The following is a 56,187-nucleotide window of genomic DNA, read 5'->3' on the forward strand; positions in this document are numbered from 1 at the left end:
ATCCTCGGAGACCGGCTCTCTCTGCGCCGGCCTTGTCACAGACTGGCGCCCTCCGGGGCAACGGCCCGATCAGGCCTTCGGGGCCACCTTGCTCAGGCCGTTGATGATGCGGTCCATCGCGTCGCCGCCCGTCGGGTCGGTCAGGTTGGCGAGCATCTTCAGGGTGAACTTCATCAGGACGGGGTGCGTCAGACCGCGCTGGGCGGCGATCTTCATCACCCTCGGGTTGCCGATGAGCTTCACGAAGGCCCGGCCCAGTGTGTAGTAGCCGCCGTAGGTGTCCTTGAGGACGCGGGGGTAGCGCTGGAGGGCGAGTTCGCGTCCGGCGGGGGTCGAGCGGGCGTGCGCCTGGACGATGACGTCGGCGGCGATCTGGCCGGATTCCATTGCGTAGGCGATGCCCTCGCCGTTGAAGGGGTTCACGAGGCCGCCGGCGTCGCCGACGAGCAGCAGGCCCCGGGTGTAGTGCGGCTGGCGGTTGAAGGCCATCGGCAGGGCGGCGCCGCGGATCGGGCCGGTCATGTTCTCCGGGGTGTAGCCCCAGTCCTCGGGCATGGAGGCACACCAGGCCTTGAGGACCTCGCGCCAGTCCAGCTCCTTGAAGGAGTTGGAGGTGTTGAGCACGCCGAGGCCGACGTTCGAGGTGCCGTCGCCCATGCCGAAGACCCAGCCGTAGCCGGGCAGCAGCCGGTCCTCGCCGGGCCCGCGGCGGTCCCAGAGCTCCAGCCAGGACTCCAGGTAGTCGTCGTCGTGGCGCGGGGAGGTGAAGTACGTACGGACCGCGACGCCCATCGGGCGGTCCTCGCGGCGGTGCAGGCCCATCGCGAGGGAGAGGCGGGTGGAGTTGCCGTCGGCGGCCACGACCAGCGGCGCGTGGAAGGTGACCTCGCGCTTCTCACCGGTGTCACCGAGCTTCGCGTGCACACCGGTGATGCGTCCGGTGCGCTCGTCCACGATGGGCGCGCCGACGTTGCAGCGCTCGTACAGGCGCGCGCCCGCCTTCTGCGCCTGCCGGGCGAGCTGCTCGTCGAAGTCGTCGCGCTTGCGGACCAGTCCGTAGTCGGGGAAGGAAGCGAGATCCGGCCAGTCCAGCTGCAGCCGCACACCCCCGCCGATGATCCGGAGCCCCTTGTTGCGCAGCCAGCCGGCCTCCTCGGAGATGTCGACGCCCATCGCCACGAGCTGCTTGACGGCGCGCGGGGTGAGCCCGTCGCCGCACACCTTCTCGCGCGGGAACTCGGTCTTCTCCAGGAGCAGTACGTCCAGACCGGCCTTGGCGAGGTGGTACGCCGTCGCCGACCCGGCCGGGCCCGCGCCCACGACGATCACATCGGCGGTGTTGTCCGTCAGAGACTCGGCCACGGCGGGATCTCCCCAAGTTCGAAATCTGTGTGCCGACCGGCACTGGACATGGGCAGTCTATTCAGCAGAATTGATCAACCGGCCGAAGGGATACCCAGTGAACCGAGCTCTCCCCGTGGTACGGCTGCGCGTCCCCACCGACGAGGACGCCGTGGCCTGGCACCGGGTGTTCGACGACCCGGATGTCATGGAGTTCCACGGCGGCAGGTCCGCCGAGCTGTCCGTCTACGAGGAGCTCACCGCCCGCCAGCGCAAGCACGACGCCGAACTGGGCTTCTGCCTGTGGACCATGCTCGATGCCGACGACCGGGTCATCGGCTTCACCGGCGCCCAGCCGTGGCCACGGGAGTGGGGCCCGAAGGGCGAGATCGAGATCGGCTGGCGGCTCGGCCGGGAGCACTGGGGCAAGGGATACGTCACCGCGGCCGCGCGGATGACCCTGGAGCGGGTGCGCGCGGTGGGCGTCGGCAACGTGGTGGCCATGGTCAGCGCGGGCAACACCCGGTCGATCGCGGTCACCGAGCGACTCGGTATGCAGCTCGCCGAGACCTTCAGCAGTCCCGAGACGGACAAGTTGGGACACTGCTTCCGACTGAAGCTGTGACGTAGAGTAATAGTCGGCTACAGAAAGCCACTTGACGCTTCCGGACAGCACCCCGGGCGGTTACGCTGCCAGTACCTCTGGGGGTGACATCTGTGCGCATAACACCCAAGACACCCGAAGTGCGCGTGCCGAGGTTCGTCGGCCTGATGGCCATGGACGCCCGTGAGGCGGCCAAGGCACAGGGAATACTGCTCGCCACGCCCGACCGGCCCGACTTCCATCTCACCGTCGTGGACTACGTCGTACGGCAGTACCCGCCGCCCGGCGTCGAGGTGCCGCACGGCGCGGTGGTCAGCGTGTGGTTCGACCTCGGAGAAGGCGAGGGCGGCGGAGGCGCGGGCGTACGCGAGCCGCGGCTGCCGAGGCCACCGCGAGGCGGGATGGAACGCGAGCTGGGCCAGCCCGGGGACACGTTCGAGGCGATCAGGTGAGCCCGCCTCTCACCCAGGCGGAGACAGGCCACCCGTAAGAGCCCACAGGACGGGCCCGCGGGGACGCGCCCACGGCTCAGGCCTTGAAGCCCCGGTGCAGAGCGACCACGCCACCCGTCAGGTTCCGCCACGCCACCTTCGACCACCCGGCCTTGCCCAGGCGCTCGGCCAGGGCCGGCTGGTCGGGCCAGGCGCGGATGGACTCGGCGAGATAGACGTACGCGTCCGGATTGGACGACACCGCCCGGGCCACCGGCGGCAGCGCCCGCATCAGGTACTCGGTGTAGACCGTGCGGAACGGCTGCCAGGTCGGGTGCGAGAACTCGCAGATCACCACGCGTCCGCCCGGCCGGGTCACCCGGTACATCTCGCGCAGCGCGGCATCCGTGTCCTGCACGTTGCGCAGCCCGAAGGAGATGGTGACGGCGTCGAACACGTCGTCCTTGAAGGGCAGCCGTGTCGCGTCGCCGGCGGTCAGCGGCAGCCAGGGGTGGCGCTGCTTGCCGACCTGGAGCATGCCGAGGGAGAAGTCGCAGGGCACGACGTAGGCACCGGCACGGGTGAAGGGCAGCGAGGAGGTGGCCGTACCGGCGGCCAGGTCCAGCACCTTCTGAGCGGGGCGCGCGTCGACCGCCTTCGCGACCTCCCGGCGCCACACCCGGTCCTGGCCGAGCGACAGCACGTCGTTCGTCAGGTCGTACCGTTCCGCCACGTCGTCGAACATCGAGGCGACTTCGTGCGGCTGCTTGTTCAGGGAAGCGCGGGTCACGAAGACCATTCTTGCAGCACCCCCGCAGGGAGCAGGGCGCGGCATCGCATGGGCGACGACGCCGCCCCGCCCTGCTTCCGCCGGAACACGAGCCGCCCCGCCCTATTTCCGCCGGAACACGATCCGTCCCGCCACCACGGTCGCCACACAGCTTCCGCCCCCGCGCTCGGCCAGTTCTGCCTCGTCCCGCACGTCGAACACGGCGAACCGCGCCGCCGAACCGCTCTCGCGCGCGGGCGGGAAGTCCACCGGCGGCCCGGAGCCGAACGGGTCGAGGGAGGGCACTCCGTCCGGCACCCCGAGCCGCCCCATCACGCCGATCCCGGACCGCCGAACGGCCGCGACGACGGCCCGGTTGCCGAACGTCCCCGCCACCACGACGGTCCCGCGCGCCAGCATCCGCTGCACTCCGCGCCGCGCGCTCGCACCCCACCGCGCCTCGTCCATGCCGAGTGCGGCCAGGGCGTCCCCGGTCACCGGCTCGGTGCCGAGTTCGTCGGCCTCGCGCGGGTCCGGGTGGTAGGCCTGCTCCAGCAGTTCGGGCCCGTGCATGTTGACCAGCCCCGAGGTGAGTATGCCGGGCCACCGCCGCACGCGCGCGAGCGGATGGGCGCGGGTGAGCTCCTCCAGGGGACCGGCCGCGAGTACCCACTCGCCGCGCACGGCGAGGGCCCGCCCCCTGGAGTCCGCGTGAAGGGTCAGCAAGTCAGTTGGAGGCGAGAAGCTTCAGCTCGGGGTGAGCCGTGCCGCCCTCGATCGCGGTGGACGAGATGTGGGACATGACGCGCTCGTCGACGGGGTCGTTCGCCGGGTCGTCGTGCACGACGAGGTGCTCGTACGTCGTGTTCCGCTGCGCGGGCACACGGTCCGCGGTGCGGATCATCTCGATCATCTCCAGCAGGTTGGAGCGGTGCTTGGCACCGGCCGCCGAGACGACGTTCTCCTCCAGCATCACCGAGCCGAGGTCGTCCGCCCCGTAGTGCAGGGTCATCTGCCCGGCGTCCTTGCCGGTGGTGAGCCAGGAGCCCTGGATGTGGGCGATGTTGTCGAGGAAGAGACGGGCGATCGCGATCATCCGCAGGTACTCGAAGATGGTGGCCTGGGTGCGGCCCTTCAGGTGGTTGTTCTGCGGCTGGTACAGGTACGGGATGAAGGCGCGGAAGCCGCCCGTGCGGTCCTGTACGTCACGGATCATCCGGATGTGCTCGATCCGCTCGGCGTTGGTCTCACCGGTCCCCATGAGCATGGTGGACGTGGACTCGACGCCCATCCCGTGCGCCGTCTCCATGATCTCCAGCCACCGCTCACCGCTCTCCTTGAGCGGGGCGATGGCCTTGCGCGGCCGCGCGGGCAGCAGCTCGGCGCCGGCGCCGGCGAAGGAGTCCAGCCCGGCGGCGTGGATCCGCTGGATGGCCTCCTCGACCGTCACCTTGGAGATCCGGGCCATGTGCTCGACCTCGCTCGCCCCCAGGCTGTGGATGACGAGCTGCGGGTACTCCTTCTTGATCGCCGCGAAGTGCTTCTCGTAGTACTCGACGCCGTAGTCGGGGTGGTGACCGCCCTGGAACATGATCTGCGTCCCGCCCAGTTCGACCGTCTCCGCGCACCGTCGCAGGATGTCGTCGAGGTCGCGCGTCCAGCCCTTCGCCTTGTCCTTCGGCGGCGCGTAGAAGGCGCAGAACTTGCACGCCGTGACGCACACGTTCGTGTAGTTGATGTTCCGCTCGATGATGTACGTCGCGATGTGCTCGGTGCCCGCGTACCGACGGCGGCGTACGGCGTCGGCGGCGGCGCCCAGCGCGTGCAGCGGTGCGTCGCGGTAGAGGTCGAGCGCCTCGTCGGGGGTGATCCGCCCGCCCTCGGCGGCACGTTCGAGGACGGACTGGAGGTCGGCCTTCTCGGTCACCGGGTGTCCCTTTCGTCAAGGGTTGTGGACGGACCCAACCACCCTACGCCAGCGGTTTTCCCACCCCGCGCCCAGCCCGCCGCCCCGCCCACAGACCACCGCTCCCTCAGCCCGCCGCCCCGCCCACAGACCACCGCTCCCTCAGCCCGCCGCGCCCAGCAGCAACCCGGCGCAGGCGCCCGCGAGCAGGAACGGCCCGAAGGGGATCGCGGTCTTGCGCCCCGCCTTCCGCACGACGACCAGGGCGCCGCCGTACACCGCCCCGCACACGAAGGCGGCGAAGGTCCCCAGCAGCACGGCCCCCCACCCGTACCAGCCGAGCGCCGCCCCCGCCCCGAGCGCCAGCTTCACATCGCCGAAGCCCATGCCGGCGGGGTTGATCAGGAAGAGCAGGAGGTAGAAGCCGCCGAGAGCCAGGGCGCCCAGCAGGGCGGTGCCCCAGTCACCGGCGTGTCCGGGCACCAGCGCGGCCACCCCGAGCAGGGCGAGGGTCCCGGCCGCGAGCGGCAGCGTCACCGGGTCGGGCAGCCGCCGCACCCGCACGTCGACGACCGCGAGCAGCACACCGGCGGGCGTGACCAGCAGCCAGACGCCGAGTTCGGGCCGGGGGCCGGTGACGGCGGCGAGGGAGGCGCACAGAAGGGCGGTGACCGTGGCCGGCCACGCCGAGCGGGGACCGTAGGACGAGACGTCGGCCGCGCACAGAGCGCACCGGGCGGGCCCGGCCCACCCCCGGATCGGGTGCCCGCCCGGACACCGCTCGCGCCAGCCCTCGCCGGACGGCACAGCGAGGCGGTGGACAGCCCGTGGCAGCAGCGCACCCACTGCGACACCCCAGGCCGCGGCGAGCGCGATCAGCATGACTTTGCTCATCCCCCTGTCGCCACGCCCTCGCGCCAGGTCGGCACAAGCTCGTCCAGCAGGGCCTCGGTGCGCGGCGGAAGCCCTCGAGCTCCGCTGCGGCCGAGCAGGTCCTCGGCGAGCGCGTGGAGCCGGGCGGTGTCACCGGTGCCGTGGGTCGCGCGCAGCAGCTCGTGCCAGAGCCGCTCGTCGGCGGGTGCGGTGCGCAGGGACGCGCCCAGCGCCTCGATGGCCTTCTCCGCGCGGTCCTTCTCCAGGTGGAACGCGGACAGAGCGAGCCCGATGTCCGCGACGAGCAGCGGAAGCTGGGCGTCGACGATCTCGTAGGTGAGCCAGCGGTAGCGGCCCTCGGGCCGGTCGGACAGCAGAGGGCCGCGCACCAGACCCAGCGCCTGCGTCAGCAGCCGCCCGCGCACGGCACGGTTGTCGGCGCCATCGCCCTGTGTGGCCTCGTGGTACAGCGAGCGCAACACGTCCAGGTCGGAGACGACGGATGCGGCGAGCGTGAGCCGTCCGGTCGCGTCGGTGCCCAGCCGTGGGCTGCCGTCCGGGTCGACGCCGAGCCAGGCTCGCAGCCGCTCCATGAGCGCCTCCTGCACGTCGTCGGTGACGCCGCGCGGCCACAGGGCGGAGGCCAGGACCCGTGGGTTCACACCCTCCCGGTGCAGGAGCAGCAGTGCGAGCGCCTCGTGCAGCAGTGCGCTGCGCTCGCCGTCCGGGGTCTCCAGCCCAGTGATCTCGTACGACCCCACCAGTCGCGCGTACACCGCCGGCCGCCCCTGCTCGCTCAGGTCGACGAGGAACTGGGGGGAGGTGTCCGGCCCGTCGGGACCGCGCTCGGGGTCGGCGTCGGCGAACAGCTCGACAACGGCGCGCTGCTGCTCGGCGGGCAGCAGTTGCGCGTCGAGCGAGAGACCGAGGAGCGGGGCGGTCAGCCTGCCGGCTTCGTCGATCTCCATCTCCCACGCGGCGCCGGGAAGTTCACCACTTCCGGTACCGACGAGGTAGCCGATGCCGAGACGGCTCGCGTCGGCGGCGAGTTCGGCGAGCTTGACCGCGTCCTCGGCCGACGGCTCTGCGGCGAGCAGGACGAGGTGCGGGGCCCATCGTGTGTGCTGGGCCGGTCCGGTGCGGCCGGTGAGAACGCTGTCGTGTCCGGCGGCGCCGAGCGCGCCACGCCGCTGCCTGGTCTCGGCCTGCATGGACTCGATCAGGTCGTCGATGCCGTCGAGGTGGCGGATCCGGTTGGGGGCGAGTGGTGTCAGGTCCTGGCCGAAGCCGACGAGGGTGATCGTCATGCGGTCCGACCAGCCGTTGGTGGCAAGTTCGGCCGCGACCGACGCGAAGACGGCGGCCCGGTCTGCCTCGCGGCCGCTCAGCGAGACGATGCCGGGCACGGCCTCCAGGTTGAGCAGCAGACGGGAGCCGTCCATGGTGCCGAGGCTGACGAGGCCGGGGTACGGGGCTGCCGTGTCCACGTCCTCGTACCGCTCAGCGTTGCTCCTGGCCAGCTGCCAGAATGTCTGGTCCTGCCCGAGCTGCCAGGGAGCGGGCGGCTTGCCGGCCGGCTGAGCGAGCTGGAGGTGCAGGTCGCCGTTGCTGAACCACACGGCGTAGACGGCCGGCAGCGGCCTCGACTCGGCGGCCAGCGACGCGGCGAGTCCGCGCAGCGACCGGTCCAGCAGCCGTACGCCCTCGGGGTCGGCGCCCACCAGCAGCGCGTCCTGCACGTCCAGGGCGTCGCCGGTCGGCGTGGGCGGTTCCATGCCGCGCCGACCGCCGACCGTACCCAGCGCGGACTGCCACAGGGCCTGCCGGCGCCGGTGGCCGAGGGCACCGAGGAGGCCGGCGGCAAGGAGGGGTGCGCCGAGGAGCGCTTCGGGGAGGCCGAAGGAGCGGCCGGACTCGGCAGCGGGGGCGGCGTGCTGCTCGCGCTGGTCCTGGTGCGGGGCGGACTGCTCGGGGGCGGGCCGCTGCTCGGGCAGGGCCACGCGGGAGGAGTCGGCGCCTGGCTGACCGTCGGCCCCCTGCTGACCGCCGCCGCCCTGGGCCTGGTTCCCGGACTTGGCGTACTCGTTGATCTGCTGCTGCACGTCCGGGGAGACGTCCGGCGCCTCGTCGGGCATCTCGACCAGTTCGCCGCCGACCGCGTCCCCGGGCATCTCCATGATCCAGCCGGGCCGGATCAGACTGGCCTCGGACAACCTGGAACCGTCGGGCTGTACGCGGTCCTTGTTGAGCGCGAAGATCTCCTTGTACCGGCGCCCGTCGCCCAGGTGCCGCTCGGCGACCTCCCATAGGGAGTCGTGATGACGCCCCTCGGGCGGCTGGATCCGGTAGTACTTGGTGTCGCCCTGCTGGGCCGCCCTGTCGTCATCGGCCTGCGCGGCGACGTCGGACGCCTGCTCCGCGAGGGCGGCGGCGGTGTAAGCCGCCTGCTCCTGCTGCTGGGCGAACAGCCCCGGCGTCTGATGGGCCGCGGCGACGGTCCCCTTGTGGTTCCCTTCCATGCTCTGCCCGAGCTGTGACAGTCCCGGCGTGAAGCCGGCCGCCGTGGCGCCGACGAGCAGCAGCGCGGCGACGAGTTGCCTGGCCAGCAGTTGGCTCGGGCCGGCCCCGGGCACCCGGCCCGGCACGCCGACGCCGGACAGGGCGGCCTTCACCTCGACGAGCACGCAGGCGGTGAACTGGGCCCAGGCGAGCCAGACGACGAACGTGAGGATGTCGAGGAACGTCCCGACCGTGATCTCCTGCTGCAGCCACTCCAGGCTCGGCGCCTCCGTGGGCAACGGCCAGCCGGCCTGCGTCGCGAGCACGAACGGCACGCCGACGAGGAGTCCGACAAGGGCCAGGAAGGCGAACAACGCCTTCACGAAGTCTCCGACGGTTCGCTGCCGCACACGTACCGGCTGCGGGGTCCGGTTCCTCGGGCCCGGCGGGTTCGCCGAAGAGCTTCCCGTCGAGCTTGAAGTACGGCGTCGCGGCATGGCGGGTGTCCTGGGGTCGTGTGCGGGGGAAGGGAACCGGGTACGGGGGTCTGCCGACCCTACTGAGAGCCGATGAACCTGATGAGACACGAGTTCCGATGAGATGCAGTGAGATCTTATTGACTCCCATTGACACCACAGAAGGCCGAAAGCTTCAGAGCCGTATGCGCCCTGGCGGAGTTGCCGTCAGCCGACCTGGTTCTCCGCCACCGCCTGTCCGTGCACGACGACGTCACCGCTGTAGAACATCCCTGTGAACACCGGCGAGTAGGTCAACTGGATCTCGACCTCCACCTGCTCGGCGTCGGCCGCCACGCAGTGGCTCGCCGCGATGTCGGCGCCGGTCATGTCCATCTCGCGGGCGAAGTCCTTCACCCGGGCGTCGCAGTTGGCGTAGTTGATCGGCGCCGGGCCGCCCTCGTCGTCGTAGAGGGCTTCGAGGTCGATGTCCTGCGCCGCGTACCGGGCGGCCTGTTCCGCGATGTCCGCCGCCCGCTCCCGCTTGGAGATGGACAGGCCGCCGTCGATGACGAAGGCGGACAACGACAGAAAGACCAGGGCGAAGATGATGACCGCGCCGGCACCGGAACCGCGGTCGTCCAGCGCGACCCGGCGAACGCTCCACCACGCGCGTACGACGTCCGTCACGCCGACCTCCTGAAGGGGTCCAGCGGCGAGCTGAAGCTGGCCGACAGTGTGGTGGGGATGTCCAGGCCCAGCATCGCCAGGCCTCGCACCTCGCAGCTCACCTCGACCGTGAAGATGGTGTTGGGCTCGAAGCCGGCGCTGGTCTGCCGTACCGAGACGGGACCCGAGCAGACGTCGGCCAGATCGGCCTCCGCCGCCTTGCGTGCCTCCGCCATCGCCGTCGCGTGGTTTTTCTGGATGGAGCCCGCACGGGCCGCGTCCCGAGCCGCCCCGTCGAGCGCGCCACGGCCGTCGACCAACTGGCCGAAGGCGACCAGGACGAGGATGAAGAGGATCATCACCGGGGCGAGGATCACGACTTCGACCGTCGAGAGCCCCCGGTCGTCGCGATCGCGCGCGAAAGCAGGAGCCATGCTCAGTTCTCCCCCTCCGCGACGAACCTTTCCACCGGCCCCACCGACTGCGCGTGCACCGTCAGGTCCAGTCCGGGAAAGACCGTCGGCACCCGGGCCGTGATCTCCACGCCCACCGTGTCCGCCTCCGGCTGGAGCATCACCACGTCGGGCGACAGGACAAGCTGAGGACCGAGTTGGTCGATGTAGCTGTCCACGACGTCCCGCGCCTCGCCCCGCCAGCCGCCCGGGTGTTCGTCCGCCGTGGCCCGCGCCTCGCGGGCACCGGCCTGCGCCGCCGCCTGGGCGACGTGATCGGCGAAGAAGTACAGCGCGAACTGGACCGTAGCGAAGATCATGAAGAACAGGATCGGGGTGAGCAGCACGAACTCGATCGCGGTCATGCCGGAGTCGCCACGAGCGGCGGACGCCTCACGTGCGGCCCCGATCCTTCGGCGCACCCATCTGCCCACACCCACGAGAACCCCGCCAACCCCCTTTGTACGTCCGGCTCAGCAGGTCTTGCCCGCGTCCGCGCCCTTGATGCAGTCGCCGACCTTGTTGGCACCCTCACTCAGCGCGGCGTTGATGATCGCGGCCACCACGCCGACGATCGCCACCACGACCGCGGAGATGATGACCCACTCGACCGCGGACGCGCCCCGGTCCAGCTCGCCGGAGCGGGCGCGCTCCACACGGGCCCGCAGGAAGGTGACCAGGAAGTCCATCGCCGGGATCCCGGTCGAGAAGTTCCGTCCGTTCATGGTGAGTTGTCCTCTCGCAATACGAAGTACTGGCTTGTGTCCGGGCTTCGGACCACCGACGTCAGACCTGGAACACGCGCATCGCCGCCGGGAAGATCAGGAACACCAGGAAGCCGGCGCACAGCAACAGCTGGGCCACGAGCATCGACTGCGACTTCTCCCCCGCGCTGCCTTCGATGTCGGCCAGTTCCCGGTGGCGCATCGTCTCCGCCCGGGAGGCGAGCGATTCACGGACCTTGGCGCCGTCGTCGGCCACCAGAGCCAAGGAGGCCGACAGGTCCTTGAGCTCTTCGACCCCGATCTCCTCGCCGAGCTGGCCGAGTGCCTGCCACTGGCTGATGCCGGTGATCCGGGCGTCGGCGAGCGCGTTGCGGATCCGCTGGGTCGCCCAGCCGTCGGACACCTCCGCCGCCGCCATCAGAGCCTCGGGGAGACCGCGGCCGCCCGCCAGGCTCATCGACACCAGGTCGAGGTAGGCACCGATCACCCGCCGCAGGTCCCGGCGCTTCTCCGCCGCGTCCCGCCGTACCTCCAGGTCGGGGAGGAAGAAGAAGATGATCGCGCAGAGCAGCGCCAGCCACACCGGGACGATCGGGCTGCTGCCGAAGCCCAGCGTCCAGACCACCGCGAACAGGAACGGGCCGAAGAACAGCCCGGCAGCGGCCAGCAGTGCCTTGGTCGCCAGGAACTTCTCCCAGCTGCGGTCGAGCACCGCCAGGTCCGCGCGCAGCGAGCGCTGTTCCCAGCCCTGCTGCTGGTAGAACTCGGCGACCCGGGCCCCGACCTCGGCCCGCAGCGAGCCGAGGCGACCGCCCGATTCCTGCGCCGTCCGGGCCGACTCGTACGCCGTCCCGCGCGCACGCAGCGCGTCGATCCGCGCCACCTGCGCGACCGCGCTCCGCTTGTTCGGCATCAGCGCGCGGACGAGGACGTAGACGCCCAGTCCGATGACCGCGCCGGCCACGATCGGCATCGTGAGGTTCACCGTCGCACCGCCTCGTCCGAGGGGAGGGTCTGGGCCTGGGCACCGGACCGCGCCGGCGTCCGGGGGCCTACGAACCGCACCGACGTCTCCTCCCGCACGAGGAAGCGCTCGGGTGTCTCGATCGTCGACAGCTTGCGCAGCCACCAGAAGCCCAGTGCGAACAGCCCGCAGACACAGGCGAGCACAAGCTGCCCGACCGGGGTGCCGTACGGCTCGACGAACTCGCGATTGAAGATGGACAGGCCGAGCACGAAGGCGCTGGAGACGCCGACGACGATCTGCACCGAGCGGCGGGTGGAGGCCCGCTGGGCCATCACGCGCTGCCGCATGTCCACCTCTTCGCGAGCGGACTTGGCGAGGGCGCCGAGAACCTGGCGCAGACCGGGGCCGCGCAGCCGGGCGTTCAGGATCAGAGCGGCGACGATGATGTCCGCCGAGGCGTCGTCGATCTCGTCGGCCAGCATCTGGAGCGCGTCCGGCAGCGGGGTACGAGCGCGCAGCCGGTCCACCAGAGCGTCCAGATGGGGGCGCAGGACCGGGGCGGCGGCCCGCGCGGAGGCCGGAATCGCCTGTTCCAGGCCGACGGCGCCCGCGATCGTGTCGCGCAGCGACTCCGTCCAGGAGGCGAGGGCCTCGACCCGCCGCATGGCGGCCCGCTCCTCCGCGGCACCACCGAAGAGGCGGTCCCAGAAGAAGACCAGGACACCGGCGGCGATCCCCGCGACCGCCCAGCGGGTCAGCAGCAGTACGGCAAGGGCGACCAGGGCGGCGAGGGAGCCGCGCCGCCCGGCGAACCGGATCAACTCGTTCGCACGCTCGCTCGCCCGCTGCTTCTCGTGCTCGGGCTTCGCGGGCAGTCCGCGTACGGCGACGACGAACAGCACAAGGCCACCGCCGACGGTGACCCCGCTCGCGATCGAGTAGAGGATGGTCGTGGAGAACAAGCCGCCCATGGAGCCGAGTTGGCCGAGCGCGGCAAGATAGCTCGTGGTCATCGCCTCACCCCCACGTTCCCGTGGGCCGGTAGCCCTGCGCGATCAGGTCCTCCACGCAGGCGATGGGCGCGTGTGGCACGACCCGCCCGTCGGGCGTCTCCTTGAACACCTCGCTGGACAGCACCCGGCCGTCGACGCCGTTGACCTCGCGGATGGAAGTGACCATGCGCTGGAGGCGCCCCCCGGTCTGGAAGTCGTTGCGACGCTGGATGAACACGACGAAGTTCACCGCACCCGCTATCAGCATCTGACTGGCTTCGATGGGCAGCCGCTCGGAAGCCTGCAACGCGTACGTGGAAATACGGTTGAAGACCTCGCTGGAGCTGTTGGCATGGATCGTGGACAGCGAACCGTCGTTGCCCTGCGACATCGCGTTGAGCATCGTGACGATCTCGTCGCCGAGCACCTCACCGACGATGACCCGGGAAGGGTTCATACGCAGGGAACGACGGACGAGTTCAGCCATCGAGATGGCTCCCTGCCCCTCCGAGTTGGGCAGCCGCTCCTCGAACGCCACGACGTTGGGGTGGAGTTCGGGAAAGGTGTCGAGACCCAGCTCCAGGGCTCGCTCCACCGTGATCAGCCGCTCGTGCGGTGGGATCTCGTTCGCCAGAGCACGCAGCAGGGTCGTCTTACCGGCGTTCGTCGCACCCGCGATCATGATGTTCTTACGGGCGCGGACCGCGCAGGCGACGAAGTGCCCGACCTCGGCTGTCAGGGTGCCGTTGCCGACCAGGTCGGAGATGAACACCTTGCCCATACGGGCGCGACGGATGGACAGCGCGGGGCGCCGTGCCACGTCCATGACTGCCGACAGGCGCGAACCGTCCGGCAGCCTGAGGTCGAGCTGCGGATTGGCGGAGTCGAAGGGCCGGGAGGACAGACCGCTGTACGCGCCGAGGACCTGGATCAGCTCGATGAGCTCTTCGTCCGTCTCGGCGACCGGATCACCCCTGACCTCGCGGCCGTCGGCGTACCCGACGAAGACCTGGTCGCAACCGTTGATGTCGATGTTCTCGACCTGCTGGTCGTCGAGGAGCGGCTGCAGCCGCCCGACGCCGAACAGGGCGGCGTGCACGGCGGCCGCGTACTGTTCCTCCGTCTCGGCGTCCAGGGGTGTCCGACCCGCGTGGATCTCGCTGCGGGCGTACTCCTCGAGGATCTGGGCTATGACCGCGCGGGCGTAGTGCCGCTCGTCCTCGCCGGACATCGGCGAGACACCGCCCACCTGGTCGAGTCGGCGCTGCTCGGCGATACGGTCACCGGCGTCCTGCCGGAACCGCTTGACCAACTGGTGGTCGACAGCGGTCATCGGCCGGCTCCCTGCGGGGCCCCGCCCGGCACCGACCAGGCGGCGCCGTACTGCTGGTACAGATCCGCGGTGACCTTCCGGGCCGAGCGGATGAGCAGCGACTTGTCGAGGCGTCCGCGCTTGCGCCCGGCCAACTGGCCGGCACCGGCCGGGTCGTCGGCGATGGTGCCGACGACGCGGGCTCCGGTCTGCGCGTGCACGAGCATGTCGTTGACCTGGCCGGCCAGCTTGCCGGCATTGTTCGGGTCGGCGATCAGCACGACTCCGATCAGTGGTGTGGCGAGGGTCGCCACCCCGCGCGGACCGCCGTGCAGTCTGGCGGACAGGGCTGCGGCGCGGTCCCGGACGCGGGCGATCGCCTCCGGTTCGGTACGGGAGACGAGCAGCACGAGTGCCGCGTGCGGGAAGAGCTCGACAGCCGGGGTGTCCCCGCTGATCCGGCCGCAGTCGGCGATGACGTCGGCGGGGGCGTGCGGGGAGTCGGCGAGGGCGGCGAAGGCCCGACCGAGGGTGGGCCACAGTCCGGCGAGCCCGGCGGCATGCTCTGCGATGCCGAGCCCTACGAGGACTTCGAGTCCGCCGTTCAGCGGCTGGACGTGGTCCCAGAGCTGGTCCGGGACGAGGCCCCTTCGGGCCGTCGCGGCGATGGACAGCATGCCGGCGTTGGGGTTCAGCGGGCCGCCGTGCGCTGCGGCAGAACGGTAGACCAGGTCGCCGCCCGCCGGGTCGGTCTCGGCGAGCAGCACACGGCGGGGCCAGACCGCCGCGAGGGCGACGGCCGTGGTGGTGACGCCGGGGGAACCCTTGTCGGCGGCGAGAACGATGAGCGCCATGGGTGTGCGTTCGCCTTCTAGTTGCCGGAGACGTGCACGATGGCGACGGCGCCGGCTGCTGCGGCCCGGGCCACAGCGGCGGCGTCGGCCTGGTCCACGAGCAGCGTCAAGGAGAGGTTTCCGGTGCTCACGGTGGCGTCGCTGCTCTCGGCCTTGGTGTTGACCTTGGCGTTGTCGACGAGAAGCCCGCCGGACGACGTGGAGGCGGAAGACGAGTCGCTCTCGGCGGAGTCCGTGTTGCTCTCCACGTTGTACACGGCCACGGTGTCACCGGGCTTGATGTCGGACGGGTAGGTGCCCTCCTTGAGGGCCAGGCCCACCGAGGCCTTGCCGGCAGGCAGGCTCTCGCCCTCGGCGAACATCTGCCCCATCACGACGGTGTCCTGGTAGATCGTGGACTTCGCCTTGAGCTTCTTGAGACCGTCCAGCTGTTCCCACCGGACGTAGTTGATGCTGTCGTCGGCGGCGACCATCACCGAGGTGACGTCGTTGCCGGTGATGGACTCACCGGCCTGGATCTCCTTCGTCACCTGGACGACCTCGATCCGGTCCCCGGCCTGGAGCACCAGCATCGTCACGCCGAGCGCGCCGACAAGAATGAGCAGCACCGCGAGTGCGGCCAGCGCGGGTTTGCGCTCGCGAGGAGGTGTGGGAAGCCGGTCACCGACCGACGGTTGAGCGGGAACGGCGGAACGCCCCGCGCCCGCCCCCGTACGCTCCTGGATCTTCACGCAACCGCTCCCCGTACAGCCAAGAAAGAAAGTCCGTCAAATCCCATGCAACTAAGGACACTTCGCCGCTGACTACCGCCGCAGCGGACGCGCCGGGACGAACTGGCCAGCGCGAGGGAGAGTGTCAAGCCATCGCACCGTATCAGCCGCACATAAGCCCCTCAAGGCACGCCCCGCCTCTCCCGACCGTCACGAACACACCTTGATATCACGCCGACTTGAGATGAATCGTCCCTGTTGCCGCAGCCTCCGAGCCGCCTCAGGTCGGGAGCGGACAGCGCGCGTCGCCACCAGACGGCCACCAGCCCTGCACGACTCGCTCACGCGGGGGCATGGGCTGCGTGCCATGATCTTCGGTCGCTGCAGGAAGTCGAGGGGGAACTGATCGTGACCGAATCCGGAAAGCTCGTGCACCTCCTGGCCGTCGACGGCACCGCGCACCCGGAGTCGGCCGGCTGCCGCGAGGTGCTCGGCGGGGGCCGGCACCGTGGCCTACCACGGACGCAGGCACCGGCGCGGCCGTTCGCGGACCGAGGGGTGACGCGATGTGCACGGCGGCGTCGCACGAACGCGGCGGCTACGGCCCTCGATCCTCGCCCTCATCGCGCTCGACCGACAGACCACTGAGGAAGCACCCATGCGACGCACCGCACTGACCACCGCCGCGCTCTCCGCAGCCGTACTGCTGACCGCGTGCTCAGCCGACGAGGGTCCCGGCACGTCCGCCGCCCCCAAGGCGTCGGCCACCCGGGCGAAGCCAATCTCCCCCACCGAGCGCCTGGCGCAGCTGGTGATCACCAAAGGGGACATCTCCGGCAAGGCAGTTGCCGACGTCGGCGACGACTTCGTCTTCGCCGAGTCGCCGGACGATGTCACCGTCGACAAGCCGGCCTGCGCCCCCTTGGCGTACGCGATGAACCAACTCCCTCTCGGCGACCCGACGGCCGACCTCACGCGCTACGTCTCTGACGGCATCAAGGGCGCGGCCACGTACATCACGCTGACGACCTATGCCGACGGCGCGGCGGAGCGGACGATGGCCGAGCTGTCGAAGGCGATCGACGCCTGCGGCGACGGCTTCACGGCCAAGGCCGAGGACAGCGCCAGCGCGTACGACTCGGTGACTTCGGAGGAGCCCGTCGCGCCCGCCGGCGACGAGACGATCGCCTTCAGGTCCACGATGACCTTCAGCGGGGCATCGCACACCCTCCACACCCAGGCCGTGCGTCGCGCTGACGTCATCGCCGTCTACTTCTCGGTCAACGGCCTCGCCATCGCCAACGCCCAGCCGAGTGACGGAAAGCTGTCTACGGAGGTGGTGAAGGCGCAGAACCGCCAGTTGGGGTGAGTCGCCTTCACCCTGCCACGTGAACAACCGGCCTGCGTCCCATGGCTGGACCGCGTGCCCGCCCGAAGTTCGCTCTGGCGAAACCGGGAACCCCCCGGATACCGTCAGTGCTCTTGACTGAACATCTGTCTCACGGGGAGCCCACTGTGAAGCGCCGCACATCGCCCGTTGCCGCCGCGCTGGCGACTGCCGCAGCCCTGCTGCTGACGGCCTGTGGCAGCGAGGACGACAAGTCCAGCGACAACGACAAGATCGCCGGAGCCGACCAGGGAGCGGAAACGCCGAAGGAGTCGACGGAACCGCCGGCGGCACCGGCGGAGGACAAGCCGGACGGCGTGGATGTGTCCCTGCCCAAGGACATGAACCTGGTCTTCGACTGGACCAAGCCGGCCGACAAGAACGAAGCGGCCGCGATGGACGACGCCGCGAATTTCTTCCGCGCCATCTACCGAGGCGTTGACAAGCGCACGACCAAGGACGCGGCCGTGACCTCCTACGCCACAGGAGACGGCCTGCGCTACGCGGAGACGCAGATCGATGCCTGGATCGACGGCGGTTGGACCGCCACCGGCACACTGCGCCACTACGACGCCACCACACGGTCCGCCACGAACGGCACGTCTGTGGAGGTGGCGTTCTGCGCGGACTCGGGCGAGTTCTTCGGCAAGGAAATCAAGACCAAGAAGATCCTTAAGACCAATCCCAGTATCGAGGACTTCGACTACTACAAGATCGTCATGGTCAAGTTCCCCACCGGCACGGACCTGTGGCAGGCGTCTAAGGTGTTCGTCGAGACGAAGGCGGCGAAGTGCAAGTGAAGGGATCACGTTACCTTCTCCTCGGCACCACCGCGCTGACGTTGACCCTCAGCGCTCTCGTACTCACGGAATCCGCCTACGCGGCAAAGCCAGTGGGCTCCGACCAGGGGGCCAACACAGAGGAGACCGGCGGCGGCGACGAAACCGGCATCTACGCCGCCGCACGCATCCAGTACTCCGGATCCGTCACCAAGGACGGCAGCCGCGGGAACGTCAGTTCCTCCGACGTCAACTGGACCCCGCCTCCCTGCTGGTACGCCCCTTATCTCGGCGCCAAGGACTTCAAGGAGAAGATGTCCAAGGACATCGAGGGCCAGATGAACGCCCCCGGGATGGGCGGTCACGCGGGCGCGGCGCTCGGCGAATTGCAGCGCCACTACGAGGACGAGTACGGCTGGACCAACACTCCCGGCTACAAGGACTACAACGTCGACAAGGACGGCGACGGGATGTTCTGGGCCGCTGTCGAAAATCCCAACGAGCCCGACATTCTGAAGCGGAGCTCGTGCAACGACCTGCCCTTCTGGGTCGACAACGGCGCGGCCCCGCCGCCTCAGTACGAAGAGGCCATCACCCCCGAGATACTCGCGGCCCTCGCCTACCAGCACATGCAGCTTCCCGACACCGAGGTCACCCTCGCCCCGGAAACCACCACCAAGGTGAACCTCCCGACCTGGGCGTGGCTCGACAAGGCCGTCTTCGACGAGGTCCAGGCCACGGCGGCCATCAACGCCCCCGGCTTCAACATTCAGGCCACGACCACTGCCAGGCCTGTTGCTCTCAAGCTGCAGCCAGGCACAGAGGACGCTGCGACCTACCCGGCCTCCGGCGAGTGCGCCATCAACGCCGACGGCTCCATCGGCGAGCCCTACGCCAAGGGGAAGGCCGACGAGACACCGCCGTGCGGCCTCAAATACCTGCGCTCTTCCGGCGACGGCACCTTCAAGCTCCGAGCCACCGTCACCTGGGAGATCGCCTGGACCGGCACCGGCGGCGCCGGCGGTGACCTCCCGGACGGCACGTTCGGCAACGACCAAGCCGTCACCGTCCAAGAAATCCAGGCCATCAACCACTGACGCGCTGGACCTCCGAGGGGGCCGGGACGACCGAGCTACCGCGCCACCCGCGGCTCCTAGCCCTCCCCTGTAGCCGCAAGCACCCTGCCCTCAAAAGGCTTCGGTCTGCCCAAACTTAGAACCACCTGCATACCGTCGGATCAACTGACTGAACTTCTGTCTCACGGGAAGCCCACTGTGAAGGGCACCCTGCCCACCGCCACACTCGCCGCAGTTACAGCCGCTGCAGTGCTACTGACGGCCTGTGGCAGCGAGGACGACAAGTCCAGCGACAACCCCGCAGGAGTCGACACAAGCACCCGCAGCACCGGGCGGAGGACAAACCGGACGGTGTGGACGTGTCCCTCCCCGAGGACATGATCTCGGTCTCCAACTGGAACAAGCCGCCGACAAGAACGAGCCAGCGGCGATGGACGACGCCGCGAACTACCTCCGCGCCATCTACCGAGGCGTCGACCAGCGCACGACCAACGCCGCCGCCGTGACTACCTACGCCACGGGCGGAGGGCTGCGCTACGCAGAGGTGCAGGTCAATGAATGGATCAGACGGTAGCTCCGTGGAAGTGGCGTTCTGCTCAGACTCGGGCAAGTTCTTCGGCAACCGGACAGCAACTCACCTCTGCTCTCGTCGACCTCTTCGTTGCTGTGATGACGACCTTCCGCTGGAGCTACTCCTGATCTTCTTCCAAACCGAGCTCGACCCCACCGAGTGGTTTCCCAGCCCTCGCGGTGCAGCCCGGGGCGGGGATCGCGAAGCTGGCCTGCGTACAGTCCTTCAAGCCAATGAGGCAAACCCCCTCCGACCGTCGGAGGTCGTGGAGTTCGCGTCGAGCCGACTCGGGCGAGGACTGCGCTGTCTTCGGTACTTCGGAACTGAAGGGGAAATCGGCGTATCGTCAATACGGCTGGTGGTCTGATGAGCACCAGATCTATGCGTCACTACGCACCGTATCTGCGGAACTCGGATGACTGGTTACAAACTCTGACATCTTCGACGGATCCGCGCGCAGCATTTGGCCCAATTTTGCGCCTGCGTGATGTGCTTGAACCGTCGACTCGCCAACCCGCTGCCCTACCCTGCTTGTGCCGCGTCGTACGCATGCGCGCACACTCTCGGCCATTTCAGTCACCTCCGAGCGCAGTCGCGCAAGTCGCCCCGAACACCAAGACCGAGGTCGCCGAGACCACGATCGAGCGCTTCTAGGCAGTGGCTCGGCCGCCACACTACGGAGCGCGTCGCGGCCGGGCAGGCGGTCTAGCACGGACTCGCAGGCTGCGACAGCTTGGGTGAGACCAACTGCGGAGCAGGCCGCGAGAGATTCGTGCGGCCTGCCCTCCGGAGGAACTGCCGGCTCACACCCAGCGCACTGAGTGAGCCATGGCCTCGCACAGCTCGCCCATGGGGCCGTGCGTACCGCTCAGGGGGGCGGAAAAGGCCAGGTGCAGGTAGCCCGCACCACCGGGCATGTGGACGTGAAAGTCCATGTTCGCGGCAGCGCGGACGCGAACGGTCCTTCCGGCAGGCAGGTCCATGACGTCCACCTCCGTTTCCGAGCCGGCACGGCGGGCGAGAGCTTCGGCGAACTCCTCGACTGCCGGCGCAAGGCCGTGCGCCACAGGAGGCCAGGAGATCAGAAGAGAGGCCGGCAGGACCGACCCCTCAGTGGGCTCCGTGCGGAGATAGAACTCAAGGGCGCCTCGCCTGAGTCCGTTCTCAGCGGTGTTGCGGAGCCTGACCCAGACACTGCGAGCGACTTGCGCGGGGGTGCCACTGCCTGCGATTTCCTTGTCCACGAACGTTTTCAGCTGACCACGCCAGCGCTCGTGCATCAGGTCGATGCGGAACCAGTCGCGAGGGACGAGCAGCCGGTAGTCCGAGGGCGACGTACCGATGTCGGTCACGCTCTGGCCTCCGTGGTCACCAGTGGCGTGCCGTCCGCGCGGAACAGCCGGATGCTGCTGACGATGTTGCCGAACATGGTGGAAAAGACGTCCCAGCCGTCCATCGTCGGTGTCCCCATCTCCATGATCACCGTCGTGCCGTTAGGGAGCGGGACGTAGACACGTATGAAGGAGGTGGGGAATTGAAGGGCCTCGCCCGTCTCCGTGAGGTCACCGGTGAGATTGGAGTCCCGGGTGCCGATGCACGACACGGCCGGCCCACACGGCAGATCGATCCGGGAGATCTCGCCGGCCTTGACCCGGCGCAGGCCCGCCGCGATCGCCTTGACAGCTGTCGGGACTGCTTCGGACTCGGTGTCCGGACTGTCCACCAGGCTGACGAAGACCGTGGCGGTACAGGGAGCACCGTCGATCGCGGTCAGGCAGATTCCGGCGAACTCGGCCCCGGCGGACAACAGATCGTCGATGCCCAGCGCGCACATGACCGCGAACTTCGTCTTCTCGTCCTCCGGCGCACCAGGAAGGACCCTGTCCGCGAGTTCCCCCAGCAGCTGTACCGCCCTGTCGTCGTTGTCCTCGTGAATGGGGATGTCGTGGAAGATCTCCGGCATCACCCAGCGGACGTGGATGTCGTCGGCGCGAAGGGCGCTGGGTGCGAGGTGGGTAGGGATGAACTCCGACAGTGCGAACTCGGTCGTCACGGAGTCTGGTCCTCCGGTATGGGGCGGTCGGGTGCCTCGAGGAAGAATTTCCGGGACGTGGCGTACATACCGTAATAGGGGTAGAGGCGCGGAATTTCAGCGCCGCCGTCGCGGGCGATGCCGACGATCTTTCGGTAGAGGCGGGCCCGGCAGCGCGTGTTCCGCAGGGTCTTGTCGCGCAAGTCGCGGAGTCTCCACAGCAGGATCAGCCCGGCAAGGACGAGGAGCAGCAGTGCGTCCAGGACAATAAAGCCGATCTGGAACTCCCGGGACTTCTGGGAAGCGACGAGATCCCAGAAGGGCCAGGCGCCGAAGCCGAGGATGAAGACGGGAAGTACCAGGAGGCAGCCCTGAGCGCCGGCCTTCGAGGTCTCCTCACGCCGCTGGAACAGCAGCCAGTGCACTGCCCGGTCGTCGAGGAAGTCGAAGCGGACCTCGCGCCCGTATCGTTCCGCCGCCTCCTTGGCGGCGGGGACGGCGGCGATCGTAGAGGACGGGACCATGGTGTGGACGGTCCCCTGATCATCAACGAACTTCCCGAAATCCAGGGCGTGGTAGTCACCCATCAGCTGGCTCTCTTTCTGTCTTGCCGTCTCATCCTGCGGGCGCCAACGCGCCCTGGAACGACGCCGACGACGGGCTCGGCCCGGGCGTCGGCGAAGGGGTGCGAGTTCCGTCCGAAGGGGTGGGTGTCGGGGCCGGGGTGGGCCGTGGCCTGGCATCACCCGGCGGTGGGCTCACCTGGTTCGGCTCGCCGTCCGGATGGATGTAGTTCTTCAGCCTGATCAAGCTGTGCACGTAAGCGTTGCCCAGGGCGGCTCCCTTGATGTACCGGGTGACGAGTTCGGGGTCGAATCCGCCCGCGGGAAGCTTCACCTTGGTGATGCCTTTGCTGGTCAGGTACTTCGAGGCGAGGGCGACACCTTTGTTGAAGTTCTTCACGGCGAAGCCGTTGGTGAAGCCGGCCCACACCGCCTGCCTGGCGACCAGCAGACGGGAACCCTTGGCCGCCGCGGACAACCCCTTCAACGCGCCCAACCCGGGGATGATACCGAGGACGTCGAACGTGATCTTCAGCCAGTCGAACTTGCCGCCCCGGGCGAAGACGTCGTACAGACGGCCGGTTAGTGCGGTGGCGCTCAACGCGGACGCCAAGCCCACGAGCAGCACCGCTGCCAGACCGCCTGTCAGGACAACGGCGGCCACCAGCGCAAGCACCGCTACGACCGTGGCGGCCGTTGAAATCCAGTCCGCGTTGTCCGCGATCCAGTTCATGATTCCGCCGGGATCTCGGACGCCGTCGTGATGAATCACGGTCTTGATCTTCTTGGCCGCGCGGTCCGCCGCATCGTCTCGGATCTCCTTGGCCCGCTCGATCTTGGTGCGCGCCTTCGCCATGAGGAGTGCGGCGTCGTCCCTCTTCCTGCCCTGCTTCGTACGCTCGGTGTGGTCGTCCTTGGACGGGACCGTCCCCTCGAACGGCTCCAGTGCCTTTAGCGCGGCCTTGTGGTCGACCTCGGCGGCGCGAAACTCCTCCAGGCCCTTGTCCGCCAGTTTCTGCGCACGTTGCAGTTCGCTGGCGTATTCCGCGGACTCACCGTCGCCCTCAACGACCCTGGTGCCGAGAGCGATCGCCGCCTCGTCATACCGGTCGTATGCCTTCTTCAGGCGTCCCGCAGTGTCGTCGGCAATTTCGTGGAAGGCGCGGCCCGCGTCGCTGTCCCAGCCATCGACCGATGCCAGCGCGCGGATGTTGCGCGCCTGCCTGTCGATCTCGTCGGCCATGCCGCGCAGCTTCTTGCCGAGTCGTGCCACCTCGTACGGGTCACCGGGCACCGGGTCGGAGTCGTACAACGGTGACCAGTCCTTGGGACGGGCTGTCACTTACTTCTCCTTCTTCCCGTTCTTCTTGGCGTCCCGGAGCGCGGTCGCGAGCTCGTGGTCGATGTCCTCGTACGCCTTGGCTGCGTTGGCGGTGTACTTGGCGAGGTTCTCAATGTCCTCCATGAGCTTCTTGCGGTTCTTCTTCCACGTCTGGGAGAAGTCGTCGAAGATGTCACGGAGTTTCCCGCTGCCGAGGGCATCGCCGTACTCGTCAGCGGGGTTGCCGTTGTCCTTGAACTCCCGGTGCATCCGATAGAGCGAGTCCGAACAGTCCTTGATCAGGTCGAGGTCGTACCGAGTTTTGTCTGCCACCCGTTCAGACTTCCTTCTTCAGGGTCGTCGGCAAGCGGGCGGTGGGATGCCCAAGGCACCCCACCGCTCACCGCGTCAGCTGCTCTTCGCGCTGTTCGCCAGCTGCACGTCCAGCTGCTCGTACGCCTCCCGGGCCTTCTTCAGGAACTCGGACATGCCCTCGAGCCCCTCCATGGCCTTCTTGGCGCCCTTGGTGAAGTCCTTGAAGGACTCCTCGAAGGCGGCGGAGCCCTTCTGGGTGGTGTAGCCGTTCTCGACGAGCGCGCGGATGCGGTCGTCGATGGTGTCGAGTTCGCCGTGGAGCCGGTGCATGTCCTTCAGAAGCTTTCCGGCTTCCTTGTCCATCTCGGAATATGTGATGTCTGCGTCTTTGCCCTTGGCCATGACGGCTCCCTCCCGTTGTGGGGTGCCGCGGAGGCCTGCCCCCCGTGGCACCGGTCCCGCGGCGCTTCGGCCGTCCGCCGTCGCATCCGCGTGAGCAAAGATCTTACGGGTGAGGCCTTTTGGATCCCAGGGGAGTTGTGGGAGCGGATCGTGAACTCGTGCACATCCCCATACGCGGGCGAAAGGCGAGACGGCTAAGGTCACTCCGTTGCTTGAAGCGTTCCGGGGGGCGGCCTCAGCCCAGCGAGGAGGACGAACGTGCGCCTGAGCCTGACCGTCGTCGATCCGATCGGCGGGACTTCCGCCAATGTCGTGCTCGATGCCGATCCGGAGTCGAGCGTCGGCGACATCACACGGGAGCTGGCGCGTCAGATCGGCCTGGGGGACGGCGCACAGGTCATCCCGATTGGCGGGCAGCGCGGCCCAGGGGGCGGCACGCCGCAGGCTTACGTCGACGGGTACGCCCTCGACCCGGCCGCCACTGTCGCCGGATCGCCGTTGCGCGAGGGTGCCGTTGTCAGCCTGCACGATCCGGCCGGATGCCTGATGGGCGAGCCGACCGGAGTCGTGGAGTTCCGTGTCGTCGGCGGGCCGGGGGCCGGTGCGGTGCACCGGCTGGGGGTCGGACGGTACGACATCGGCAGCGGGCCCACCTCTCAGATCCGCGTCGACGATCCCGAACTCATGCACCGTGCCGCGACGTTGTCCATCGCCATCGACGGCACCTGCCGCATCACCGTCCACGACCAGCACGACGGCAAGTCCGGGAAGCACGACGGCAAAAGCAAGAAGGACGGGTCGGAGGACGACTACGTCCGTCTGGACGGTGAGCCCTTCGACGGCGACTCCTGGCCCCTCGGCGCCCAACTCTCCGTAGGCAACAGTCTGCTGGAGATCGTCGCCTACGCGCCGCCCAACGCCGCCCTCAAGTGGTCCGAGGACGGCACCGGCCTCGACTACAACCGCCCCCCGCGCCTCCGCCCCGCCGAGCGCCAGACCCGATTCCGGCTGCCCTCGCCACCCGGCGATTTCGAAGCCCGCCCCCTGCCCTGGCTGATGGCGTTGTTTCCCCTGGTCGCCGCCGTCGTATCGGTGCTGATCTTCCAGCGCTGGTACTACCTGATCATGGCTGTGCTGAGCCCGATCATGCTCTTCGGCAACTACTTCATGGACAAGAAGCACGGCCGGAAGTCGCATGCCAAGCAGGTGAAGGAGTACAAGGAGACCAAGGAGCGGATCGAGAAGGACGCCCAGGACGCCTTGGTCGTCGAACGGTCCGACCGCCGGCACGCGATTCCCGACCCCGCCGCCGTCCTCACCTTCGGCACAGGCCCCCGCACCCGGCTGTGGGAGCGCCGCCGCACCGACGCCGACCACCTGCTGCTGCGGGTCGGCACGGGCCGCATCCCGTCCGAGGTGGTGCTCGACGACCCGGAGCAGGACGACCACAAGCGCGAGGTCACCTGGCACATCGAGGACGCCCCGGTCGCGCTGCCCTTGAAGGACCTCGGAGTCATCGGTCTGGCCGGTCCGGGCGACTCGGCGCGGGCACTGGGGCGGTGGTCTGTGGCACAGACGGCCGTGCTGCACAGCCCGATGGACGTGCAGTTCTACGTGCTGACCGAGAACGAGGCCCACCCCTGCTGGGACTGGGTCCGCTGGCTTCCGCACTCCCGGCCCTCCGGCGGCCAGGACGTCAACGTGCTGATCGGTACGGACTCCGAGACGGTCGGCGCCCGCGTCGGCGAACTGACCCAGCTGCTGGACGCCCGGCAGAAGGCCCTGAAGGAGGGTGGCGGTCGCGCCGACGGCGGCCCGGCGTTCTCCGACCCGGACATCGTCGTCGTCTGGGACGGCTCACGGCGGCTGCGGTCCATGCCGGGTGTCGTACGGCTGCTGCGCGAGGGCCCGGCCGTTGCCATCTACGCGCTCTGCCTGGACGAGGAGGAGCGCTTCCTGCCGGGCGAGTGCCAGGCCGTCGTCGTGGCCGAACCACGGCGGCGTGCCGAAGACGATGGCACGACGGCCCTGCAGGCCGCCGCCGCACCCGGCGGCTTCCCCTCATTCCACGCCTGGCACCTGACCGCCCAGCAGCCGGACGAAGACCAGGATCAGACGCCCGAGCTGCGACTGCGCGTCGAGCAGAGCGGTGCCCGGCGCATCAAGGACGTACGGCCGGACCTCGTCTCATCCGCCTGGTGCGTACGACTGTCGCGGTCGCTGTCCCCGGTGCGCGACATCAGCGGCGAGACGGAGGACTCGGCGCTGCCGGCCGCCAGCCGCCTGCTGGACGTCCTTCAGCTGGAGCCGCCGACGCCGGACGGGATCGGCGCACGGTGGCGGATGGGCGGCCAGTCGACGATGGCCGTGATCGGCGAGTCGTACGACGGCCCGTTCGGCATCGATCTGCGCAGGGACGGCCCGCACGGCCTGATCGCCGGTACCACCGGCTCCGGTAAGTCGGAGCTGCTCCAGACGATCGTGGCCGCACTGGCGGTGGCGAACACACCCGAGAACATGACCTTCGTGCTTGTCGACTACAAGGGCGGTTCGGCGTTCAAGGACTGCGTCAAGCTGCCGCACACCGTCGGTATGGTCACCGACCTCGACGCGCACCTCGTCGAGCGCGCCCTCGAATCACTGGGCGCGGAGTTGAAGCGGCGCGAGCACATCCTGGCCGCTGCCGACGCCAAGGACATCGAGGACTACCAGGACCTGGTGCGCCGGGAACCCTCGCACGCGTCTGTACCCCGGCTGCTCATCGTCATCGACGAGTTCGCGTCGATGGTCCGCGACCTGCCGGACTTCGTCACGGGCTTGGTGAACATCGCCCAGCGAGGCCGTTCCCTGGGTATCCACCTGCTGCTGGCCACCCAGCGCCCCAGCGGTGTCGTCTCGCCCGAGATCCGGGCGAACACCAACCTGCGGATCGCGTTGCGCGTGACCGACGCGGGCGAGTCGAGCGACGTGATCGACGCGCCGGACGCCGGACACATCTCCAAGAGCACACCGGGCCGGGCCTACGTACGGCTCGGACACGCATCGCTGGTCCCGTTCCAGTCCGGACGGGTCGGTGGACGCCGGCCGGGCGCGGCTGATCCGGCGGCGCTCGCGCCGTGGGCGGGTGAGCTGGCCTGGCAGGACCTCGGGCGGGCCGCGCTGCGCAAGCCCAAGACGGAGGCCCGTGAGGAGGAGGAGATCACGGACCTCAAGGTGCTGGTCGACGCGGTACGCGAGGCAAACACGAGGCTCGGGATCCCGGCGCAGCACTCCCCGTGGCTGCCCGCACTCGAGGAGAGCCTGCTCCTGGACGACATCCCCGACGTCCGTTCCCAGGGCGCACTGCCCGCGGCCGCGTACGGCGTCGAGGACCTGCCCGCCGACCAGGCCCGTCGACCGGTTGCCGTGGACTTCGCCACCTTCGGGCACCTGCTCGTGGGCGGCGCCCCGCGCACCGGACGTTCGCAGCTGCTGCGCACCATCGCCGGCTCCCTGGCTCGTACGAATTCCTGCGCCGACGTCCACCTGTATGGCATCGACTGCGGCAACGGGGCCCTCAACGCGCTGTCCCGGCTGCCGCACTGCGGCGCGGTCGTCGGGCGCAACCAGACCGAGCGGGTCGTCCGTCTGTTCACCCGGCTGTCCGGTGAAGTCACGCGCCGTCAGGACCTGTTGGCCGAGAGGAGCTTCGCCGACATCGGCGAGCAGCGCGCGGCGGCAGCCTCCGAGGACGAGCGTCTGCCGCACATCGTGCTGCTGCTGGATCGCTGGGAGGGCTGGCTGCCCACGCTCGGCGAGTACGACCACGGCACTCTCACCGACCAGCTGATGACGATGATGCGCGAGGGCGCGAGCATCGGAATCCACGTGATCATCACTGGTGACCGGCAGGTGCTCGCGGGCCGGATCTCCTCGCTCACGGAGGACAAGTACGGCCTGCGGCTCGCCGACCGGGGTGACTTCTCGATGCTGGACATCAACTCCCGCAAGGTACCGGAGGAGATCCCACCGGGCCGTGCCTTCCGGAACGAGACGGCGACGGAGACGCACTTCGCACTGCTCTCCGAGGACACGTCCGGTCAGGGACAGGCCGCGGCGCTGGTCGCGATCGGTGACGCGGCCACCGCCCGGGACGCGGACGTGCCGCGCTCCCGCCGCCCCTTCCGGGTCGACGTTCTGCCCAACCGCATCTCCTTCGCCGACGCCTACGAGATGCGCGACCGGGAGACGAGCGCTTCCCCGCTGTGGGCGCTGGTGGGTGTCGGCGGTGACGAACTCACCGCGTTCGGTCCGGACCTGGCGCAGGGCGTGCCGGCGTTCGTGATCGGCGGTCCGGCAAAGTCGGGTCGCAGTACGGTGCTGCTCAACTTCGCCCGCTCCTACCTCGCCCAGGGCGTACGTCTGGTGATCGCGGCTCCCCGCCCCTCGCCGCTGCGGGAACTGGAGGGGCAGGAGGGTGTGTTGCAGGTCTTCACCGGCCGGGACATCGACGAGGACGAGCTGGACGAGGTCATCAAGCCGGCGACGCCGGAACAACCGATCGTCGTGCTCGTCGACGACGCCGAGGTCCTGGACGACTGCGACGCGGAGGACGTCTTCAAGCGCATCCTCCAGAGCGGCACCGAGGACGGCCTCGCGTTCGTCATCGCCGGTGACGAGGAGGAGATCTGCGACGGGTTCTCAGGCTGGCAGGTCGACGCGAAGAAGGCCCGCCGGGGCGTGCTGCTGTCGCCGCAGGAGACGTCTTCCGGGGAGCTGATCGGCATCCGCACCACGCGCAGCATGGTCGGCGGCCCCATCGCCCCGGGCAAGGGCATGCTGCACCTGGGAGGCGGGGAGCACAGCACGGTCACGACGCCGATGTGAGGGCGCGGCGCCCGCCACGGCGCGCGCGAGGACCAGCCCGGGGGTGAAGGCGTCCGCTCCCACTGCGCCTCATCTGCCCGGGAGTCGGCCAGGCCCGCCACTCCCGGCGCTCGTCCCGAACACGCGGGCGGACCGCCGTCCCCGACCGCCGCGGCGAGCGACGGCCCAGCGGCGTACGCGGTGGCCACCCACGGCACCGGCGCCTGCGGATCGGCGTCCACCACCGGCGCGGTCCACGCGCCGCCAACCCGCCGCGCGGCTCCACCTCACGCCGGAAGCCGGCACCGCACCCGGTCCACCCTCCACCCTTCGCCCTCAGGGCCCCAGCAGCTCCACCCTCACATCCGCCGGAAACCCGGTCGTCGGTCCGATCCGGCGGGCGAACTCCGCCACGGCCGCCAGCTGGGAGTCGCCGAGTCTGAAGTCGAGGGTGGTGAAGTACTGCTCCAGGACCCGCTCGTCGAAGGCCTCCCAGCGGGCCGCCTGCTCGGCGACCTTGGTGACCTCCTCCAGGGAGAGGTTGCGGGAGGCCAGGAAGGCCTCGTGCACCTGGCGGGTGATGAGGGGCTCGCGCTCCAGGTAGTCACGGCGGGCCGCCCAGACGGCGAAGACGAACGGCAGCCCTGTCCACTCCTTCCACAGCGCGCCGAGGTCGTGCACGGTGAGGCCGTACTTCGGCCCGTCGAGCAGGTTCGCCCGCAGGGCCGCGTCGCCGATGAGGACGGCCGCCTCGGCCTCCTGCATCATCAGGCTGAGGTCGGGCGGGCAGGTGTAGTAGTCGGGCTGCACGCCGAAACGGTCCGCCAGCAGCAGCTGGGCGAGGCGTACGGAGGTGCGCGAGGTGGAGCCCAGGGCCACCCGGCGGCCGTCCAGCTGGTCCAGCGGGACCTGGGAGACGATCACACAGGACATCACCGGTCCGTCGCAGCCGACGGCGATGTCCGGGAAGGCGACGAGATCGTCGGCGTTCTTGAGGAACTCCACGAGGGTGATCGGCCCGATGTCGAGATCGCCCCGCACCAACTGCTCGCTGAGCTTCTCCGGGGTGTCCTTCGTCAGCTCGAAGTCCAGCAGTGTTCCCGTTCTGGCGAGCCCCCAGTAGAGGGGCAGGCAGTTCAGGAACTGGATGTGACCGACGCGCGGCCGCGTGCGAGAAATGTCCACATCGAGAGGCTAGACCCAGTGGGGTAGGGTGCAGCCTTCTGGGGTCCCCCTCTTGACGTCAACGTCGACAAGACGTTCAAACATCCGGGTGACGTGATCTTGGCCCCTATTGCTTTCGGCTGCCCGCGTGCTAGGCTCGCCGCAAGTTGCAGTTTGGTTTCCCTTGCAGTACAGAGCCTGCGGAGCATGTGACCGCGGGCTCTCGACGTTCTCGGACATATGCAGTTGTGCAGAACTCAATCTTCACACTTGCTGGTTCTGGAGCAGGGCAACCCTTTGGGCCCAAGGAGGGCTTATGGCTACCGGAACCGTGAAGTGGTTCAACGCCGAAAAGGGCTTTGGTTTCATCGCCCAGGAAGGCGGCGGCCCCGACGTCTTCGTCCACTACTCCGCGATCAACGCGACCGGCTTCCGGTCCCTTGAGGAGAACCAGCACGTGACCTTCGACGTGACCCAGGGCCCGAAGGGCCCGCAGGCGGAGAACGTCACCCCGGTCTGATCCTCTGATCCAGGATCGAGTGCAATACCCAAGGAGCCCCGCGCCATCCGGCGACGGGGCTCCTGCCTTTCCCCCCACATCTCGCTCTTTACGCAAAGATGAATTCTCCGGGAATTCCGAGAGGAACTCCGCAGAAAAGCCCGAGCGGGAACGCCTGAGGAGAAACGCCCGAGGAGAAACGCCTGAGCAGGCCCTCGTGGCGCCGGATCACAGCGGGCGTGACGTCAGGCGGTACAGCTGTGTCCACTCCTCCGCGGTGAGGTGCTTGGGCAGGGCGTTCGCGGGGAGGCGCTGATGGCGTAGCCAGCGCTGGGCCTCGGGGCGGGACGCGCGGGGCAGCGACGCGGCGACGATCGCCGGAAGACCTCGGCCAGGGGCCGTGAAGACACGCTGCACGAACGCCTGGTAGGGCTTCAGGTCCGCGGACGCGAGCAGCGGCCGCTCCCTGCGCGACATGGTCAGCACTCCCCCGTCGACACCCGGCCGGGGCCGGAACGCCGTCGCCGGGACCCGGCCGGCCAGGCCGAACGCGAACCACGGCCACCACTGGGCCGTCATCATCGTCGCGCCGCCCACGCCCGCCCGCCGGCGTGCCACCTCCCACTGCACCAACAGGACCGCCTCGGTCCAGCCGGGGGCGTGCAGGATGCGGCGGAGCATGCCGGTGGTCTGGTGGAAGGGCAGGTTGCCGACCAGGACGTACGGCGCGGTGGGCAGCCTGAACCGCAGGAAGTCCGCGTGGACGATCGACGTGGGGGGCTGCACCCGGCGGGCCAGCCGGGCGGCCCGCCGGGCGTCGATCTCGACGCCGGTCAGGGAGCGGCCCAGGCGTTGCAGGGGCAGGGTGAGGGCGCCGTCGCCCGTGCCGATCTCGATGATCGGGCCTTCGGTGCCGGCGACCAGCCGGACCAGGGTGTCGATGGTGGTGGGGTCGATCAGAAAGTTCTGGCCCAGCTCATGGCGGCCGGGATGTGGGGTGCGCAACAGGATCTCCGCGGCTTCGGGGTGAGGCCGGGCAGCACGAAGTGACACCGCCCGGCGCTGACTCGCTGAGGCGGCGGTTTCTTCCGAGGGGTGATCACGGAGGTGCGCGAGGCGCGGCCTCCGGCCGAAAGTCCGCCGGCTAGTCGCGCCCGCGGTCGATCACTGCGATGCCGATCCCGATGCCGATGCCACACATGCGGGTCACGCTACAAGCCCCCACCCGCCCGGCGGCAAATGGATTTCGTGCTCGCCTTCACGGTCACCGCCACCGGCATCACGCGGCTCGAGGTCATCGCGGACCGCGACCGCCTGGACGGGACGGAGATCGCGGTCCTGTACGCCTGACTCAGGCGGTCGCCGCCGGTACCAGCGACCCGATCGCCGGGGCGGCGTACAGCAGCGGGAACGGCGCGTGCGAGAACCACCGCGCCCGGGCGACGGTGACGACGGCCCCGGTGAAGTGGAGGACGAGCCCGGTCCCGGCCAGCAGGCCGATCACCGGGACCACGAGACCGGCGAGCAGGCCGGCCGTCCCGGCCGCCTTGGCGGCGCCCGGCCAGGGCCACCAGCCGCGCGGCACGCCGTAGTCGGCCGGCGGCTTCACGACCCACTCGGCCCGCAGGAACACGGACGCGGCGGCGAACCCCGTCATCACGGCACCCAGCACGGTGACGACGACATACGCAGTGGACATCTCGGCACTCCCGTCGGCTCACGAACCCGTCGTCGCGCTGACACGCGGCGCGCCGCGCAGGTGACCGGAAGGCGGAAGGGACCTGGGTCACTCGCCGTAGAGGGCCTCCACCTCGCCTGCGAAGTCCCTCAGGATCGCCTCCCGGCGGAGCTTCATCGAGGGGGTCAGATGGCCGGCCCACTCCGTGAAGTCGGTCGGCAGGACGGTGAAGCGGCGGATGGACTCGGGGCGCGAGACGAGCCTGTTGGCCTCGTCGACCGCGCGTTGCAGGACCGTCCGCAGGTCCTCGTCGTCGACGAGGAGTTCGGGCGGCACCGGGTGCTTGCCGTTCATCTGCCGCCAGTGGGTGATGCCGTCGATGTCGAGGGTGATCAGCGCGGTGATGTAGGGGCGGCGGTCGCCGAGGACGAGGCAGTGGGAGATGAGGGGGTGCGAGCGGAGCCAGTTCTCCAGCGGCGCCGGGGCCATGTTCTTGCCGCCCGCGGTGATCAGGATCTCCTTCTTGCGGCCGGTGATGACGAGGTAGCCGTCGTCGTCCAGCCGGCCGATGTCGCCCGTCGGGAACCAGCCGTCCGGCGACGCCGGGACCACTCCGCCCGCGTGCGCGTCCCAGTAGCCGCGGAAGACCTGGCCGCCGGCGAGCAGGATCTCGCCGTCCGCCGCGATCCGCACCCGGGTGCCGGGCAGCGGCCAGCCGACCGTGCCGAGCCGGGGTTTGAGCGGCGGTGTCACGGTCGCCGCACCGGTCGTCTCGGACAACCCGTAGCCCTCGTACACGTCGATGCCCGCGCCCGCGTAGAACGCGGTCAGGTCGCGGCCCAGCGGGGAGCCACCGCAGACGACGTAACGGATTCTGCCGCCGAGGGCGTTGCGGATCCGGCGGTAGACCAGCGGGTCGTAGAAGGCGCGGGACGCCTTCAGGGAGGCGCCGGGGCCGGAGCCGGAGCCGCTCGCCCGGGCCACCGCGGCCTCGCCGTAGCGGCGCGCGATCTTCGCCGCGCGGTCGAACGCCGCTGCCCTGCCGCCGCGTTCGGCGGTGGCGCGGGCGCTGTTGTAGACCTTCTCCAGCATGTACGGGATGGCCAGCAGGAAGGTCGGCCGGAAGGCCGCCAGGTCGGCCAGCAGGTCCTCCGCCTTCAGGCTGGGGGCGTGCCCCAGCCGCACCCTGGCGCGCACGCAGGCCACGGCCACCATCCGGCCGAACACATGGGAGAGCGGCAGGAAGAGGAGCGTGGACGCCTCCTCGTTCGTGCGCGCCTTGAAGACCGGGTAGAGGAGCTCGATCGCGTTGTCGACCTCCGCCAGGAAGTTGCTGTGGGTCAGGGCGCAGCCCTTGGGGCGGCCGGTGGTGCCCGAGGTGTAGGCGAGGGTCGCCAGGGTGTCCGGGCCCAGCATCCCGCGGCGTACGTCGACTTCCGTGTCCGGCACCGGCTGCCCCAGCTCCGCGAGCCGGTCCACGTGGCCCTTCTCGATGACCCACAGGTGCCGCAGGTCGGGCAGGTGCGGGAGTTCGGGCCCGAGCGCGGCCGCCTGGCCGGCCGTCTCGGTCGCCAGCGCGACCGCGCCGGAGTCCTGGAGGATCCAGCGGGTCTGGAAGACGGACGAGGTCGGGTAGACGGGGACGCTCACCAGCCCGGCCGCCCAGGCCGCGAAGTCGAGGAGCGTCCATTCGTACGACGTCTGCGCCATGATCGCGATACGGTCGCCCGGCACCAGGCCCTCGGCGATCATGCCCTTCGCCACGGCGAGTACCTGCGCGGCGAACTCCGCCGCCGTCACGTCCGTCCAACTCCCGTCGTCGCCGCGGCGGCTGAGGACGGGGCGGTCCGGCGCCACGGCCGCGTTCTCGAACGGCAGGTCGGCCAGCGAGCCGTGGGACACCGGCGGCACCAGGGACGGTACGGCCACCTCCCGCACCTCGCCGTCCAGCCGCCGTATCTCGGGCTCGACGAGGACCGGCCCGCCGTCCGGGTCGTATTCGAGCGACGACCCCGACGTCTGATGCGGTACGGGCGAGGAAGAGTACGAGATGGGCATGGCAGCTCCTGGGGCCTGCAGCGCGGTACGGCTCCGCTGCATGAGGTACGCGCGGCGCGTACGGAGGCGTTCACCGGCGGGGCGTGCTGGCGGCGTTCCCGGCGGTCAGGTGGCAGATGGTACGGCTCCCACGTGGGGAGGTTGTGCGGGTTCGAAGATGTTCCGGCGCCGGGGATGTGGAGTACCGGAGGCCTTGCGGCGCTTGAACTTACCTCCGGTAACCTTACTGAGGAGTAAAGCAGGGTGGAGGGGGCGAGGAAACCGGTATGACCATGTCTGACCACCTCCCTCTGGTGACCGGCGCCCTCCGCTCCCCCTTCAAACGCCCGCGCCCCGACGCCGACTTCCCCCGCACCCGGCTGGTCCGGCCCGGTGTCCGCGTCGACCTGGACCGGCTCGCCGCGTACGAGCGGGTCTGCGGCTTCCCCACCGGCGAGGACGCGCTCCCCCTCACCTATCCGCACGTCCTGGCCTTCCCACTGGCCATGCGGCTGATGGGCGGCCGGGGCTTTCCGCTGCCGCTGCTCGGCCTGGTACACACCTCGATCGACGTCACCCGCCACACGTCCCTCCCGGTCGACGGCACGTACGAACTCGCCGTGCACATCGCGGGCCTGGCCCCGCACCGCCGCGGAACGCAGGCGACGGTGGTCATCGAGGCCCGCGCCGCCGGAAAGCTGGTCTGGGATTCCCGAAGCACGTATCTGGCACGGCATCGCACGGTCGGCACCGGGGCACGCGAAGACCGGACGGCGTCCGCGCCCCAGGGCGGCCGGCCGTTGCCCGGAGGGGCGGAATGGCGGTTCGGCGCCGACGTCGGGCGGCGCTATGCCGCCGTCTCCGGCGACCGCAACCCCATCCACCTGCACCCGCTCACCGCCCGCCTGTTCGGCTTCCCGCGCCCGATCGCGCACGGCATGTGGACGGTGGCCCGGTGCCTCGCCGCGCACGGCGCACCGGAAGCGGTGCAGGTGCGGGCGGAGTTCCGGGCACCGGTGCCGCTGCCGGGGACGGTGGAGTACGTCGCGGAGGGCGGGCGCTTCGAACTGCGCCGGGGTGACCGGCTGCACCTCACCGGGGCCGTCCAGCCCTTCGTCCCGGCCGACGGACACTGACGTACGACCGCCTCAGTCCCCCGGCGGAGCCCAGCGCCGCCCCGCCAGGAGTTCGCCGAGTCCCGACCAGGCGAAGTTCATCAGGGTGGTGGTCGCCTGTCGGGCCGTCATGTGCGGGGTGGTGTTGGCCCAGTCGGCGAGTGACTCGGCGGCGCCGACCAGGGCCTGGGCGAGCCCGGCGAACTCGGACTCGGGCAGCCGGGGGTCCTGGTGGGCGTCGCGGGCGGCCTCGGCGATCAGCTGGGTGACGAAGGCGACGATGTCCGCGCGCATCGCCGTCACCTCGGCGGCGAACGCTTCCCCGTGTGTGCGGGCCTGGAGGTGCAGCACGGACCAGCCGTCGGGATGCCGGGCGGTGTGGGTGAAGAACGCCAGCAGCCCGTCCCAGAGCCGGCGGTCGGCCGGCACCTCGCGCCGTACGCCGGCCCGGACGGCGTCGAAGAGCGCCTGCGCCTCACGGCGGATGCAGGCCGTGAAGAGGTCGTCCTTGGAGTTGAGGTAGAGGTACACCAACGGCTTGGACACGCCCGCCAGTTCGGCGATGTCGTCCATCGACGCCGCGATGTACCCCCGTTGCCCGAAGATCTGCACGGCGGCGTCCAGCATCTGCTGCTCACGGACCGCACGCGGCATCCGCTTGGTCTTCACGGCACCCATGCGGCTTAGCGTACGGTCCGCGCGGCAGGCGTCGGGCCGGTACCGGTCACGCGCCGGTTCAGGCGGCGACGGCCACCCGCTCCCGCTCCTCCACCGGCGAGCTGCCCGCGTTGTCGTACGCCTCCCGGTCGAGGAGACCCTCGCGGGCCGCGACGACGACCGGCACCAGCGCTTGCCCGGCCACGTTCGTGGCCGTGCGCATCATGTCCAGGATCGGGTCGATGGCGAGCAGCAGGCCGACGCCCTCCATGGGCAGGCCGAGCGTGGACAGGGTGAGGGTCAGCATGACCGTGGCGCCGGTCAGACCGGCCGTGGCGGCGGAGCCGACCACCGACACGAACGCGATCAGCAGGTAGTCGCCGATGCCGAGCTGGATGTCGAAGATCTGCGCGACGAAGATCGCGGCGATGGACGGGTAGATCGCGGCGCAGCCGTCCATCTTGGTGGTCGCACCGAACGGCACGGCGAAGGACGCGTACTCCTTCGGGACGCCGAGGCGCTCGGTGACCTTCTGGGTGAGCGGCATGGTGCCCACGGACGACCGGGACACGAAGGCCAGCTGGATGGCGGGCCAGGCGCCCTTGAAGAACTGGAGCGGGTTGACCTTGGCGACGGTGGCGAGCAGTGCCGGGTAGACCAGGAACAGCACGATCGCGCAGCCGACGTAGATGTCGGCGGTGAAGGTGGCGTACTTGCCGAGCAGGTCCCAGCCGTAGGTCGCGATGGCCGTACCGATGAGGCCGACGGTGCCCAGGGGGGCGAGCCGGATGACCCACCACAGGGCCTTCTGGAGGAGTTCGAGGACGGACTCGCTCAGGGTGAGGATCGGCTGGGCCTTCTCGCCGAGCTGCAGGGCGGCGATGCCGGCGACGGCGGCCATGAAGACGATCTGGAGCACGTTCAGTTCGGTGAACGGCGTGATCACGTCGGTCGGCACGATGCCGGTGAGGAAGTCGATCCAGGAACCGGTCTTCTCGGGCAGCTCCCCGTCCTCGGGGGAGAGGCCGGTACCGGCGCCGGGGTTGGTGACCAGGCCGATGGCGAGACCGATGGCCACCGCGATCAGCGAGGTGATCATGAACCAGAGGAGGGTGCGGGACGCCAGGCGGGCCGCGTTGTTGACCTTCCGCAGGTTGGTTATCGAGACCAGGATCGCGAAGAACACGAGCGGGGCGACGGCGAGCTTGAGCAGGCCTATGAAGGTGTCGCCGACCTTTTCCAGGGTGGTGACGAGCCAGGACACGTCCTGGCTCCTGGCTGTCCAGCCGAGCAGGACGCCGAGGAGGAGGCCGAGGAGTATCTGGGCCCAGAAGGGCACCTTGAAGGGCAGCTTGAAGGACTGCGTGTGCGTGGACACGGACATGCTCCGGTAAGGGGTGCGCGGGGGCTGACGTGGGGACGGAGGTCGCGGAACGTCAGGGGCGACAGATCGCGGACGCGCACCAGCAGAGGTCCACGTGCAGACGCGCCACCAGCAGCGGGCACACGGGCATGCGCTCAGGCATGACGGGCGCGGCTGATGACTTCATGCGCAGACCTTAACACCGGAGCTTTGAGATCCCCAAAGGCTTACTTTGGCAGGCGCACAGCGGACATTGCCTTACAAACCCCGACAAAGGCCGCTCAGGAGGCCTGACCCTGCGCCCGCGCCGCGTCGTCCGCGACGTCCTCCTGGCTGCGGTTGGCCTCGAAGCCGGCCTTGACGCGGTCCACCTTCTGCACGATCCGCACGGACGCCCGGTCCCGCTCCTTGCGCAGCACGACGAAGCTGATCGGCGCCGAGACGACGAGGGCGAGCAGCACCACCCAGATGCCGTTGGAGGCGCCGAGCCCGCGCGGGGCCACACCGGAGTAGACGAGGCCCCAGACGACCACGAGGCAGCCCACGAAGATCCCGAGGCGCATCAGCGTGTAGCGGAGCATCTCAATCCACTCTTCCGTGTCGAAGGGCCAGAACTACCCAAAGGGCACCGTCAAGTGAAGCACGCCCGGCAGCCGATCTTGCAAGGGGGTGCGCGCAGCGGGCACTTGCGGGGCCGGCGCTCAGTGCAGCGGCAGCAGCATGATCACGTCGTCACGGTCGTCGCCGGGGGCGACGCGGATCGCGTCGGGGATGCGGCCGACCTCCTTGTAGCCGCAGGAGCCGTAGAACCGTTCGAGCCCCATGCCGCTCCGGCAGGTGAGCCGTATCGCCTCGATCCCCTCGAACCCACGGGCGGCGTCCGCCGCGGCGGCCAGCAGGTCCCGGCCGTACCCCTTGCCCTGGTGACGCGGGTGCACCATCACCGTGTACAGCCACAACCAGTGCCCCATCAGCCGGTGGGTGTTGAAGGTGAGGAACGCGGTCGCGGAGACCCGGCCGTCCTGGTCGAATCCGGCGAGCAGGCGGCTACGGCCCTCGGCCATCGCCGTGAACTGCTTCACGAGCTCGGGGCGCACCGCCTCCCGCGTCACGGGCGGGACGAATCCGACGGCTCCGCCGGCGTTGGTGACGTCCGTCCAGAGGTCGAGCAGGCCGTCGCGCAGGGAGCGGTCCACGGCGGGGTCGAGCGTGAACGTAAGGGGCATGGCGAGATAGTACCTATTACACATGTGGCATGGCGAGGGCCCCTCGCACGAGTGAGGGCGGCAACCGCGTCCCAGGCCTCAGGACAGTATCCGCGCCGCCACCTTCAGATCCGAGACCAGGCCCTGGTACGCCGCCTCCCGGTCGTCCGCGCGCAGTACCGACGACGGGTGCACTGTCGGCACCAGCCGCTCGCGGCGCCCGTGGACCTCCTCCTCCAGTACGGTCCCCCGGGCCTGTGTCACCCGGAACGACGAGCCCAGCAGCGCCTTGCCCGCGGTCGCCCCCAGCACGACGATCAGCTCGGGTTCGACGAGAGCCAGCTCGGCGGCGAGCCACGGACCGCAGGCGGTCATCTCCCGCAGACTGGGCGCCTTGTGGATGCGCCGCTTACGGGGCTCCGCCTGCGTGAACTTGAAGTGCTTGACGGCGTTGGTGACATACGCCTCACCGGGGTCGATCCCGGCCTCCGCGAGCGCCCGGTCGAGAAGCTTCCCGGCCGGGCCCACAAAGGGCTTGCCCTGCCGGTCCTCCTGGTCGCCGGGCTGTTCGCCGACGAGCATCACGCGCCCGTGCGCGTTGCCCGCGCCGAAGACGGTCCGGGTGGCGTCGCGGTGCAGCGGGCAGCCCCGGCAGCCGGTGGCGGCCTCGCGCAGGACGTCGAGGCTCCTGGCCTTCGCCGGGAGGAAGGGCTCGGCGGTGTACCGGTCCTCGGGGGCCGTCGTACGGGGAGTCACGGTCGCCGGGTACCCCTGAACGGGTGCGGGCGAACGGGCGCCCCCGCGGGTGAGCGGAACCTGGCCGAGCGGTCCCCCGCGTCCCTTCGGCCGGCCCACCCACCCGCGTCGCGGTCAGATCCGCATCGGCTGCGGCGCCTCGCGGCGTGCCGGGTCCGGGCCCTCGAACTCGCGGATGATCTCGTACCGCGTGTTGCGCTCCACCGGGCGGAAGCCGGCGTCGCGGATGAGGTCCAGCAGGTCGTCGCGGGTGAGCTTGTTGGGCGTGCCGTAGTTGTCGGCGTCGTGGGTGATCTTGTACTCGACGACCGAGCCGTCCATGTCGTCCGCGCCGTGCTGGAGGGCGAGCTGGGCGGTCTGGACGCCGTGCATCACCCAGAAGACCTTGACGTGCTGGACGTTGTCGAAGAGCAGCCGGGAGACGGCGAAGGTCTTCAGGGCCTCCAGCGGGGTCGCCATGGCCGTACGGGCCTGGAGGCGGTTGCGGACCTTGCCGTCCTTCATGTCGACGAAGTCGTGCTGGTAGCGCAGCGGGATGAAGACCTGGAAACCGCCGGTCTCGTCCTGGAGTTCACGCAGCCTCAGGACGTGGTCGACGCGGTGGCGGGGCTCCTCGATATGACCGTAGAGCATGGTGGAGGGGGTCTTGAGCCCCTTCTCGTGCGCCAGCCGGTGGATCCGCGACCAGTCCTCCCAGTGGGTGCGGTGGTCCACGATGTGCTGGCGGACCTCCCAGTCGAAGATCTCGGCGCCACCGCCGGTGAGCGACTCCAGACCGGCGTCGATCAGCTCGTCGAGGATCTCCGACGCGGACAGGCCGGAGATGGTCTCGAAGTGGTGGATCTCGGTGGCCGTGAAGGCCTTCATCGAGACGTTCGGGAGGGCGGCCTTCAGCTCGCGCAGGGAGCGGGGGTAGTAGCGCCACGGCAGGTTGGGGTGCAGGCCGTTGACGATGTGCAGCTCGGTGAGGTTGTCCGCCTCCATCCCCTTGGCGAGCCGCACGGCCTCCTCGATGCGCATCGTGTACGCGTCCTTCTCCCCCGGCTTGCGCTGGAAGGAGCAGTACGCGCAGGAGGCCGTACAGACGTTGGTCATGTTGAGGTGGCGGTTGACGTTGAAGTGCACGACGTCGCCGTTCTTGCGCGTGCGCACCTCGTGGGCGAGGCCGCCGAGCCAGGCCAGGTCGTCCGACTCGTACAGCGCGATGCCGTCCTCACGAGTCAGCCGCTCACCGGAGCGGACCTTCTGCTCCAGCTCGCGCTTGAGCCCGACATCCATGCGCACACCTCTCTCCGACAGACTTCTTAAACCGTACGCCCCGCCCTTCGGGCGGGAGGCGCCCCGTCCGGCGCTCCGCGCCTACACCTCTTCGGGCAGCTCACCCACCCGGTTCTCCCACTTGGTGGACAGCACGATGGTGGTACGGGTGCGGGACACGCCCTTGGTGCCGGAGAGCCGGCGGATGATCTTCTCCAGGCCGTCCACGTCGGTCGCCCGCACCTTGAGCATGAACGAGTCGTCACCGGCGATGAACCAGCAGTCCTCGATCTCGGGCAGGTCCCGCAGCCGCTGCGCCACGTCCTCGTGGTCGGCGGCGTCGGAGAGCGAGATGCCGATCAGGGCGATGACGCCGAGGCCGAGCGAGGCGGCGTTCACGGTGGCGCGGTAGCCGGTGATGACGCCGGCCGCCTCCAGCCGGTTGATGCGGTCGGTGACGCTGGGCCCCGACAGTCCGACGAGGCGCCCCAGCTCCGCGTAGGAGGCCCGGCCGTTCTCCCTCAGGGCCTGGATGAGCTGCCTGTCCACGGCGTCCATGCGATCGAAGCCTTCCGCTGAAGAGGTCTGACGAGATGAGGTCTGAGGAGTGAAGAGGTCTGACGGGTCGAGGTGGTGAAGGAGGCTCAGGTGGTGCGTGAACCGCCCCCGAGTTCGCCCGCCCAGCGGCGGTAGAGCGTGTGGGGGACGCCGGCCGCGTCGAGGACCCGTCCGGCGACGAAGTCGACGAGGTCCTGGATGTGGGTGGCGCCCGCGTAGAAGGCGGGCGAGGCGGGCACGACGACCGCGCCAGCGTCGTCCAGGGAGACGAGGTGGCGCAGCGTCTGTCCGCCGAGCGGTGCCTCCCGTACGGCGACGACCAGCGGGCGTCCCTCCTTCAGGGTGACGCTCGCGGCCCGTTGCAGAAGGTCCTTGGAGAGCCCGAGGGCGACACCGGCCACGCAGGCGGTGGACGCCGGCACGATGAGCATCCCCTTCGCCGGGTACGACCCCGAGGACGGCCCGGCGGCCAGGTCACCCGCGCTCCAGTGCCGTACGCCGTCGAGGTTGACGGCGAAGGTGTCCGGCTTCCCGTCAGCCCCTCTGGCCAGCCATTCCCGCAGGTCGCTCCGCCAGTGCGCGTCCCGGAAGGAGAGCCCCGTCTCGTCCAGCAGGGTGAGCCGCGAGGCCCGGCTGACTACGAGGTCGACGCTCTCACCGGCCTCCAGCAGCGCACGCAGCACAGCAGCCGCATACGGCGTACCGGAAGCTCCGGACACCCCCACGATCCAAGGCGCGCGCTGCGATTCCCCTGCGTTCACATCTTGAGCGTACCGGTGGGACGGCGGGTGTTCAGGGCCGGGCGGACGCCGGGGCCGTACCGGGGGCAGCTCGGCCCCCCGGTACGGGCGCGCCCCCGGCCACCCGGACGGGCTACACCGTCAGTCCACGCACCATCAGGTCGAGGAGCGCGCAGACGAACAGGCTGATCCCGATGAAGCCGTTGGTCGAGAAGAACGCCCTGTTCAGCCGGGACAGATCGTGCGGTCGGACGATGGAGTGCTCGTACCCGAACGCGCCCGCGACGATCAGCAGACCGAGCCAGAAGAAGGCGCCCGCGCCGGTGGCCAGGGCGTACCAGACGAAGAGGGCGGTCGTGACGGCATGGCAGGCGCGGGCCGCCCAGATCGCCGCCGGGACGCCGAAGCGGGCCGGCACCGACATGACGCCGGTCTCGCGGTCGGTCTCGACGTCCTGGCAGGCGTAGATCAGGTCGAAACCGCCGATCCAGATGCCGACGGCGAGGCCGAGGATCACGGCGTCCCAGGACCAGGCGCCGCTGATCGCGAGCCAGCCGCCGACCGGGCCCATGGCCTGGGCGAGGCCGAGAATGGCCTGGGGGAAGTTCGTGAACCGTTTGCCGTAGGGGTAGACGACCATCGGGACGACGGCGACCGGGGCCAGCGCCAGGCAGAGCGGGTTCAGCAGGGCCGCCGCGCCGAGGAAGACGGCCAGGGCGATCAGGGCGCCGGTCCAGGCGTGCCGTACCGACATCGCGCCGGTGACCAGTTCGCGGTGGGCGGTGCGCGGGTTCCGGGCGTCGATCTCGCGGTCGATGATCCGGTTGACGGCCATGGCGAAGGTGCGCAGGCCGACCATGCAGACCGTGACCAGGAGCAGACGGCCCCAGTGGATGTTGCGGTCCAGGTCGAACATCGCGGTGAGGGCGGCGATGTAGGCGAAGGGCAGCGCGAAGACCGAGTGCTCGATCATCACCAGGCGCAGGAACGCCTTGGTGCGGCCCGGCTGCGGAAGCGCGGCGGATGCGGAGCTCACAGGCCGTACTCCTTCCAGCGGCGGTCCACCGTGGCCGCCGTCTGCGGATCGGACTCCACCATGTCGGGCCAGCCCCCGTCGCGCGTGTAGCCCTCCTCGGGCCACTTCCTCGTCGCGTCGATGCCCGCCTTGCCGCCCCAGAACTGCTGGTAGGACGCGTGGTCGAGATGGTCGACCGGGCCTTCGACGACCGAGAGGTCACGGGCGTAGTCGGTGTTTCCGAGGGCCCGCCAGGCGACCTCGTGCAGATCGTGCACGTCGCAGTCCGAGTCGACCACCACGATCAGCTTGGTCAGGGACATCATGTGCGCGCCCCAGACCGCGTGCATCACCTTCTGCGCGTGCTTGGGGTACTTCTTGTCGATCGAGACGATCGCGCAGTTGTGGAAGCCGCCGGCCTCGGGCAGGTGGTAGTCCACGATGTCCGGCACGATGATCTTCAGCAGGGGGAGGAAGAAACGCTCCGTCGCACGGCCGAGGGGTCCGTCCTCCGTCGGGGGCCGGCCCACGACGATCGACTGGAGCAGCGGCCGCTTGCGCATCGTCACGCAGTCGATCTTCAGGGCCGGGAAGGGCTCCTGCGGCGTGTAGAAGCCGGTGTGGTCGCCGAACGGGCCCTCGGGGAGCATCTCGCCGGGCTCCAGCCAGCCCTCGATGACGACCTCCGCCTGCGCCGGCACCTGGAGCGGCACGGTCTTGCAGTCGACCATCTCGATCCGCCTGCCCGCGAGGAAACCGGCGAACAGGTACTCGTCGATGTCGCCGGGGAGCGGCGCGGTGGAGGCGTACGTCACGGCGGGCGGGCAGCCGAAGGCGATCGCGACCGGCAGCCGCTCGCCCCGGCGGGCGGCCACCTGGTAGTGGTTGCGGCTGTCCTTGTGGATCTGCCAGTGCATGCCGATGGTGCGGCGGTCGTGGCGCTGGAGGCGGTACAGGCCGAGGTTGCGGACGCCCGACTCCGGGTCCTTGGTGTGGGTCAGGCCCAGGTTGAAGAAGGAGCCGCCGTCCTTGGGCCAGGTGAACAGGGCCGGGAGCTGCTCCAGGTCGACGTCGTCGCCGTGCAGGACGACCTCCTGCACCGGGGCGTCCTTCACCTTCTTCGGCGGGACGTGCGCCATGGCGCCGAGCTTGCCGAAGGCCTCGCGCACACCGACGAAACCGTGCGGCAGTTCGGGCCTCAGCAGCCCGCCGATCTTCTCGGAGATCTCGCCGTACGACTTCAGCCCCAGCGCCTTCAGCAGCCGCCGGTCGGTTCCGAACACGTTCATGGCGAGGGGCATGGACGAGCCCTTCACCTTCTCGAAGAGCAGTGCGGGGCCGCCCGCCTTCTGCACCCGGTCGACGATCTCCCCGACCTCCAGATACGGGTCGACCTCCACCTTGATGCGCTTCAGGTCCCCCTCGCGCTCCAGTGCCCTGAGCAGGGAGCGAAGATCGTCGTAAGCCATGGGGACAAGTATCCCCGAGGGGCTACCCTGGCCCCGTCACGGGGGCCGTGCGAGCGGCCCCCGACCGCCGTTCCACGAGGTGACTGCCGATGCTCCGGATCCTGATGTTCGTCGTGCCGCTGGCGTTGAGCGTGTACGCGTTCATCGACTGCATCAGCACCGACGAGAAGGACATCCGGCACATCCCGAAGCCGCTGTGGGCGATCCTGGTGCTCCTGTTCCCGCTCGTCGGCTCGATCTCCTGGCTGATCGCGGGCAAGCACCGCCTCCCTGAGGGCCGGCCCGGCCGCCGCTCCCAGTGGATCGCCCCCGACGACAACCCCGAGTTCCTGAAGTCGCTCTCGGAGGACGAGGACGAGAAGGACCGCAAGCGGGACGGCGACGACGCCTGACGCGTCAGTCGGCGGAGGCCTCCTCGACCTCCACGACCCTGATGTGCTCCCCGCCGAACTCCCCCACGACCACTTCCCGCGCGGCCCGCGGGTCGTCGACGCCGACGTGCACCCACCCCCGCTCGTCCACGCCGACCTCACGGAGCTCGAAGGTGCCGTCCCAGCGGTGCATGTCGGCGGAGACACGGCCGGCCAGGGCTTCCAACTCACCCCGGTTGACGTCGGTGTCGTACAGACGCAGGGTCACACCCTTTCCGGCGGCCCCGCAGACGCCCGCGTCGAAGTCGGCGGAGGGCACGCGGTAGACGTCCGCGGCCCGGTCGTCCTCGTCGACGGACAGCCCGGTGAAGACGTCCGGATGCTCCCGAGCCAGCCTGCTGACGGACGCCAGACTCTGTTCCAGGCTCCGCCCGGCCACTTGTCCGGCGCACTCGGAGGCCGGCGTGGGGTCGCTCGGCCCCTCGTGCAGCACGTGAGGATCCTCGACGGTGCACCCCTGGAGCACCCCGAGTCCCAGCACGATGGCGGCAACGGCCCACCTGTCCCTCTTCATGTCCACTCCGTCCGTCACACGTCCTCACTGTGACGCCGGAGAGGCCGCCGACGTTCGGGTGCCGCCGACTCCACCGCCGCCGACTCCACCGCCGACAAGTCCGGCCCGGCGCGCCCACCCGCGCCGGGGGACCGACTCCCTGATCAGCGCGGCGGTGCCTGCCGCGCGTTCGGCGGCGGGCCCTCGGCCAGGAGTGCCCCGCCCGCCGCGCCGCCCGCCGGGCCGAGTTCGACCAGCCAGTCCGAGGCCGCGATGACGTCCTCGTTATGTTCGATGGTCACCACGGAGTGGCCCGCGTCGACCAGGCGTTGCAGTACGTCCACCAGGCGGGAGGTGTCCGCCGCGTGCAGGCCGGTCGTCGGCTCGTCCAGGAGGTAGAGGCACGAGCCGCCCGCCCGTCGGCCCAACTCCTTCGCCAGTTTCAGGCGTTGCGCCTCGCCGCCCGAGAGCGTCGGTGCCGGCTGCCCGAGCGGCAGATAGCCGAGCCCCACGTCCGCCATCCGCCGCAGCCGTCCGGCGACCTGCGGCACCTCCGCGAACACTCCCAGCGCCTCGTCGACCGTCGCCGCCAGCACCTCGGCGATGTCGTACCCGCCGTAGCGCACCGTCAGCACCTCGCGCCCGAACCGCCGCCCCTTGCACCCCGGGCAGCGCACCTCGACCGCGGGCAGGAAGTGCATCCGCACGGACAGCACGCCGGCGCCCTCGCAGCGCTCGCACCGCCCGCCCGGCACGTTGAACGAGAAGTGCCCCGGGGTCAGCGCACCGCCGGACCGTCCCGCGAAGACCTCCCGTATCGGGCCGAAGGCGTCCGAGTAGGTGGCCGCGTTGGAGCGGGGCATCCGGCTGATCGGCTCCTGGTCGATGACGACGACCTTGCCCAGCGCCTCCCACCCGTCGATCCCGTCGTGCTCGGCCGGCGCCTCCCCGGCCCCGTGCAGCCGCCGCCGCGCGGCCCGTCCCAGGATGTCCAGCACCAGCGACGACTTGCCGGACCCGGACGGCCCGGCCACCGTCACCAACCGGCCGAGCGGGATCCGTACGTCGATCCCCTTCAGGTTGTGCGCCCGGGCGCCCCGGATCGTCAGTGCCCGGTCGGCGTCATCGCGCCCCCGCGAGATGGGGGCGCGCAAACGCCCCGCCAGATACGCCCCGCTCACCGACCCCTCAACCGCCGCGACCTGCGCGGGCGTCCCCTCGGCGACGACCCGTCCGCCGTCGCGCCCCGCGCCGGGCCCGATGTCGACGACGTGGTCCGCCGCCCGCAGCACGTCGAGGTCGTGCTCGATGACCAGCACGGTGTTCCCCAGGTCCCGCAGCCTGCGCAGGACGCCGACCAGGCGCGCGGTGTCGGAGGAGTGCAGCCCGATGGTCGGTTCGTCGAGGACGTAGAGCACACCCGTGAGCCCGGAGCCCAGCAGCGCGGCGAGCCGCAGCCGTTGCGCCTCGCCCGCGGAGAGGCTGGGCGTCGCCTGGTCCAGGGTCAGATAGCCGACCCCGACGTCGACGAGCCGCCGTACCCGCTCCTGAAGGTCGGCGACGACCGGCTCGGCGAACAGCCACTCGTCCCCGGCGGCCCGCTCCCGTACGCCACCGAGCCACCCGGCGAGTTCGTCCAGCGGCAGCCGGGCGGCGTCGGTGATCGACAGCCCGTGCACGGAGACGGCCCGGCTCTCCGGCCGCAGCCGGGTCCCGGCGCACGCGCCGCACTCCTCCTTCACCATCAGCCGCTCGGCCTTCTCCCGGTACTCGGCGTCCTCGATCCGCTCGGCGTACCGCCGCATCAGCGCCGTGACCACGCCCTCGAAGCGCCCCGCCGTGACCGTCGCGGGCGGCTCGACGCCGGGGAAGTGGCGCCGGAACTCGGGGCTTTCGACCCCGTACAGCAGCAAGTCACGCTGAGCCGTGTCGAGTTCGTCGACGGGTACGGAGGCGTCGAAGTCCAGCCCGTAGTGCGTGGCGGCCGCGCCGAGCAGCTGCACGTTCCGCTCGGTGGCCTTCGGATGCCAGCCGAGCACGGCCCCGGCGGCCACCCCGAGGCCGCCGTCGACCAGCCGCGGCACCTCGGCCCGGAACACCTCGCCGAGCCCCGTGCAGCCGGGGCAGGCGCCGGCGGGCTTGTTGAAGGAGAAGGACCCCATCACGAGTCCGGGCACGCCGGTCCCGCAGTGCGGGCACGGCACGACCTCGCGAGGCTCGTCGCCCTCGTCCTCGTACGCCGCCGCGGCGGACTCGTGCGAGGGCGGTACGCCCTTGCCGCATCCGGGACACGGGCGGACCCCGATGCGCGACCACAGCAGCCGCAGATAGGTGAAGACCTCGGTGACCGTGCCGACGGTGGAACGAGGGCTGCGGTTGGTGAGGTGCTGGTCGACGCTGATCGACGGCGACAGCCCGGTGATGGAGTCGACCGAGGGCCGGCTCACGAAGCCGGTCACCATGCCGAGCGACTCCATGTACTGCCGTTGCCCCTCCCGGTGGAGGGTGTCGAGTGCGAGCGTGGACTTGCCGGAGCCGGACAGGCCGGTCAGGACGACCAGCTTGTTCTTGGGGAGGGAGAGGGTGACGTTCTTGAGGTTGTGGAGTCGGGCGCCCTTGATCTGAATGCGGTCGGCCATGCCTTCAAGTCTGTCATTGAAGTCTCGGTTGGGACTTTTGGCGAATAAACACCCGCTATGAAGGCTTTCTTGTTCCCGTAACCTTCAAATCCATGACGAACGACGACCGGTTGCGCCCGGTGGACCTCGCCCGCCTGGCCGGCGTCTCCGCACAGCAGATCCGCAACTACGAGGACGCGGGCGTCCTGCCGCCCGCCGCCCGCACGGCGTCCGGCTACCGCACCTTCACCGGCACGCACCGCCGCGCCCTGCTCGCCTTCCGCGCCATGGTCCCGGGCTACGGCCCCATGGCGGCGGCCCGGATCATGCGCGCGGTGCACGACGGTGACGTACCGGGCGCCCTGGCACTGGTGGACGCCACGCATGCCGCCCTGCACGAGGAGCGGCAGCGGCTGCGGGCGACGAGCGAGGCCCTGCGGACCCTCGCCGGGCGGCCCGCCGAGCCGCTGCCGTCCGCCGGGCTGCGCGTCGGCGAGGCGGCCGTGCTGATCGGCGTACGGCCCTCGGCGCTGCGCGTGTGGGAGGCGGCGGGCCTGCTGTCGCCACGCCGGGAGCGCGGGACGGCGTACCGCGTGTACAGCCCCGAGGACGTCCGGGACGCCCGCCTCGTCCACACCCTGCGCGGCAGCAACTACCTCCTCGACCAGATCCGGCCGGTGCTGGAGGACGTACGCCGCGAGGGCGGCACGGAGGCGATGCGGACGGCGATCGGCGACCGGGACGAGGCCCTGAACGCCCGTACGCGCGCGATGCTGGCGGGCGCGGGCGCCCTGCACGGCTACCTCGGCCACCTCGGCGGCACCATCCGCGACCCGGACAACAGGTGACCCCGCGGCCGCACGGTTGACGCACCGCCGGGCGGAGACAGGGAGGGCACCGACCGATGACGAATCCACGCACCCCACCGGCCCCCAGCCGCCGTCGCCCCTCCCGGCCGGCGGGCACGGTTCGCCGCCCTTGTTGCCCGGGTGTCGTCGCGCCGGGAGAGTGGACGTATGGATCTGGCACCGGATCAGGCACGGGCGCGCGGATGGCTCGCCACCGCCGTCGCAGAGGCTCGCGCCGGGCTCGCGCGGGGCGGTGTCCCGATCGGCGCCGCGCTGTACGGCCCCGACGGCACCCTCCTCGGCCGGGGCCACAACCGGCGCGTGCAGGACGGCGACCCGTCGGCGCACGCCGAGACGGCGGCCTTCCGGAACGCGGGGCGGCAGCGGTCGTATCGCGGTACGACGATGGTGACGACCCTCTCGCCGTGCTGGTACTGCTCCGGGCTGGTCCGGCAGTTCGGCATCTCCCGGGTGGTGATCGGCGAGGCGGTCACCTTCGACGGCGGGCACGACTGGCTGGCGGAGCACGGCGTCGAGATCGTGCTCGTGAACGACCCCCGGTGCGTGGCGATGATGCGCGCCTTCATCGCGGACAACCCGGCTCTGTGGAACGAGGACATCGGTGAGTGACTCCCCCAAGCCCCCCAGCCCCCACGCCCCCCACAACCCCCGCATCCCCACGATCGATCTGCGGCCCTGGCTGTCCGGCGACGCCGACGCCGACGCCCGCGCCCGCATCGCCCGTACGGTCGACGCGGCCCTGAAGACCGCCGGTTTCCTCCTGGTCACCGGGCACGGCGTGGACCCGGGCCTGCGTGCCCGTATCCGCGGGACCGCCCGCGCCTTCTTCGCCCTCCCCGAGAACGTGAAGCAGCGGTACGCAGCGAAGGTCGGCGGGCGCGGCTGGCTCGGGCCGGGCGCGGAGGCCAACGGCTACGCGGAGGGCACGAAGACCCCGCCGGACCTGAAGGAGTCGCTGACCTTCGCGACGCACGAACCGTTCGACGACCCGGTGGTCGACGCGCAGTGGTACGCGCCGAACGTCTTCCCGGCGGAGGTGCCCGGGCTGAAGCCGCTCTGCGAGGAGTACCTGGCGCGGATGGCCGTACTGGAGAACGGGCTTCTCTCGCTGCTCGGCCAGGCCCTCGGTCTCGAACCCGACTTCTTCACCCGGCACATGGGCCATCCGACGTACGGCTTCAACATCAACTGGTACCCGGGCAGGGACGTCGTCGGCGCGCCCGAGCCGGGCCAGTTCCGGATCGGTCCGCACACCGACTTCGGCACGGTCACCATCCTCGACCGGCAGGCGGGCAAGGGCGGACTCCAGGTGTACACGGACGAGGGCGGCTGGGAGGACGCCCCCTACGATCCGGCGGCCTTCACCGTCAACATCGGCGATCTGATGGCCCGTTGGACCGGCGACCGCTGGCGCTCCGGCCGCCACCGTGTCCTGCCCCCGTCCGCGGACGCCCCGACGGAGGAGCTGATGTCCCTGGTCTACTTCGGCGAGTGCACACCGGGGACGCGCGTGGAGTCGGTGCCGGCGCCGGTGGGGCGGGTGGCGTACGAGCCGGTGGACTCGCATACGTATCTGCGGGAGAAGCTGGACTCGATCACGGTGGAGTGAGCCGTACCCCCGGGACGCCCGCTAGGGGAGCCCCACCGCCAGCACTTCGATCAGACGTTCGAAGCGCGCCCGCCAGCCCCGCTCCGACTGCTGCTCCCCCTCGAACTCATGGGTGAACCGCAGCGCGCTGCCCTCCCCGTCCCGCTCCAGATGGAACCGGATGCGGCCACCGCCCTCCACCGTGTACTCGGCGACCCGGTCGACGTCCCAGGCGGTGACCTCTCCGGACCCGAGGTCACGCAGGGTGACCGCACCTCCGAGGTGGGGTTCGAGCACGTCGGCTGGGGTGAACCAGGCCGCGAGCCCGTCGGCCGTGGCCAGCGCGGGCCAGACCTGCTCCATGGAGCGCGGGAGCCGCACCAGGAAGTGCAGGATGTGCGTGTTCCCGTGGGTCTGGCTGATGCCCTGCTCGATGGAACCGGTCATGACACCAGCCTGACCCGTCACGCCGGGGTGCGCACGTGTTACGGCCGCTCCCCGGCCCTGTCGACGACCGTGCGTTCGAGGACCGCGCTGGTGCCGTCCACCAGGCCGTCGGCGCCGACCACACGCTCGCCGAGGAAGGTGAGCGTCTCCTCGTCGAAGATCATCTCTTCGCGTTCGCCGTCGCCGGTACGGGTGATGGCGACGCCCTCGCGGCCCACGGAGTCCTTCACGCCGTGGACCACCTCGACGCCGGGGATCGTCGCGGCGGCCCGGTACAGGGCGGCGCCGACCTCCGGCGGCATGAGCGACTCCCGGATCAGGTCGCCGAAGAGCACGAAGGCGGCGTGGTCCCGGTCCGGGCGCTCCTCGTCGACCTGGGCGGCGGCGGTCCGGTACAGCCAGTCGCGCATCTCGTCCGCGTCGGCCGGCAGCGCGGACAGCGCGCGGTAGTGGGTGGCCCGCTCGTTGTCCGGGGAGTCGGGCTCCAGCGGCACGTGCTCGTTGCCCGGGCGGTCCTCCTCCAGGAGCCCTTCGCGCGTGCCGTCGACCGACAGCCAGATCTCCCGGTCGTGGACGGGTTCCAGCGGCACGCGGCGTCCGTCGACGTGACCGGCGTAGGCGTCCCGGCTCTTGATGTAGACGAACTGGTCGTCCCGGATGCCGCCCGGCGCCTCGGACTTCTCGGCCGCCAGCGCGATGTCCTCCAGCAGTGCCACCGCTTCCTTCGAGGCGGCGGGCGTCCCGGAGGATCCGGACGGCACGGCGACGGTGAGCGCTGTCACGGCGACGGCCGCGGCCGCTCCGGCCACCAGTGCCGGGCGCAGCCAGGGCCTGCGGGCGGGCTTCGGGTCGGAGGACTGCCGGATCTCGGTCATCAGATGCTCCTTGAGGAGTCGGTGCCGGCCCGGCGGAAGGTCTCTCTCGGAGAACTCGTTCACAGGTTTCCCTCCCCTACGGGCTTGACCGCGGTGCTGCGGTCCCCTCTCATCTGTCCGCGCGCGCCCGGTGGTTCCATATGTTTCGCGAGTTTCGTCCTCGCCCGCGACAGCCGCGACCGTACGGTCCCCACCGGCACTCCGAGCGCCTCGGCGGCGGCCTGGTAGTCCAGCCCCGACCACACGCACAGCGCCAGCACCTCCCGCTCGGCCCGCCGCAACCGGGCCAGGGCGGTGCGTACGAGGGCCAGCTGGGCGGCGTCGTCGATCCGCCCGGCCACCTCCTCGGCGAAGTCCCGCTCCGGCTCGTCGCGGGGCAGCCGGGCGACCGCGGCCGCGTGTCTCCGGGCGGCGCGGCGGGTGTTGCGGGCGACGTTGGTGGCGATGCCGAGCAGCCAAGGACGCAGGGAGCCGCCCTCGTCGTCGACCTTCTCACGCAGCCGCCAGGCGTCCAGGAAGGTCAGCGAGACGATGTCCTCGGCGCTCGCCCAGTCGCCGGTGAGCCGGTAGGCGTGGTTGTAGACGGAGCGCGCGTAGGCGTCGAAGAGCTCGCCGAAGGCCTGGTGGTCCCCCGCGCGTACGCGTTGCCGCAGTTGTGCTTCCACATCCAGTTGCCTGTCCGCACGACGAAGGCCGGTTCCCGTGACTCGGGTCACGGGAACCGGCCTTCTCATGTGCCGCGGGGCTCAGAACCCGACGGACCGAAGGGCGCTCAGCCCCACGTCGGCGTACGAGTGCTTGCCGGAGACGAAGATGTTGACGCCGTAGTAGTTGAACAGCCAGCACCCGAACGCGATCAGCGCCAGGTACGCGGCCTTGCGGCCCTTCCAGCCGGCCGTGGCACGGGCGTGCAGATAGCCGGCGTAGGCGACCCAGGTGATGAACGACCAGGTCTCCTTGGGGTCCCAGCCCCAGTAGCGGCCCCACGCGTCGCCCGCCCAGATCGCGCCCGCGATGATCGTGAACGTCCACAGCGGGAAGACGGCGGCGTTGACCCGGTAGGAGAACTTGTCGAGGGAGGCCGCCGCGGGCAGCCGCTCCAGGACCGAGCCGGCGAACCGGCCCGGCGTGCCGCCGCCCGCGATCTTGTTCTCGTAGGAGTCGCGGAAGAGGTAGAGCACCGTGGAGACCGCGCCGACGTAGAAGACGGCGCCGCACAGGATCGCGGTCGAGACGTGGATGTACAGCCAGTACGAGTGGAGGGCGGGGACCAACTGGTCGCTGGCGGTGTACAGGACGGTGACGGCCACGCCGAGATCGAGGAGGACCGAGGTGATCAGGGGGAGGCCGAGCCAGCGGATGTCCTTCTTCAGCGCGAGCAGCGTGAGGTACACACCGACGGCGACGGTGGAGAAGGTGATGTTGAACTCGTACATGTTGCCCCACGGCGCCCGCTGCACCGACAGGGCCCGCGTGAGTACACCGCCGAACTCGATGAGGAACGCGAGCACGGTCAGCGACACGGCGATACGCCCGTAGAGGTCGCCCTTCTCGTCACCTCCGTGCGCCCCCGGCCCGTCGGGCACGTCACGGGCGCCGGCCGCGGCCCGGACGACGACCTTCGGCCGCTCCAGTACGGCGGTCCCGCCGGCGTTCCTGACCGTCACGGCCGGAGCCTTGGTGGCGGCCGCCCCGGCGGCGGTGAGCGCGGCGGCGGTGCGGCCGACCTTGCTGCGGCTGCCGAAGATCCATTCGGTGATGTAGGCGAAGAAGGCCAGGGTGTAGACGGCCATCGCGGAGTAGATCAGCGTGTTGCTGAGGTCCGCGAGGTTCTCGTTGGTCGCGGCGGCGAGCGTCACTTCTCAGCCCCTTCGGCAGGTACGACGTGGGGATCGGGGGTATCGGAACGGTCGTCGTCGGGGTCGGGTGCGCCCGGCGCGTTCTCGTAGAGCGTCCCGGCGAGTTCGCCGAGTTCCTCGGGCACCTTGGCGGACTCGCTGCGGCCGAGGCCGGCCATCTCGACGACGGTGACCCCGTCGGCGCCCCGCACCGCGCGCACCCATACGCGGCGGCGCTGGACGAACAGGGAGGCGGCAAGGCCGAGGATCGCGGCGACGGCGCCGGTCAGCGCCCAGCCACTGCCGGGCTGCTGGGTGACCTGGAAGCCGGCCCACTCCTTGACGCCCTCGAACGTGACCGAGCCGGCCCCGTTCGGCAGCGTCATGGTCTCGCCGACCGCCAGCCGCTTCTTGAACAGCTTGCCCTTGGAGTCCTTGTACTCCTCGAGGTTCTTCTTGTTCAGCTGGTACACGCTCTGCGGGATCCCGGAGTCGACACCGAGATCGCCGTGGTACGCCGACAGCGCGAGCCTCGGGTTCAGCAGCGCGGGGAACTGGGAGAGCATCGTGCCGTGGCCCTCACCGGCGAAGCTGGGCACGAAGAAGGCGTTGAAGCCGAGCTGCTCCTTCTCCCCCTCGGCGTTGCGGTAGCCGTCCCTCACCATGATCGCGCCGGTGGAGGTGACGTTGCCGTCCAGCGGCAGCAGCGGCACGGCCTCCTTGTTCAGCACCACGTCGCCCTTGGCGTCCCGGACGGTGACGATCGGGGCGTAGCCGTGGCTGACCAGGTAGACCTTCGAGCCGTCGATCTCCAGCGGCTCGTTGACCTTGACGACGGTGTCCTGGTCCTTGCCGTAGGCGCCGACGCCGTAGGTGATGCTCGCCTCGTAGGTGCGCGGGGTTCCCCGGTTGGGCCCGGTGGCGGCGTACGTGCCGTGGAAGTCCTTGAGGGTGAAGCTGAACGGGTCCAGGTCGTCCGGGGTGAAGAGGTTGCCGGACTTGAAGTCGTCGTACTGCGTGAGGGTGTTGGCGAAGCCGTCGCCCTCCAGGATCAGCTTGTTGCCCTCGGACTTGAACAGCTGGCCCCAGGCGAAGGCGATCAGCATCACGATCAGGGCGATGTGGAAGGCGAGGTTGCCGACCTCCCGCAGATAGCCCTTCTCGGCGGCGACCGCGTCACCGGTGAGGTGGGCGCGGAAACGGCGCTTTCTGAGCAGCGTGAGCGCGGCCTCGTGGACCTGCTCGGGCTCGGCCTCGGTGCGCCAGGTGGTGTAGGCGGGCAGCCGGGTCAGGTGCCTGGGCGCGCCCGGCGGGCGGCTGCGCAGCTGGCCGACGAACTGCCAGGTGCGCGGCACGATGCAGCCGATGAGCGAGATGAACAGCAGGATGTAGATCGCGGAGAACCACACCGAGCTGTAGACGTGGAAGAGGCCGACGGTGTCGTAGAGCGGCGCGAGGGTCTCGTGCCGCTTGCGGAAGTCGGCGACCCGGGTCGCGTCGACGCCGGTCTGCGGGATCAGCGAGCCGGGGATCGCGGCCAGCGACAGCAGCAGGAGCAGCAGCAGCGCGACCCGCATCGAGGTGAGCTGCCGCCAGAACCAACGGACCCAGCCGACGACGCCGAGCGCGGGGAGGTTGGGCGCGTCCTCGGCGGGCGCGGTGGACAGCCGGGAGCCGGCCGCGCCGAGGTCCTGGTCCGGGGACTGGTCCTCAGGAGCGCCTGTCACCCTTGCAGTGGTCTTGCTCATCGATCAGATCCCCACAGTGAAGCCGTTGGACCAGGTCTGCATCTCCTGCACCAGGCGGTCCCACGCGCCGGTCAGCAGCAGCACACCGGTCGCGATCATCATGATCCCGCCGATGCGCATCACCCACACATAGTGGCGCTTGACCCAGCCGAAGGCCCCGAGGGCCTTGCGGAAGGCGATCGCGGCGAGCACGAAGGGGACGCCGAGGCCGAGGCAGTAGGCGATGGTCAGTATGGCCCCGCGGCCCGCGCTGGCCTGGTTGGAGGAGAGCGCGAGCACGGAGGCGAGGGTCGGGCCGATGCAGGGCGTCCAGCCGATGCCGAACAGCGCGCCCAGCAGCGGCGCGCCGACGAGCCCGGTCGACGGCCGGGTGTGGAAGCGGAACTCCCGCTGCGTCAGCCAGGGCATCAGCCCCATGAAGAAGACGCCCATCAGGACCATGAGCACTCCGAGCACCTTGGTCAGCGTGCTCTGGTACTCCATCAGGGTCGAGCCGAAGTAGCCGAACAGCGCGCCACCGGAGACGAATACGGCGGTGAAGCCGACCACGAAGAGCGAGGCGCCGATGACCATCCGCCCGCGCCGGGCCTCGGCGAGGTCGGTGCCGGTGACCCCGGTCACGTACGAGAGATAGCCGGGGACCAGCGGCAGGACACACGGGGAGAAGAAGGAGACGAGGCCGCCGAGGAGCGCGACGGGCAGGGCGAGCAGCAGCGCGCCGTCGCGCACGGTGTCGTTGAGCCCGGTCGCGGCGAGCTCGGTCACTGCGGTCACGTCACTTCTCCGCGAGGACCGGGTCGAGCATCTCGCGCACCTTCTCCTCGCTCAGCGGCTGGAGCGCGCGCGCGGCGACCTTGCCGTCCCGGTCGATGACGAGCGTGGACGGGATGGCCTGCGGGTTGAGCGTGCCCTTCTCG

Annotated in this window: 58 protein-coding genes and 1 pseudogene (1 of these 59 cut by a window edge); 13 read left to right on the top strand and 46 right to left on the bottom strand. The window is 70.1% G+C overall.

Annotation, left to right across the window (positions count from 1 at the left end):
- Positions 1–69: 69 nt before the first annotated feature.
- Positions 70–1,362, bottom strand: coding sequence for a geranylgeranyl reductase family protein (locus tag ACFV6X_RS15035; protein ID WP_365446592.1), 1,293 nt, complete (start codon positions 1,360–1,362; stop codon positions 70–72).
- Between the two features lie 97 nt (positions 1,363–1,459).
- On the opposite strand from ACFV6X_RS15035, the gene ACFV6X_RS15040 reads away from it, so the two are divergent.
- A complete protein-coding gene (locus tag ACFV6X_RS15040) occupies positions 1,460–1,966 on the top strand; it encodes a GNAT family N-acetyltransferase (protein WP_385382824.1) in 507 nt (168 codons plus the stop codon).
- Between the two features lie 92 nt (positions 1,967–2,058).
- A complete protein-coding gene (locus ACFV6X_RS15045; RefSeq protein WP_385382827.1) occupies positions 2,059–2,397 on the top strand; it encodes a PASTA domain-containing protein in 339 nt (112 codons plus the stop codon).
- 76 nt (positions 2,398–2,473) lie between these two features.
- Here ACFV6X_RS15045 and ACFV6X_RS15050 read toward each other — a convergent pair whose 3' ends face one another.
- The 14 genes from ACFV6X_RS15050 to ACFV6X_RS15115 form a co-directional block, all read right to left on the bottom strand.
- Positions 2,474–3,166 carry a demethylmenaquinone methyltransferase gene (locus tag ACFV6X_RS15050; protein WP_385382830.1) on the bottom strand — a complete coding sequence of 231 codons (693 nt, stop codon included), beginning with the start codon at positions 3,164–3,166 and terminating at the stop codon, positions 2,474–2,476.
- A 102-nt stretch (positions 3,167–3,268) separates the two neighbouring features.
- On the bottom strand, positions 3,269–3,871 hold the full coding sequence (locus ACFV6X_RS15055) for a hypothetical protein (RefSeq protein WP_385382833.1): 603 nt from the start codon (positions 3,869–3,871) through the stop codon (positions 3,269–3,271).
- 1 nt (position 3,872) lies between these two features.
- Positions 3,873–5,072, bottom strand: a complete 1,200-nt coding sequence (gene mqnC / locus ACFV6X_RS15060) for a cyclic dehypoxanthinyl futalosine synthase (RefSeq protein WP_385382836.1) — start codon at positions 5,070–5,072, stop codon at positions 3,873–3,875.
- 141 nt (positions 5,073–5,213) lie between these two features.
- Complete coding sequence (locus ACFV6X_RS15065) at positions 5,214–5,945, bottom strand: prepilin peptidase (protein ID WP_385382839.1); 732 nt, start codon at positions 5,943–5,945, stop codon at positions 5,214–5,216.
- Positions 5,942–8,920 (bottom strand): BTAD domain-containing putative transcriptional regulator, encoded by a 2,979-nt coding sequence (locus ACFV6X_RS15070; protein WP_385382842.1) that lies wholly within the window; start codon positions 8,918–8,920, stop codon positions 5,942–5,944. The genes ACFV6X_RS15065 and ACFV6X_RS15070 overlap by 4 nt, the downstream gene beginning before the upstream one ends.
- Before the next feature lie 186 nt (positions 8,921–9,106).
- A complete protein-coding gene (locus tag ACFV6X_RS15075; RefSeq protein ID WP_385382845.1) occupies positions 9,107–9,568 on the bottom strand; it encodes a TadE/TadG family type IV pilus assembly protein in 462 nt (153 codons plus the stop codon).
- Positions 9,565–9,981, bottom strand: coding sequence for a TadE/TadG family type IV pilus assembly protein (locus ACFV6X_RS15080; RefSeq protein ID WP_385382848.1), 417 nt, complete (start codon positions 9,979–9,981; stop codon positions 9,565–9,567). Before ACFV6X_RS15080 ends, ACFV6X_RS15075 begins: the two co-directional genes overlap by 4 nt.
- Positions 9,982–9,983: 2 nt before the next feature.
- Positions 9,984–10,439: a TadE family protein gene (locus ACFV6X_RS15085; protein WP_385382851.1), complete on the bottom strand. Its 456-nt coding sequence runs from the start codon at positions 10,437–10,439 to the stop codon at positions 9,984–9,986.
- A 33-nt stretch (positions 10,440–10,472) separates the two neighbouring features.
- Positions 10,473–10,724, bottom strand: a complete 252-nt coding sequence (locus tag ACFV6X_RS15090) for a hypothetical protein (RefSeq protein ID WP_129799371.1) — start codon at positions 10,722–10,724, stop codon at positions 10,473–10,475.
- A 61-nt stretch (positions 10,725–10,785) separates the two neighbouring features.
- A complete protein-coding gene (locus tag ACFV6X_RS15095; protein WP_385382854.1) occupies positions 10,786–11,709 on the bottom strand; it encodes a type II secretion system F family protein in 924 nt (307 codons plus the stop codon).
- Positions 11,706–12,662 (bottom strand): type II secretion system F family protein, encoded by a 957-nt coding sequence (locus ACFV6X_RS15100; protein ID WP_385383075.1) that lies wholly within the window; start codon positions 12,660–12,662, stop codon positions 11,706–11,708. Before ACFV6X_RS15100 ends, ACFV6X_RS15095 begins: the two co-directional genes overlap by 4 nt.
- A 46-nt stretch (positions 12,663–12,708) precedes the next feature.
- Positions 12,709–14,016 carry a CpaF family protein gene (locus tag ACFV6X_RS15105; protein ID WP_385382857.1) on the bottom strand — a complete coding sequence of 436 codons (1,308 nt, stop codon included), beginning with the start codon at positions 14,014–14,016 and terminating at the stop codon, positions 12,709–12,711.
- A complete protein-coding gene (locus ACFV6X_RS15110) occupies positions 14,013–14,849 on the bottom strand; it encodes a hypothetical protein (RefSeq protein ID WP_385382860.1) in 837 nt (278 codons plus the stop codon). Before ACFV6X_RS15110 ends, ACFV6X_RS15105 begins: the two co-directional genes overlap by 4 nt.
- Before the next feature lie 17 nt (positions 14,850–14,866).
- Entirely contained in the window at positions 14,867–15,580 is a 714-nt protein-coding gene (locus ACFV6X_RS15115; RefSeq protein WP_385382863.1) for a hypothetical protein, read from the bottom strand.
- Positions 15,581–16,217: 637 nt separating this feature from the next.
- Here ACFV6X_RS15115 and ACFV6X_RS15120 point away from each other — a divergent pair.
- From ACFV6X_RS15120 to ACFV6X_RS15135, 4 genes are all read left to right on the top strand, one after another.
- Positions 16,218–16,928 carry a hypothetical protein gene (locus ACFV6X_RS15120; RefSeq protein WP_385382866.1) on the top strand — a complete coding sequence of 237 codons (711 nt, stop codon included), beginning with the start codon at positions 16,218–16,220 and terminating at the stop codon, positions 16,926–16,928.
- A gap of 146 nt (positions 16,929–17,074) precedes the next feature.
- The gene (locus ACFV6X_RS15125) at positions 17,075–17,746 is read left to right on the top strand and encodes a hypothetical protein (protein ID WP_385382868.1); all 672 of its coding nucleotides are present in this window, start codon (positions 17,075–17,077) and stop codon (positions 17,744–17,746) included.
- On the top strand, positions 17,743–18,822 hold the full coding sequence (locus ACFV6X_RS15130; protein ID WP_385382870.1) for a hypothetical protein: 1,080 nt from the start codon (positions 17,743–17,745) through the stop codon (positions 18,820–18,822). The genes ACFV6X_RS15125 and ACFV6X_RS15130 overlap by 4 nt, the downstream gene beginning before the upstream one ends.
- Positions 18,823–19,231: 409 nt before the next feature.
- Positions 19,232–19,375 carry a hypothetical protein gene (locus ACFV6X_RS15135; RefSeq protein WP_385382871.1) on the top strand — a complete coding sequence of 48 codons (144 nt, stop codon included), beginning with the start codon at positions 19,232–19,234 and terminating at the stop codon, positions 19,373–19,375.
- An 800-nt stretch (positions 19,376–20,175) separates the two neighbouring features.
- On the opposite strand, the gene ACFV6X_RS15140 is transcribed toward ACFV6X_RS15135, so the two are convergent.
- From ACFV6X_RS15140 to ACFV6X_RS15165, 6 genes are all read right to left on the bottom strand, one after another.
- Positions 20,176–20,724, bottom strand: a complete 549-nt coding sequence (locus ACFV6X_RS15140; protein WP_385382874.1) for a hypothetical protein — start codon at positions 20,722–20,724, stop codon at positions 20,176–20,178.
- Positions 20,721–21,425 (bottom strand): hypothetical protein, encoded by a 705-nt coding sequence (locus ACFV6X_RS15145; protein ID WP_385382876.1) that lies wholly within the window; start codon positions 21,423–21,425, stop codon positions 20,721–20,723. The genes ACFV6X_RS15140 and ACFV6X_RS15145 overlap by 4 nt, the downstream gene beginning before the upstream one ends.
- Positions 21,422–21,991 (bottom strand): hypothetical protein, encoded by a 570-nt coding sequence (locus tag ACFV6X_RS15150; protein ID WP_385382878.1) that lies wholly within the window; start codon positions 21,989–21,991, stop codon positions 21,422–21,424. Before ACFV6X_RS15150 ends, ACFV6X_RS15145 begins: the two co-directional genes overlap by 4 nt.
- Positions 21,992–22,019: 28 nt before the next feature.
- Complete coding sequence (locus ACFV6X_RS15155) at positions 22,020–23,309, bottom strand: putative T7SS-secreted protein (protein WP_385382880.1); 1,290 nt, start codon at positions 23,307–23,309, stop codon at positions 22,020–22,022.
- Positions 23,310–23,621, bottom strand: coding sequence for a hypothetical protein (locus ACFV6X_RS15160; RefSeq protein ID WP_385382883.1), 312 nt, complete (start codon positions 23,619–23,621; stop codon positions 23,310–23,312).
- A gap of 75 nt (positions 23,622–23,696) precedes the next feature.
- Positions 23,697–24,005, bottom strand: coding sequence for a WXG100 family type VII secretion target (locus tag ACFV6X_RS15165; protein ID WP_385382886.1), 309 nt, complete (start codon positions 24,003–24,005; stop codon positions 23,697–23,699).
- 258 nt (positions 24,006–24,263) lie between these two features.
- Between ACFV6X_RS15165 and ACFV6X_RS15170 the strand changes: the two genes are divergently transcribed.
- Positions 24,264–28,871, top strand: a complete 4,608-nt coding sequence (locus ACFV6X_RS15170; RefSeq protein WP_385382888.1) for an FtsK/SpoIIIE domain-containing protein — start codon at positions 24,264–24,266, stop codon at positions 28,869–28,871.
- A gap of 74 nt (positions 28,872–28,945) precedes the next feature.
- Here ACFV6X_RS15170 and ACFV6X_RS15175 read toward each other — a convergent pair.
- Positions 28,946–29,154: pseudogene (locus ACFV6X_RS15175) on the bottom strand (serine/threonine protein kinase); the annotation flags it as partial.
- Positions 29,155–29,186: 32 nt separating this feature from the next.
- A complete protein-coding gene (locus ACFV6X_RS15180; protein ID WP_385382891.1) occupies positions 29,187–30,035 on the bottom strand; it encodes a menaquinone biosynthetic enzyme MqnA/MqnD family protein in 849 nt (282 codons plus the stop codon).
- A gap of 295 nt (positions 30,036–30,330) precedes the next feature.
- Between ACFV6X_RS15180 and ACFV6X_RS15185 the strand changes: the two genes are divergently transcribed.
- Positions 30,331–30,534, top strand: a complete 204-nt coding sequence (locus ACFV6X_RS15185) for a cold-shock protein (RefSeq protein ID WP_189701348.1) — start codon at positions 30,331–30,333, stop codon at positions 30,532–30,534.
- Between the two features lie 207 nt (positions 30,535–30,741).
- On the opposite strand, the gene erm is transcribed toward ACFV6X_RS15185, so the two are convergent.
- The 3 genes from erm to ACFV6X_RS15200 form a co-directional block, all read right to left on the bottom strand.
- Positions 30,742–31,518, bottom strand: coding sequence for a 23S ribosomal RNA methyltransferase Erm (erm, locus tag ACFV6X_RS15190; RefSeq protein WP_385382894.1), 777 nt, complete (start codon positions 31,516–31,518; stop codon positions 30,742–30,744).
- 346 nt (positions 31,519–31,864) lie between these two features.
- On the bottom strand, positions 31,865–32,212 hold the full coding sequence (locus tag ACFV6X_RS15195; RefSeq protein WP_385382896.1) for a DoxX family protein: 348 nt from the start codon (positions 32,210–32,212) through the stop codon (positions 31,865–31,867).
- Positions 32,213–32,299: 87 nt separating this feature from the next.
- A complete protein-coding gene (locus ACFV6X_RS15200) occupies positions 32,300–34,249 on the bottom strand; it encodes an AMP-dependent synthetase/ligase (protein ID WP_385382899.1) in 1,950 nt (649 codons plus the stop codon).
- A gap of 266 nt (positions 34,250–34,515) precedes the next feature.
- Between ACFV6X_RS15200 and ACFV6X_RS15205 the strand changes: the two genes are divergently transcribed.
- The gene (locus ACFV6X_RS15205) at positions 34,516–35,364 is read left to right on the top strand and encodes a MaoC family dehydratase (RefSeq protein ID WP_385382902.1); all 849 of its coding nucleotides are present in this window, start codon (positions 34,516–34,518) and stop codon (positions 35,362–35,364) included.
- A 12-nt stretch (positions 35,365–35,376) separates the two neighbouring features.
- Here ACFV6X_RS15205 and ACFV6X_RS15210 read toward each other — a convergent pair whose 3' ends face one another.
- From ACFV6X_RS15210 to ACFV6X_RS15260, 11 genes are all read right to left on the bottom strand, one after another.
- Positions 35,377–36,021, bottom strand: a complete 645-nt coding sequence (locus ACFV6X_RS15210) for a TetR/AcrR family transcriptional regulator (RefSeq protein WP_385382905.1) — start codon at positions 36,019–36,021, stop codon at positions 35,377–35,379.
- Positions 36,022–36,079: 58 nt separating this feature from the next.
- Positions 36,080–37,384: a dicarboxylate/amino acid:cation symporter gene (locus tag ACFV6X_RS15215; protein WP_385382907.1), complete on the bottom strand. Its 1,305-nt coding sequence runs from the start codon at positions 37,382–37,384 to the stop codon at positions 36,080–36,082.
- 52 nt (positions 37,385–37,436) lie between these two features.
- Positions 37,437–37,526 carry a putative leader peptide gene (locus tag ACFV6X_RS15220; RefSeq protein WP_385383078.1) on the bottom strand — a complete coding sequence of 30 codons (90 nt, stop codon included), beginning with the start codon at positions 37,524–37,526 and terminating at the stop codon, positions 37,437–37,439.
- 118 nt (positions 37,527–37,644) lie between these two features.
- Positions 37,645–37,944 (bottom strand): DUF4229 domain-containing protein, encoded by a 300-nt coding sequence (locus tag ACFV6X_RS15225; protein WP_385382909.1) that lies wholly within the window; start codon positions 37,942–37,944, stop codon positions 37,645–37,647.
- Positions 37,945–38,064: 120 nt separating this feature from the next.
- Positions 38,065–38,589, bottom strand: coding sequence for a GNAT family N-acetyltransferase (locus ACFV6X_RS15230; protein WP_385382912.1), 525 nt, complete (start codon positions 38,587–38,589; stop codon positions 38,065–38,067).
- 78 nt (positions 38,590–38,667) lie between these two features.
- Positions 38,668–39,324: a UdgX family uracil-DNA binding protein gene (locus tag ACFV6X_RS15235; protein WP_385382914.1), complete on the bottom strand. Its 657-nt coding sequence runs from the start codon at positions 39,322–39,324 to the stop codon at positions 38,668–38,670.
- 114 nt (positions 39,325–39,438) lie between these two features.
- Positions 39,439–40,602: an aminofutalosine synthase MqnE gene (gene mqnE, locus ACFV6X_RS15240; protein WP_385382917.1), complete on the bottom strand. Its 1,164-nt coding sequence runs from the start codon at positions 40,600–40,602 to the stop codon at positions 39,439–39,441.
- An 81-nt stretch (positions 40,603–40,683) separates the two neighbouring features.
- On the bottom strand, positions 40,684–41,139 hold the full coding sequence (locus tag ACFV6X_RS15245; protein WP_351610121.1) for an Lrp/AsnC family transcriptional regulator: 456 nt from the start codon (positions 41,137–41,139) through the stop codon (positions 40,684–40,686).
- Positions 41,140–41,225: 86 nt separating this feature from the next.
- Positions 41,226–41,900 (bottom strand): UbiX family flavin prenyltransferase, encoded by a 675-nt coding sequence (locus tag ACFV6X_RS15250; RefSeq protein ID WP_385382920.1) that lies wholly within the window; start codon positions 41,898–41,900, stop codon positions 41,226–41,228.
- A gap of 112 nt (positions 41,901–42,012) precedes the next feature.
- Positions 42,013–42,915: a menaquinone biosynthesis prenyltransferase MqnP gene (gene mqnP, locus ACFV6X_RS15255; RefSeq protein WP_385382923.1), complete on the bottom strand. Its 903-nt coding sequence runs from the start codon at positions 42,913–42,915 to the stop codon at positions 42,013–42,015.
- The gene (locus ACFV6X_RS15260) at positions 42,912–44,363 is read right to left on the bottom strand and encodes a menaquinone biosynthesis decarboxylase (protein WP_385382926.1); all 1,452 of its coding nucleotides are present in this window, start codon (positions 44,361–44,363) and stop codon (positions 42,912–42,914) included. Before ACFV6X_RS15260 ends, mqnP begins: the two co-directional genes overlap by 4 nt.
- An 89-nt stretch (positions 44,364–44,452) precedes the next feature.
- Here ACFV6X_RS15260 and ACFV6X_RS15265 point away from each other — a divergent pair, with 89 nt between their 5' ends.
- Positions 44,453–44,755: a PLD nuclease N-terminal domain-containing protein gene (locus ACFV6X_RS15265; RefSeq protein WP_385382929.1), complete on the top strand. Its 303-nt coding sequence runs from the start codon at positions 44,453–44,455 to the stop codon at positions 44,753–44,755.
- A 4-nt stretch (positions 44,756–44,759) separates the two neighbouring features.
- On the opposite strand, the gene ACFV6X_RS15270 is transcribed toward ACFV6X_RS15265, so the two are convergent.
- Positions 44,760–45,308: a hypothetical protein gene (locus ACFV6X_RS15270; protein WP_385382932.1), complete on the bottom strand. Its 549-nt coding sequence runs from the start codon at positions 45,306–45,308 to the stop codon at positions 44,760–44,762.
- Between the two features lie 143 nt (positions 45,309–45,451).
- On the bottom strand, positions 45,452–47,926 hold the full coding sequence (gene uvrA / locus ACFV6X_RS15275; RefSeq protein ID WP_385382935.1) for an excinuclease ABC subunit UvrA: 2,475 nt from the start codon (positions 47,924–47,926) through the stop codon (positions 45,452–45,454).
- A gap of 92 nt (positions 47,927–48,018) precedes the next feature.
- On the opposite strand from uvrA, the gene ACFV6X_RS15280 reads away from it, so the two are divergent.
- The 3 genes from ACFV6X_RS15280 to ACFV6X_RS15290 all read left to right on the top strand — a co-directional run bounded on the left by ACFV6X_RS15280 (position 48,019) and on the right by ACFV6X_RS15290 (position 50,383).
- Positions 48,019–48,753 (top strand): MerR family transcriptional regulator, encoded by a 735-nt coding sequence (locus ACFV6X_RS15280; protein WP_385382937.1) that lies wholly within the window; start codon positions 48,019–48,021, stop codon positions 48,751–48,753.
- A gap of 168 nt (positions 48,754–48,921) precedes the next feature.
- Positions 48,922–49,383 (top strand): nucleoside deaminase, encoded by a 462-nt coding sequence (locus ACFV6X_RS15285; RefSeq protein ID WP_385382940.1) that lies wholly within the window; start codon positions 48,922–48,924, stop codon positions 49,381–49,383.
- Positions 49,376–50,383, top strand: coding sequence for an isopenicillin N synthase family dioxygenase (locus ACFV6X_RS15290; RefSeq protein ID WP_385382943.1), 1,008 nt, complete (start codon positions 49,376–49,378; stop codon positions 50,381–50,383). The genes ACFV6X_RS15285 and ACFV6X_RS15290 overlap by 8 nt, the downstream gene beginning before the upstream one ends.
- 21 nt (positions 50,384–50,404) lie before the next feature.
- Here ACFV6X_RS15290 and ACFV6X_RS15295 read toward each other — a convergent pair whose 3' ends face one another.
- The 7 genes from ACFV6X_RS15295 to ACFV6X_RS15325 all read right to left on the bottom strand — a co-directional run.
- Entirely contained in the window at positions 50,405–50,809 is a 405-nt protein-coding gene (locus tag ACFV6X_RS15295; RefSeq protein WP_385382946.1) for an SRPBCC domain-containing protein, read from the bottom strand.
- Positions 50,810–50,847: 38 nt separating this feature from the next.
- A complete protein-coding gene (locus tag ACFV6X_RS15300; RefSeq protein ID WP_385382949.1) occupies positions 50,848–51,747 on the bottom strand; it encodes a CU044_5270 family protein in 900 nt (299 codons plus the stop codon).
- Positions 51,744–52,337 (bottom strand): RNA polymerase sigma factor, encoded by a 594-nt coding sequence (locus tag ACFV6X_RS15305; RefSeq protein ID WP_365446678.1) that lies wholly within the window; start codon positions 52,335–52,337, stop codon positions 51,744–51,746. The genes ACFV6X_RS15300 and ACFV6X_RS15305 overlap by 4 nt, the downstream gene beginning before the upstream one ends.
- A 93-nt stretch (positions 52,338–52,430) precedes the next feature.
- Complete coding sequence (ccsB, locus tag ACFV6X_RS15310; RefSeq protein ID WP_385382952.1) at positions 52,431–53,543, bottom strand: c-type cytochrome biogenesis protein CcsB; 1,113 nt, start codon at positions 53,541–53,543, stop codon at positions 52,431–52,433.
- On the bottom strand, positions 53,540–55,270 hold the full coding sequence (locus ACFV6X_RS15315; protein ID WP_385382955.1) for a cytochrome c biogenesis protein ResB: 1,731 nt from the start codon (positions 55,268–55,270) through the stop codon (positions 53,540–53,542). Before ACFV6X_RS15315 ends, ccsB begins: the two co-directional genes overlap by 4 nt.
- Positions 55,271–55,273: 3 nt before the next feature.
- Positions 55,274–56,044: a cytochrome c biogenesis protein CcdA gene (locus ACFV6X_RS15320; RefSeq protein WP_365446642.1), complete on the bottom strand. Its 771-nt coding sequence runs from the start codon at positions 56,042–56,044 to the stop codon at positions 55,274–55,276.
- Position 56,045: 1 nt separating this feature from the next.
- On the bottom strand, positions 56,046–56,187 hold the final stretch of the coding sequence (locus ACFV6X_RS15325) for a TlpA family protein disulfide reductase (RefSeq protein ID WP_385382958.1). It continues 464 nt past the right edge of the window; the window shows 142 of its 606 coding nt (coding positions 465–606); its start codon lies off the right edge, out of view — the gene reads right to left on this strand; it ends in the stop codon at positions 56,046–56,048.

This window comes from Streptomyces sp. NPDC059861 (assembly GCF_042731435.1).
Lineage (GTDB): Bacteria > Actinomycetota > Actinomycetes > Streptomycetales > Streptomycetaceae > Streptomyces.

Excerpts from the sequence above, each read along its gene's own strand:
- ACFV6X_RS15065 (WP_385382839.1), bottom strand. The coding sequence starts at position 5,945 with ATGAGCAAAGTCATGCTGATCGCGCTCGCCGCGGCCTGGGGTGTCGCA.
- ACFV6X_RS15070 (WP_385382842.1), bottom strand. The coding sequence starts at position 8,920 with ATGCCGCGACGCCGTACTTCAAGCTCGACGGGAAGCTCTTCGGCGAAC.
- ACFV6X_RS15080 (WP_385382848.1), bottom strand. The coding sequence starts at position 9,981 with ATGGCTCCTGCTTTCGCGCGCGATCGCGACGACCGGGGGCTCTCGACG.
- ACFV6X_RS15090 (WP_129799371.1), bottom strand. The coding sequence starts at position 10,724 with ATGAACGGACGGAACTTCTCGACCGGGATCCCGGCGATGGACTTCCTG.
- ACFV6X_RS15100 (WP_385383075.1), bottom strand. The coding sequence starts at position 12,662 with ATGGGCGGCTTGTTCTCCACGACCATCCTCTACTCGATCGCGAGCGGG.
- ACFV6X_RS15105 (WP_385382857.1), bottom strand. The coding sequence starts at position 14,016 with ATGACCGCTGTCGACCACCAGTTGGTCAAGCGGTTCCGGCAGGACGCC.
- ACFV6X_RS15110 (WP_385382860.1), bottom strand. The coding sequence starts at position 14,849 with ATGGCGCTCATCGTTCTCGCCGCCGACAAGGGTTCCCCCGGCGTCACC.
- ACFV6X_RS15120 (WP_385382866.1), top strand. The coding sequence starts at position 16,218 with ATGCGACGCACCGCACTGACCACCGCCGCGCTCTCCGCAGCCGTACTG.
- ACFV6X_RS15135 (WP_385382871.1), top strand. The coding sequence starts at position 19,232 with ATGGACGACGCCGCGAACTACCTCCGCGCCATCTACCGAGGCGTCGAC.
- ACFV6X_RS15150 (WP_385382878.1), bottom strand. The coding sequence starts at position 21,991 with ATGGGTGACTACCACGCCCTGGATTTCGGGAAGTTCGTTGATGATCAG.
- ACFV6X_RS15165 (WP_385382886.1), bottom strand. The coding sequence starts at position 24,005 with ATGGCCAAGGGCAAAGACGCAGACATCACATATTCCGAGATGGACAAG.
- ACFV6X_RS15185 (WP_189701348.1), top strand. The coding sequence starts at position 30,331 with ATGGCTACCGGAACCGTGAAGTGGTTCAACGCCGAAAAGGGCTTTGGT.
- ACFV6X_RS15195 (WP_385382896.1), bottom strand. The coding sequence starts at position 32,212 with ATGTCCACTGCGTATGTCGTCGTCACCGTGCTGGGTGCCGTGATGACG.
- ACFV6X_RS15200 (WP_385382899.1), bottom strand. The coding sequence starts at position 34,249 with ATGCCCATCTCGTACTCTTCCTCGCCCGTACCGCATCAGACGTCGGGG.
- ACFV6X_RS15205 (WP_385382902.1), top strand. The coding sequence starts at position 34,516 with ATGACCATGTCTGACCACCTCCCTCTGGTGACCGGCGCCCTCCGCTCC.
- ACFV6X_RS15210 (WP_385382905.1), bottom strand. The coding sequence starts at position 36,021 with ATGGGTGCCGTGAAGACCAAGCGGATGCCGCGTGCGGTCCGTGAGCAG.
- ACFV6X_RS15215 (WP_385382907.1), bottom strand. The coding sequence starts at position 37,384 with ATGTCCGTGTCCACGCACACGCAGTCCTTCAAGCTGCCCTTCAAGGTG.
- ACFV6X_RS15220 (WP_385383078.1), bottom strand. The coding sequence starts at position 37,526 with ATGCCTGAGCGCATGCCCGTGTGCCCGCTGCTGGTGGCGCGTCTGCAC.
- ACFV6X_RS15225 (WP_385382909.1), bottom strand. The coding sequence starts at position 37,944 with ATGCTCCGCTACACGCTGATGCGCCTCGGGATCTTCGTGGGCTGCCTC.
- ACFV6X_RS15230 (WP_385382912.1), bottom strand. The coding sequence starts at position 38,589 with ATGCCCCTTACGTTCACGCTCGACCCCGCCGTGGACCGCTCCCTGCGC.
- mqnE (WP_385382917.1), bottom strand. The coding sequence starts at position 40,602 with ATGGATGTCGGGCTCAAGCGCGAGCTGGAGCAGAAGGTCCGCTCCGGT.
- ACFV6X_RS15245 (WP_351610121.1), bottom strand. The coding sequence starts at position 41,139 with ATGGACGCCGTGGACAGGCAGCTCATCCAGGCCCTGAGGGAGAACGGC.
- ACFV6X_RS15260 (WP_385382926.1), bottom strand. The coding sequence starts at position 44,363 with ATGGCTTACGACGATCTTCGCTCCCTGCTCAGGGCACTGGAGCGCGAG.
- ACFV6X_RS15265 (WP_385382929.1), top strand. The coding sequence starts at position 44,453 with ATGCTCCGGATCCTGATGTTCGTCGTGCCGCTGGCGTTGAGCGTGTAC.
- ACFV6X_RS15270 (WP_385382932.1), bottom strand. The coding sequence starts at position 45,308 with ATGAAGAGGGACAGGTGGGCCGTTGCCGCCATCGTGCTGGGACTCGGG.
- uvrA (WP_385382935.1), bottom strand. The coding sequence starts at position 47,926 with ATGGCCGACCGCATTCAGATCAAGGGCGCCCGACTCCACAACCTCAAG.
- ACFV6X_RS15280 (WP_385382937.1), top strand. The coding sequence starts at position 48,019 with ATGACGAACGACGACCGGTTGCGCCCGGTGGACCTCGCCCGCCTGGCC.
- ACFV6X_RS15285 (WP_385382940.1), top strand. The coding sequence starts at position 48,922 with ATGGATCTGGCACCGGATCAGGCACGGGCGCGCGGATGGCTCGCCACC.
- ACFV6X_RS15295 (WP_385382946.1), bottom strand. The coding sequence starts at position 50,809 with ATGACCGGTTCCATCGAGCAGGGCATCAGCCAGACCCACGGGAACACG.
- ACFV6X_RS15315 (WP_385382955.1), bottom strand. The coding sequence starts at position 55,270 with ATGAGCAAGACCACTGCAAGGGTGACAGGCGCTCCTGAGGACCAGTCC.